The 56,060-nt window shown below is 70.6% G+C and carries 56 protein-coding genes (2 of these 56 running past the window's edge); 17 read left to right on the forward strand and 39 right to left on the reverse strand.

Translation table 11 applies throughout. The annotated features are described in order from the left end of the window. The 4 genes from nirB to KIK09_RS36750 form a co-directional block, all read right to left on the reverse strand. Positions 1–199, reverse strand: the 5' end (the start) of a protein-coding gene (nirB, locus tag KIK09_RS36735; RefSeq protein WP_214324043.1) for a nitrite reductase large subunit NirB. The gene continues 2,198 nt to the left of window position 1, outside the view; the window shows 199 of its 2,397 coding nt (coding positions 1–199); its start codon is at positions 197–199; its stop codon lies off the left edge, out of view. Continuing rightward, positions 196–1,590: an FAD-dependent oxidoreductase gene (locus KIK09_RS36740; RefSeq protein ID WP_214324044.1), complete on the reverse strand. Its 1,395-nt coding sequence runs from the start codon at positions 1,588–1,590 to the stop codon at positions 196–198. The genes nirB and KIK09_RS36740 overlap by 4 nt, the downstream gene beginning before the upstream one ends. Next, positions 1,587–3,572, reverse strand: coding sequence for a molybdopterin oxidoreductase family protein (locus KIK09_RS36745; RefSeq protein WP_214324215.1), 1,986 nt, complete (start codon positions 3,570–3,572; stop codon positions 1,587–1,589). The genes KIK09_RS36740 and KIK09_RS36745 overlap by 4 nt, the downstream gene beginning before the upstream one ends. A gap of 87 nt (positions 3,573–3,659) precedes the next feature. Further along, positions 3,660–4,943 carry an MFS transporter gene (locus KIK09_RS36750; protein WP_214324045.1) on the reverse strand — a complete coding sequence of 428 codons (1,284 nt, stop codon included), beginning with the start codon at positions 4,941–4,943 and terminating at the stop codon, positions 3,660–3,662. A gap of 187 nt (positions 4,944–5,130) precedes the next feature. Here KIK09_RS36750 and KIK09_RS36755 point away from each other — a divergent pair, with 187 nt between their 5' ends. Beyond that, positions 5,131–5,616: a peptide deformylase gene (locus KIK09_RS36755; protein WP_214324046.1), complete on the forward strand. Its 486-nt coding sequence runs from the start codon at positions 5,131–5,133 to the stop codon at positions 5,614–5,616. Between the two features lie 24 nt (positions 5,617–5,640). Here the strand turns inward: KIK09_RS36755 and mshC are convergent, their stop codons facing one another. Genes mshC through KIK09_RS36780 form a run of 5 tightly spaced genes read right to left on the reverse strand, consistent with a single transcriptional unit; the run spans position 5,641 to position 9,507 of the window. Further along, entirely contained in the window at positions 5,641–6,858 is a 1,218-nt protein-coding gene (mshC, locus tag KIK09_RS36760; RefSeq protein WP_214324047.1) for a cysteine--1-D-myo-inosityl 2-amino-2-deoxy-alpha-D-glucopyranoside ligase, read from the reverse strand. After that, on the reverse strand, positions 6,855–7,472 hold the full coding sequence (locus tag KIK09_RS36765; RefSeq protein WP_308164524.1) for an NRDE family protein: 618 nt from the start codon (positions 7,470–7,472) through the stop codon (positions 6,855–6,857). The genes mshC and KIK09_RS36765 overlap by 4 nt, the downstream gene beginning before the upstream one ends. Before the next feature lie 32 nt (positions 7,473–7,504). Continuing rightward, on the reverse strand, positions 7,505–8,266 hold the full coding sequence (locus tag KIK09_RS36770; protein ID WP_214324049.1) for an SCO1664 family protein: 762 nt from the start codon (positions 8,264–8,266) through the stop codon (positions 7,505–7,507). After that, entirely contained in the window at positions 8,263–8,811 is a 549-nt protein-coding gene (locus KIK09_RS36775) for a DUF3090 domain-containing protein (protein ID WP_214324050.1), read from the reverse strand. The genes KIK09_RS36770 and KIK09_RS36775 overlap by 4 nt, the downstream gene beginning before the upstream one ends. A gap of 9 nt (positions 8,812–8,820) precedes the next feature. Beyond that, on the reverse strand, positions 8,821–9,507 hold the full coding sequence (locus tag KIK09_RS36780; protein ID WP_214324051.1) for a histidine phosphatase family protein: 687 nt from the start codon (positions 9,505–9,507) through the stop codon (positions 8,821–8,823). A 64-nt stretch (positions 9,508–9,571) separates the two neighbouring features. Between KIK09_RS36780 and KIK09_RS36785 the strand changes: the two genes are divergently transcribed. Together KIK09_RS36785 and KIK09_RS36790 are read left to right on the forward strand one after the other, a co-directional pair. Next, the gene (locus KIK09_RS36785) at positions 9,572–10,519 is read left to right on the forward strand and encodes an aldo/keto reductase (protein WP_214324052.1); all 948 of its coding nucleotides are present in this window, start codon (positions 9,572–9,574) and stop codon (positions 10,517–10,519) included. A 127-nt stretch (positions 10,520–10,646) separates the two neighbouring features. After that, positions 10,647–11,468, forward strand: coding sequence for a hypothetical protein (locus KIK09_RS36790; RefSeq protein ID WP_214324053.1), 822 nt, complete (start codon positions 10,647–10,649; stop codon positions 11,466–11,468). Between the two features lie 594 nt (positions 11,469–12,062). On the opposite strand, the gene fabI is transcribed toward KIK09_RS36790, so the two are convergent. Then, positions 12,063–12,827 (reverse strand): enoyl-ACP reductase FabI, encoded by a 765-nt coding sequence (gene fabI / locus KIK09_RS36795; protein ID WP_214324054.1) that lies wholly within the window; start codon positions 12,825–12,827, stop codon positions 12,063–12,065. A gap of 1 nt (position 12,828) precedes the next feature. Next, the gene (locus KIK09_RS36800; protein WP_214324055.1) at positions 12,829–13,524 is read right to left on the reverse strand and encodes a beta-ketoacyl-ACP reductase; all 696 of its coding nucleotides are present in this window, start codon (positions 13,522–13,524) and stop codon (positions 12,829–12,831) included. Between the two features lie 77 nt (positions 13,525–13,601). On the opposite strand from KIK09_RS36800, the gene KIK09_RS36805 reads away from it, so the two are divergent. Next, a complete protein-coding gene (locus tag KIK09_RS36805; RefSeq protein ID WP_214324056.1) occupies positions 13,602–15,095 on the forward strand; it encodes a TldD/PmbA family protein in 1,494 nt (497 codons plus the stop codon). After that, positions 15,092–16,462 (forward strand): metallopeptidase TldD-related protein, encoded by a 1,371-nt coding sequence (locus KIK09_RS36810; protein ID WP_214324057.1) that lies wholly within the window; start codon positions 15,092–15,094, stop codon positions 16,460–16,462. The genes KIK09_RS36805 and KIK09_RS36810 overlap by 4 nt, the downstream gene beginning before the upstream one ends. A gap of 72 nt (positions 16,463–16,534) precedes the next feature. Here KIK09_RS36810 and KIK09_RS36815 read toward each other — a convergent pair whose 3' ends face one another. After that, positions 16,535–16,747, reverse strand: coding sequence for a dodecin (locus KIK09_RS36815; RefSeq protein WP_214324058.1), 213 nt, complete (start codon positions 16,745–16,747; stop codon positions 16,535–16,537). 99 nt (positions 16,748–16,846) lie between these two features. On the opposite strand from KIK09_RS36815, the gene KIK09_RS36820 reads away from it, so the two are divergent. Continuing rightward, positions 16,847–17,161, forward strand: coding sequence for a DUF3099 domain-containing protein (locus tag KIK09_RS36820; RefSeq protein WP_214324059.1), 315 nt, complete (start codon positions 16,847–16,849; stop codon positions 17,159–17,161). Between the two features lie 316 nt (positions 17,162–17,477). On the opposite strand, the gene KIK09_RS36825 is transcribed toward KIK09_RS36820, so the two are convergent. Beyond that, positions 17,478–18,269, reverse strand: coding sequence for an NTP transferase domain-containing protein (locus KIK09_RS36825; protein ID WP_308164526.1), 792 nt, complete (start codon positions 18,267–18,269; stop codon positions 17,478–17,480). Positions 18,270–18,332: 63 nt separating this feature from the next. Between KIK09_RS36825 and KIK09_RS36830 the strand changes: the two genes are divergently transcribed. The 3 genes from KIK09_RS36830 to moaA all read left to right on the forward strand — a co-directional run bounded on the left by KIK09_RS36830 (position 18,333) and on the right by moaA (position 21,492). Next, on the forward strand, positions 18,333–18,977 hold the full coding sequence (locus KIK09_RS36830) for a tyrosine-protein phosphatase (RefSeq protein WP_214324061.1): 645 nt from the start codon (positions 18,333–18,335) through the stop codon (positions 18,975–18,977). Between the two features lie 96 nt (positions 18,978–19,073). Next, positions 19,074–20,327, forward strand: coding sequence for an amidohydrolase (locus KIK09_RS36835; RefSeq protein WP_214324062.1), 1,254 nt, complete (start codon positions 19,074–19,076; stop codon positions 20,325–20,327). Between the two features lie 175 nt (positions 20,328–20,502). Continuing rightward, positions 20,503–21,492, forward strand: coding sequence for a GTP 3',8-cyclase MoaA (gene moaA / locus KIK09_RS36840; RefSeq protein ID WP_214324063.1), 990 nt, complete (start codon positions 20,503–20,505; stop codon positions 21,490–21,492). Positions 21,493–21,701: 209 nt separating this feature from the next. Here the strand turns inward: moaA and KIK09_RS36845 are convergent, their stop codons facing one another. Beyond that, on the reverse strand, positions 21,702–22,166 hold the full coding sequence (locus tag KIK09_RS36845) for an orotate phosphoribosyltransferase (RefSeq protein WP_214324064.1): 465 nt from the start codon (positions 22,164–22,166) through the stop codon (positions 21,702–21,704). A gap of 677 nt (positions 22,167–22,843) precedes the next feature. Here KIK09_RS36845 and KIK09_RS36850 point away from each other — a divergent pair. Beyond that, positions 22,844–23,998 (forward strand): RtcB family protein, encoded by a 1,155-nt coding sequence (locus tag KIK09_RS36850; RefSeq protein WP_214324065.1) that lies wholly within the window; start codon positions 22,844–22,846, stop codon positions 23,996–23,998. A gap of 206 nt (positions 23,999–24,204) precedes the next feature. Here the strand turns inward: KIK09_RS36850 and KIK09_RS36855 are convergent, their stop codons facing one another. The 3 genes from KIK09_RS36855 to KIK09_RS36865 all read right to left on the reverse strand — a co-directional run bounded on the left by KIK09_RS36855 (position 24,205) and on the right by KIK09_RS36865 (position 27,453). After that, positions 24,205–24,690 (reverse strand): hypothetical protein, encoded by a 486-nt coding sequence (locus tag KIK09_RS36855; protein WP_214324066.1) that lies wholly within the window; start codon positions 24,688–24,690, stop codon positions 24,205–24,207. A gap of 95 nt (positions 24,691–24,785) precedes the next feature. After that, entirely contained in the window at positions 24,786–25,541 is a 756-nt protein-coding gene (locus KIK09_RS36860) for a hypothetical protein (protein WP_214324067.1), read from the reverse strand. 73 nt (positions 25,542–25,614) lie between these two features. Then, the gene (locus KIK09_RS36865; RefSeq protein ID WP_214324068.1) at positions 25,615–27,453 is read right to left on the reverse strand and encodes an AMP-dependent synthetase/ligase; all 1,839 of its coding nucleotides are present in this window, start codon (positions 27,451–27,453) and stop codon (positions 25,615–25,617) included. Between the two features lie 136 nt (positions 27,454–27,589). On the opposite strand from KIK09_RS36865, the gene KIK09_RS36870 reads away from it, so the two are divergent. Further along, the gene (locus tag KIK09_RS36870; RefSeq protein ID WP_214324069.1) at positions 27,590–29,077 is read left to right on the forward strand and encodes a peptide MFS transporter; all 1,488 of its coding nucleotides are present in this window, start codon (positions 27,590–27,592) and stop codon (positions 29,075–29,077) included. Between the two features lie 10 nt (positions 29,078–29,087). After that, complete coding sequence (locus tag KIK09_RS36875; RefSeq protein WP_214324070.1) at positions 29,088–29,702, forward strand: trimeric intracellular cation channel family protein; 615 nt, start codon at positions 29,088–29,090, stop codon at positions 29,700–29,702. Here the strand turns inward: KIK09_RS36875 and yczR are convergent. Beyond that, positions 29,686–31,113 (reverse strand): MocR-like transcription factor YczR, encoded by a 1,428-nt coding sequence (yczR, locus tag KIK09_RS36880; protein ID WP_214324071.1) that lies wholly within the window; start codon positions 31,111–31,113, stop codon positions 29,686–29,688. The two genes, KIK09_RS36875 and yczR, sit on opposite strands and share 17 nt — an antisense overlap. A gap of 63 nt (positions 31,114–31,176) precedes the next feature. Between yczR and yczE the strand changes: the two genes are divergently transcribed. Together yczE and KIK09_RS36890 are read left to right on the forward strand one after the other, a co-directional pair. Continuing rightward, positions 31,177–31,803: a membrane protein YczE gene (gene yczE / locus KIK09_RS36885; RefSeq protein WP_214324072.1), complete on the forward strand. Its 627-nt coding sequence runs from the start codon at positions 31,177–31,179 to the stop codon at positions 31,801–31,803. Beyond that, positions 31,779–33,533, forward strand: coding sequence for a glycoside hydrolase family 15 protein (locus KIK09_RS36890; protein WP_214324073.1), 1,755 nt, complete (start codon positions 31,779–31,781; stop codon positions 33,531–33,533). The genes yczE and KIK09_RS36890 overlap by 25 nt, the downstream gene beginning before the upstream one ends. Positions 33,534–33,626: 93 nt before the next feature. Here the strand turns inward: KIK09_RS36890 and KIK09_RS36895 are convergent, their stop codons facing one another. After that, on the reverse strand, positions 33,627–34,553 hold the full coding sequence (locus tag KIK09_RS36895) for a hypothetical protein (protein WP_214324074.1): 927 nt from the start codon (positions 34,551–34,553) through the stop codon (positions 33,627–33,629). A 41-nt stretch (positions 34,554–34,594) separates the two neighbouring features. Next, positions 34,595–35,506: a S66 peptidase family protein gene (locus tag KIK09_RS36900; RefSeq protein WP_308164528.1), complete on the reverse strand. Its 912-nt coding sequence runs from the start codon at positions 35,504–35,506 to the stop codon at positions 34,595–34,597. Positions 35,507–35,536: 30 nt separating this feature from the next. Here KIK09_RS36900 and KIK09_RS36905 point away from each other — a divergent pair, with 30 nt between their 5' ends. Next, on the forward strand, positions 35,537–36,421 hold the full coding sequence (locus KIK09_RS36905) for a sulfotransferase family protein (protein WP_214324076.1): 885 nt from the start codon (positions 35,537–35,539) through the stop codon (positions 36,419–36,421). Here KIK09_RS36905 and KIK09_RS36910 read toward each other — a convergent pair. The 5 genes from KIK09_RS36910 to KIK09_RS60235 form a co-directional block, all read right to left on the reverse strand. Then, a complete protein-coding gene (locus KIK09_RS36910; RefSeq protein ID WP_214324077.1) occupies positions 36,393–38,279 on the reverse strand; it encodes an ABC transporter ATP-binding protein in 1,887 nt (628 codons plus the stop codon). The genes KIK09_RS36905 and KIK09_RS36910 overlap by 29 nt on opposite strands. Positions 38,280–38,352: 73 nt before the next feature. Further along, complete coding sequence (locus KIK09_RS36915; protein ID WP_214324078.1) at positions 38,353–39,153, reverse strand: enoyl-CoA hydratase/isomerase family protein; 801 nt, start codon at positions 39,151–39,153, stop codon at positions 38,353–38,355. Between the two features lie 120 nt (positions 39,154–39,273). Continuing rightward, entirely contained in the window at positions 39,274–39,489 is a 216-nt protein-coding gene (locus tag KIK09_RS36920; protein WP_020547488.1) for a helix-turn-helix domain-containing protein, read from the reverse strand. Between the two features lie 113 nt (positions 39,490–39,602). Further along, complete coding sequence (gene abc-f, locus KIK09_RS36925; protein WP_214324079.1) at positions 39,603–41,201, reverse strand: ribosomal protection-like ABC-F family protein; 1,599 nt, start codon at positions 41,199–41,201, stop codon at positions 39,603–39,605. Between the two features lie 254 nt (positions 41,202–41,455). Next, positions 41,456–42,100: an acVLRF1 family peptidyl-tRNA hydrolase gene (locus KIK09_RS60235; RefSeq protein WP_308164529.1), complete on the reverse strand. Its 645-nt coding sequence runs from the start codon at positions 42,098–42,100 to the stop codon at positions 41,456–41,458. Between the two features lie 435 nt (positions 42,101–42,535). Between KIK09_RS60235 and KIK09_RS36935 the strand changes: the two genes are divergently transcribed. After that, positions 42,536–43,561 (forward strand): EAL domain-containing protein, encoded by a 1,026-nt coding sequence (locus tag KIK09_RS36935; protein WP_308164531.1) that lies wholly within the window; start codon positions 42,536–42,538, stop codon positions 43,559–43,561. A gap of 14 nt (positions 43,562–43,575) precedes the next feature. Further along, complete coding sequence (locus tag KIK09_RS36940; protein WP_214324081.1) at positions 43,576–44,862, forward strand: aminotransferase class V-fold PLP-dependent enzyme; 1,287 nt, start codon at positions 43,576–43,578, stop codon at positions 44,860–44,862. A gap of 4 nt (positions 44,863–44,866) precedes the next feature. Here KIK09_RS36940 and KIK09_RS36945 read toward each other — a convergent pair whose 3' ends face one another. From KIK09_RS36945 to sufD, 14 genes are all read right to left on the reverse strand, one after another. Next, positions 44,867–45,472 (reverse strand): response regulator transcription factor, encoded by a 606-nt coding sequence (locus KIK09_RS36945; protein WP_214324082.1) that lies wholly within the window; start codon positions 45,470–45,472, stop codon positions 44,867–44,869. Next, a complete protein-coding gene (locus KIK09_RS36950) occupies positions 45,469–46,608 on the reverse strand; it encodes a sensor histidine kinase (protein WP_214324083.1) in 1,140 nt (379 codons plus the stop codon). Before KIK09_RS36950 ends, KIK09_RS36945 begins: the two co-directional genes overlap by 4 nt. Beyond that, positions 46,605–47,339, reverse strand: a complete 735-nt coding sequence (locus tag KIK09_RS36955) for an ABC transporter permease (protein WP_214324084.1) — start codon at positions 47,337–47,339, stop codon at positions 46,605–46,607. Before KIK09_RS36955 ends, KIK09_RS36950 begins: the two co-directional genes overlap by 4 nt. Beyond that, the gene (locus KIK09_RS36960; RefSeq protein ID WP_214324085.1) at positions 47,339–48,223 is read right to left on the reverse strand and encodes an ABC transporter ATP-binding protein; all 885 of its coding nucleotides are present in this window, start codon (positions 48,221–48,223) and stop codon (positions 47,339–47,341) included. The genes KIK09_RS36955 and KIK09_RS36960 overlap by 1 nt, the downstream gene beginning before the upstream one ends. Positions 48,224–48,292: 69 nt before the next feature. Continuing rightward, positions 48,293–48,943 carry a carbonic anhydrase gene (locus KIK09_RS60240; RefSeq protein ID WP_214324086.1) on the reverse strand — a complete coding sequence of 217 codons (651 nt, stop codon included), beginning with the start codon at positions 48,941–48,943 and terminating at the stop codon, positions 48,293–48,295. 43 nt (positions 48,944–48,986) lie between these two features. Next, positions 48,987–49,835, reverse strand: a complete 849-nt coding sequence (hisG, locus tag KIK09_RS36970) for an ATP phosphoribosyltransferase (RefSeq protein ID WP_214324087.1) — start codon at positions 49,833–49,835, stop codon at positions 48,987–48,989. 52 nt (positions 49,836–49,887) lie between these two features. After that, on the reverse strand, positions 49,888–50,151 hold the full coding sequence (locus KIK09_RS36975) for a phosphoribosyl-ATP diphosphatase (RefSeq protein ID WP_214324088.1): 264 nt from the start codon (positions 50,149–50,151) through the stop codon (positions 49,888–49,890). 227 nt (positions 50,152–50,378) lie between these two features. Next, the gene (locus tag KIK09_RS36980) at positions 50,379–52,220 is read right to left on the reverse strand and encodes a DEAD/DEAH box helicase (RefSeq protein WP_250574298.1); all 1,842 of its coding nucleotides are present in this window, start codon (positions 52,218–52,220) and stop codon (positions 50,379–50,381) included. A gap of 324 nt (positions 52,221–52,544) precedes the next feature. Beyond that, positions 52,545–52,907 carry a metal-sulfur cluster assembly factor gene (locus KIK09_RS36985; protein ID WP_214324090.1) on the reverse strand — a complete coding sequence of 121 codons (363 nt, stop codon included), beginning with the start codon at positions 52,905–52,907 and terminating at the stop codon, positions 52,545–52,547. Further along, positions 52,904–53,344 (reverse strand): Fe-S cluster assembly sulfur transfer protein SufU, encoded by a 441-nt coding sequence (gene sufU / locus KIK09_RS36990; protein ID WP_214324091.1) that lies wholly within the window; start codon positions 53,342–53,344, stop codon positions 52,904–52,906. Before sufU ends, KIK09_RS36985 begins: the two co-directional genes overlap by 4 nt. Before the next feature lie 2 nt (positions 53,345–53,346). Then, positions 53,347–54,600, reverse strand: coding sequence for a cysteine desulfurase (locus KIK09_RS36995; RefSeq protein ID WP_214324092.1), 1,254 nt, complete (start codon positions 54,598–54,600; stop codon positions 53,347–53,349). Then, a complete protein-coding gene (gene sufC / locus KIK09_RS37000; protein WP_214324093.1) occupies positions 54,600–55,346 on the reverse strand; it encodes a Fe-S cluster assembly ATPase SufC in 747 nt (248 codons plus the stop codon). Before sufC ends, KIK09_RS36995 begins: the two co-directional genes overlap by 1 nt. After that, positions 55,347–55,664, reverse strand: coding sequence for a Rieske (2Fe-2S) protein (locus KIK09_RS37005; RefSeq protein ID WP_214324094.1), 318 nt, complete (start codon positions 55,662–55,664; stop codon positions 55,347–55,349). Then, positions 55,661–56,060 carry the 3' end of a Fe-S cluster assembly protein SufD gene (gene sufD, locus KIK09_RS37010; protein WP_214324095.1) on the reverse strand. The gene runs 722 nt beyond the window's last position, so the window shows 400 of its 1,122 coding nt (coding positions 723–1,122); its start codon lies off the right edge, out of view; the stop codon is at positions 55,661–55,663. Before sufD ends, KIK09_RS37005 begins: the two co-directional genes overlap by 4 nt.

Below are 56,060 nucleotides of genomic sequence, written 5' to 3' on the forward strand. Positions count from 1 at the left end.
GGACATCTGCTGAAATTTCGTCAAACGTGAGTTCCGAGAGCGGTGTGCCCGTCAGGTACGACGTGAGCGCCACCCGGTCGTAGGCGGGGCGTGGCTCCTCCCCCAGCACCGTGATCGAACCCTCGAACCCTCTCGACTCCAGGGTCGAGACCAGCCGGTGCGCCGCGGGTCCGTTTCCGACGACGACGACGCGGGTCATGCCGTCACCCCTTCCTGATCGCACAGCCAGCCGACGATGCCCTCGACCGCGTCGCGGCAGGTGCCGCAGCCGGTCGTGGCCCTGGTCGCGGCCGCGACGGCGGCCATGTCCCTGGCGCCCGCCTCCCAGCAGGCGCGGATCTCCCCCTTGGTGACGTTGTTGCAGTGGCAGACCTTGGCCGCGTCGGGCATCCGGACGGGCGTGTCGGCCTGCGCGGCTCCGGCGAGGCCGGGGAACAGCAGGCCGGCGCGGTCGCCGGGCACGCTGAGGCCGCGGTCGAAGAGCTGGGTGAGCGTGCCGACGGCGTCGCTCTCGCCCAGCAGGATCGCGCCGACCAGGCGGTCGTCGCGGATGACGAGCTTGCGGTAGGTGCCGGCGGCGCGGTGGGTGAAGCGGACGACCTCGGCGTGCTCCTCGCCCAGGTGGGTCTCGCCCATCGCGGCCAGCTCGACGCTGCGCGCCTTGAGCCGGGTGACCAGGCGCGATCCGCGGTAGCGGGCGGGGCGTCCGGTGATGACGTCGGCGACCACGGCGGCCTGCTCCCAGGCGGGGGCGACCAGCCCGTAGACGGTGCCGTCGTGCTCGGCGCACTCGCCGATCGCGAAGACGGCCGGGTCGTCGGTGCGCAGCTCGTCGTCGACGACGACGCCGCGCCGTACCTGGAGTCCCGCGTCGGCCGCCAGCCCGGTGAGGGGGCGCACGCCGCAGGCGAGCACGACGACGTCGGCGCCGACCAGGTCCCCGTCGGCCAGCGCGACCCCCTCGGGGTGCACGGCGGTGACCTTGACGCCGGTGCGGACCTCGACGCCGACGCCCGCCAGGGTCTCGCCGAGCACGAGGCCCGCCTCGGGGTCGAGCTGGCGCTCCATCAGATGGTCGGCCAGGTGCAGCAGCGTGACGGGCAGACCGCGCCCGGCCAGCCCGCGGGCGGCCTCGATGCCGAGCAGGCCGCCCCCGATGACCGCCGCCCGGCGGCCGGGGAGCGCCTCGGCAAGGATGCGGTGGCAGTCGTCCAGGGTCCTGAACGGCAGCGCGCGCTCGACGCCCTGGATCGGCGGCACCACGGGCTCGCTGCCGGTGGCCAGGACGAGCACGTCGTACGGCTCGCGCCGCCCGTCCTCGGCGATCACGGTGCGCGTGTCCCTGTCGAGCCGGGTGACGCGGACCCCGGTGACCGCCTCGACGCCGTGCTCGGCGTACCAGGAGGGGTCGAGGAGCCGTACCTGGCCGGGCCCCGAGCTCCCGGCCAGGACGTTCGACAGCAGGATCCTGTTGTACGGCGGAGCGGTCTCGGCGCCGAACACGGTGATCCGCATGTCCCGGTCCCTGGCGCGCACCTCGGTCACCAGGCGCGCCCCTGCCATGCCGTTGCCGACCACGACGAGCCTCATGCGACCTTCTCCAGCCGCACGGCGCACACCTTGAACTCGGGCATGCGCGAGACCGGGTCGAGGGCGGGGTTGGTGAGCCGGTTGGCGCCCTCCCAGTGGAACGGCATGAACACGGTGTCGCGCCGGATGGCGTCGGTGACGCGGGCCACGCACTCGGCGGCGCCGCGGCGGCCCGACACGCGCACCAGGTCGCCGGGCGCGATGCCCAGCTGCCCGGCCAGGTCGGGGTGGAGCTCGACGAACGGCTCGGGCGCGGCCTCGAGCAGCGGCCCGATCCTGCGCGTCTGCGCGCCCGACTGGTAGTGGGCGAGCACCCGGCCCGTGGTCAGGTAGATCGGATACTCCTCGTCCGGTTCCTCGGCCGCGGGCCTGTGCTCGACGGGCACGAACCGCGCCCTCCCGTCGGGGGTGGCGAAGCGGTCGAGCATGGGACGCGGCGTGCCCGGCAGTCCCTCGTCCGGGCACGGCCAGAACACGCCGCCCTCGGCCTCGATCCGCTCGTAGGTGATGCCCGCGTAGTCGGCGACGCCGCCCGCGCTGGCCCGCCGTAGCTCGTCGAAGACCGCGCGGGGCTCGGAGGGGAAGTCGTGGCCGAGCCGCCGCGCCAGGCCCGCGATGACCTCCAGGTCGCCGCGCACCTCGGCGGGCCGCTCGAGGGCCTGACGGCGCAGGATGACCCTGCCCTCCAGGTTCGTCATGGTGCCGGTCTCCTCGGCCCACTGCGTCACGGGCAGCACCACGTCGGCCAGCGCCGCGGTCTCCGAGCCCACCACGTCGGCCACGACCAGCAGGTCCAGTGACCGCAGCCGGTCGGCGATCCGCGAGGAGTCGGGCGCCGACACCACCGGGTTCGACCCGAACACCAGCAGCGCCCGCGGCCCGCCCGCGGTTCCCAGCGACTCGAGCAGCTCGTAGGCCGAGCGGCCCGGCCCCGGCAGGTCGTCGGGTGGGACGCCCCACACCGACGCCACGTGCGCGCGGGCGGCGGGGTCGTCGATGCGCCGGTAGCCGGGCAGCTGGTCGGCCTTCTGCCCGTGTTCGCGCCCGCCCTGCCCATTGCCCTGCCCGGTCACGCACCCGTATCCCGACCCGGCACGGCCGGGCAGGCCGAGCGCCAGCGCCAGGTTGATGAAGGCCGTGACGGTGTCGCTGCCCTTGGCGTGCTGTTCGGCGCCCCGCCCGGTCAGGATGTACGCCTTGTCAGCATTTTTCAGGAGGCGTACGGCTTCGCGCATGCGGGACACGGGCACCCCGGTGATCCGCTCGACCCGTTCGGGCCACCAGGAGGACACCGACGTGGCCACCGCCTCGAATCCGGACGTGCGCGCGCCGATGTAGGCCGAGTCGGCCAGCCCCTCGGCCAGCACCAGGTGCAGCAGCCCGAGCGCCAGCGCCAGGTCCGTGCCCGGGGTCGGCTGCAGGTGCAGCGCCGCCAGCCGCGCGGTCGGGGTCCGCCGGGGGTCCACCACGATCAGCCGCGGCAGCCTGCGGACGAACGGCGGCATGGTCTCGGCCACGTTCGCGCCCGCGAGCAGCGCCACGTCGGCCTCGGCCAGGTCGGAGGTGGGGAACGGCATCCCGCGGTCCATGCCGAACGCGCGGATCGAGGCCGCGGCGGCCGACGACATGCAGAAGCGGCCGTTGTAGTCGATCTGGCTGGTGCCCAGCGCGACCCGGGCGAACCTGCCGAGCAGGTAGGCCTTCTCGTTGGTGAGCCCGCCACCGCCGAACACCGCGACGGCGTCGGGCCCGTGCGCGGCGCGCAGGTCCCTCACCCGGTCCGCGACGTGGTCCAGGGCCGCGGACCACGACGCGGGCCTGCCGTACAGCAGGGGTGTGGTCAGGCGCGAGCCGTTGGTCAGCAGTTCTCCCGCGGTCCAGCCCTTCTGGCACAGTCCTTGGTCCGAGGTGATCTCCACGCGGCCGTCCCGCAGGGCGACGCCCATGCCGCACTGCAGGGCGCAGTACGGGCAGTGCGTCATCACAGGCGCGGTGCCGGGCGGTGAGATCACGGCATCGATAGTGCTTTCGGGTGGTTTCACCCCTGGGTCCCTTCTGTTACCGCTGTGTTAGACCCTCGCCTCGGCCAGGCGGGGCGCGCCGGCCGTGCGGACGTAGCACCACCAGGTGATCGCGAAGCAGGCGACGTAGAACGCGGCGAAGGTCAGCAGGGCGGTGGCGGGGCTGCCGGTGGCCGCGAAGGACATGCCGAAGCCGCGGTTGACCAGGAAGCCGCCGAACGCGCCGACGGCCGAGATGATGCCGACGGCGGCCGAGGCCTGCCGCTTGCCCTCCTCGACCCGGTCGGGCCCGGCCAGCGCCAGGAAGATGGCGGGGATCATGCGGTAGGTGGAGCCGTTGCCGACGCCCGCGGTCAGGAACAGCAGCTGGAAGGTCAGGAAGAACATCCAGAAATTTCCGGACGTGGTGGCCGCGCCGACGAGCGCCACCCCGACGGCCATCAGCGCGAAGTTCCACAACGTCACGCGCGCCCCGCCGAGCCGGTCGGACAGCCACCCGCCCAGCGGCCTGATCAGCGACCCGAGCAGCGGCCCGGCGAAGGCCACCGCCTGCCAGGGCGCCCCGGGGAACAGCGACTTGGCCAGCAGCGGGAACGCCGTGGAGTAGCCGATGAACGAGCCGAACGTCCCCACGTACAGCAGCGACATGATCCAGGTCTGCGCGTTGCCCGCCACCGCCAGCTGCTCGCGCGGCCGGGCACGGGCCACCGACAGGTTGTCCATGAACAGCCACGCGCACGCGGCCGCCACCACGATGAGCGGCACCCAGAACCAGCCCGCCCAGGCCAGCCCGAACGCCCCGATCACCAGCGGCAGCACCAGCTGCACCGAGCTGACCCCGATGTTGCCGCCCGCCGCGTTCAGCCCCAGCGCCGAGCCCTGCCGATCCCTGGGGTAGAAGTAGGTGATGTTGGCCATGCTGGAGGCGAAGTTCCCGCCGCCCACCCCGGCCGTCGCCGCGATCACCAGGAACAGCCAGTACGGCGTGCCGGGATCGCTGACCGCCACGCCGAGCAGCACGGCGGGCACCAGCAGCAGCAACGCGCTGACCACGGTGAAGTTGCGCCCGCCGAACCTGGCGGGCCCGAAGGTGTAGGGGATGCGCAGCGCCGAGCCCACCAGGTTCGGCAGCGCCACGAGCCAGAACAGCTGGTCGGTGGAGAAGGAGTACGAGCCGAGCTTGGCGGCCACGATGCTCCACAGCGTCCACACGGTGAAGCCGAGATGCTCGGCCAGGATGGAGAACAGGAGGTTACGCCTGGCCACGGTCTTGCCCGTGGTCTGCCAGAAGGCCGGGTCGTCGGGGTGCCACTGTGCTATCCATCGGGTCATGCCGCCGACGGTAGGAAGCGGCGGTTACGCACGCTGACGTTCTGTGACCGTGCGGGCGTTACATCTGCCTCACCGGCGTAACAGGCAATGCATGTGTTTCACCGCGGCAACATGAATTTAACGATTGCGGTCGCCGGCCTCGGGAAACTTTTTCAGTGACACGTCGTGACGTTTCGGGGAGTTGCGTGTGACGGTCCGGGCGATCCGTTTGTTCAGCGATCCGGTACTCCGCTCGGTGGCGGAACCGGTCAAGGAGTTCGATCGGGAACTGCGGGGGCTGGTGAAGTCCCTGACCGCGACGATGCGCGCGGGCGGCGGCCGCGCCGGGCTGGCCGCGCCTCAGGTGGGCGAGCCCGTGCGGGTGGTCGTCTACTCCTACGACGGCAAGTCGGGGCATCTGGTGAACCCGCGCCTGGAGCTGTCGGCGCGGCGGATCACCGCCGACGAGGCGTGCCTGTCGGCGCCGGGCCTGTGGTGGCCGCTGGAACGCTCCTTCATGGTGCTGGCCCGCGGCCTGGACATGTTCGGCAAGCCCGTCAAGGTGCGGGCGCTGGGCGTGCTGGCCAGAGTGCTGCAGCACGAGGTGGACCACCTGGACGGGGTCCTGTTCAGCGACCACCTCGAAGCCACCGAACGCGAGCGCTTCCTGGCCGCCGCCCTCCCCGCCGGTTGAGCGCGGGGAGGCCGTACGGTCTGCCTAGAGCGCGACGCCCAGCAGGGCGTCGGCCAGGTCGCGCACCAGGGCCGGGGCCGTGGTGTCGGAGCCGCCGCCGGCGAGCGCGCGGTCGGCCCAGTCGTCGATCGCGGCCAGCGCGCCGGGAGCGTCCAGGTCGTCGGCGAGGCGTTCGCGGACGGTGGCCAGCACGTCCTCGGCCGCGGGCCCGGACTCGAGCGCGGCGGCCGAGCGCCAGCGGGCCAGGCGGGCCTCGGCGGCGGCCAGCTGGCCGGGGGTGTACTCCCAGTCCGAGCGGTAGTGGTGGGCCAGCAGCACCAGCCGGATCGCCATCGGGTCGTGCGCGTCCCGCAGCTTGGACACAAAGACCAGGTTGCCCTTGGACTTCGACATCTTCTCGCCGTCCAGCGCGACCATGCCCGCGTGGGTGTAGAAGCGGGCGAAGGGCCACTCGCCGGTGGCCGCGTGCCCCTCGGAGGCGCCGCACTCGTGGTGCGGGAAGATCAGGTCGGTGCCGCCGCCCGCCACGTCGAAACCGGCGCCCAAGTTGTCCAGCGCGATCTGGGTGCACTCGATGTGCCAGCCGGGGCGTCCCCGCCCGAGCGGGGAGTCCCAGGCAGGCTCGCCGGGCCGCTCGGCCCGCCACAGCAGCCAGTCGAGCGGGTCGCGCTTGCCCGGCCTGTCGGGGTCGCCGCCGCGCTCGGCGAACAGCTCCAGCATCTCCTTCTCGGAGTAGCCGGACACCTCGCCGAACTTGGGCGCGGTCGCGCGGCTGAAGTAGATGTCGTCATCGACTTGGTAGGTGTACGGGGCCAGGCGCTCGATCAGCTCGGCGACCTGGACGACGACCTCGGTCACGCCGACGTACTCGCGCGGCGGCAGGATGCGCAGGGCCTCCATGTCGGTGCGGAACAGCTCGATCTCCCGCTCGGCCAGCGCCTGCCAGTCGATGCCGGTCTGCTGTGCCCGCTCAAGCAGCGGGTCGTCCACGTCGGTGGCGTTCTGGGTGTAGTGCACCTCGTGGCCGCCGTCGCGCCAGACCCGGCCCACCAGGTCGAAGGCGAGGTAGGTGTTGGCGTGGCCCAGGTGGGTGGCGTCGTAGGGCGTGATGCCGCAGACGTACATCCTGGCGGTCGGCCCCGGATCGGTCCCCCTGACCTGCCTGGCCGAGGTGTCGTAGAGCCGCAGCGGCACGCTCTGACCGGGGAGCTTGGGGACGTTCGGGGCAGGCCACGATCTCATGCTTGGAGCCTATCCAGCTCGGCGAAGTCGTATGACATGCCACCTTCGTCCATCGTGATCATCATGGCCGCCAGGGAGGCGTAGACCCGGCCGTCGGGCATCTCGTGCCGGACGATCAGCGCCGCGGGGTCGTCGCGGGGTTCGACCCTGGTCTGGGCCAGCCAGTCGGCGGACGTCTCGAAGACCGGGTCGACGGGCACGATCCCATCGTTGACGATCTTGGTGATGCCCGGCGGGAGGTCCTGGCGGCTGAGCCGTTCCCCGTCCCAGGAGTACAGGGTCGCCTGGGAAAGGTCCGCGATGAGCAGATGGAACGGGTCGTAGCGCGAAGTCTCGACATCCGGCATGGTCCCTGTGGCGGCGGCCGTCAACGGCAGGCCGCCGCGGGAGATCCTGGTGGCCTCGGGCGCCGGGGTTCCCCGCCCGTTCAGCACGGCGGCCACACACCTGGCCGCGGAGTCGACGGCCAGCCACGTGCCGCCCGCCTTCAGATCACGCCCGGCCAGGATCCCTGGATACTCGGGCCAGTACTGGCCCGGGCCCTCCCAGGGCCGGTCGGTGAGCTCGTCACGCACCGCCAGGAGGGTCAGCGGCTGCCCGGTCCTCACGATCACCGTACACACAAGGCAAAGAGTACTTAACCCACTCAGATGGGTGGCCACGGGATGGCCGGCCAGTCCTCGGACGGGTAAGGGTGGACGCCGGTGTCGAGCAGCCGCCTGACGCGCGACCATGTGGCCTCGACCTCCGCCAGGGTGAGCAGCTCGCGCAGCCGGCGGCCGAGCGCGCCGTCCTCGATGTCGCGCTCGAGCTTGGCCAGCATGGTGACCGCCTCGCGCGCCAGCGGCTTGCCGCGCCACTGCCACAGCACGGTGCGCAGCTTGTCCTCCGCCGAGAAGCACACGCCGTGGTCGACGCCGTAGACGTGGCCGTTGGGCATCGGCAGCAGGTGGCCGCCCTTGCGGTCGGCGTTGTTGACGACCGCGTCGAAGACCGCCATCCGGCGCACGACCGGGTTGCGGCTGCGCACCAGGCGCATCAGGTCGATCTCGCGCTCGGTGTCGATCCACAGCTGGCACATGCCGGGACCGAAGGGGCCGTCGCGGTAGACGGTGGGAGGGACGATGCCCCAGCCGGTCGCCTCCGACACCTCGAACGCGGCCACCTCGCGGGCGGCCAGGGTGCCGTCGGGGAAGTCCCACAGCGGACGCTCGCCGCGCACCGGCTTGTACACGCAGGCGGCGCTGCGCTCGCCGAGCGCGATGGAGCAGTAGAGCGTCATGTTGGTGGCCTCGACCAGCCGGCCCGCCACCTCCAGGCGGCCGTCGCGCAGCAGTTCGAGCGCCCCGTCGTGCACGACGGAAGGGGGCGACGGCCGGACGGCGGGCTCGCTCTCCGGGGCGCTCACGAGGCCACTTCACCTCCGCGGTAACCGTTGAGCCGCACACACACGTGACCCCCGGGGTCCAGGGGCTGGCCGCACAGCGGGCACGGCGGCCGTCCCGCCGCGACGATCCGGAGCGCGCGCTGGGTGAAGGCCCTGGCGGCCCCCGCGCTGATGCGCACGCGCAGCACGGCGGGCTCGATGGCCTCCTCGTCCTCCTCGTCGAGGATCTCCTGCGCCTCGATGACCACCTTCGAGGATTCCTCGTCCCAGGCGAGTGCCATCGTGCCCACCTTGAACTCCTCGTCGACGGGCGCGTCGAGCGGACCGTCGTCGGTGAGGTCGGCGGGCGCGATCGCGGGCACGTGGGCGGTGCCTCCACTCAGGCGCAGCACCTCGTCGAGCAGCTCGTCGAGCCTGCCCGCGAGCGCTGCCACCTGCAGTTTCTCCAGCGCCACCGTGGTCAGTCTGCCCTCGGCCCTGGCCTGCAGAAAGAAGGCTCGCGCCCCCGGTTGCCCCAAGGCACCGGCCACGAACCTCTCCGGTGGGTCGTAGTCGAAGACCGGCATAGCCTGACCTTACGTGGTTCCTGCTCCTCCGCCGACAGCGGCATCGCTCCCGGTGATGTTTTCTCCCCCGTCTTTCTCCTCCGAATCCTCGGGGAGGCGCAATTCCCCCATATCGTTAAGTTTGAGAACAAAGGGACGCAAGGGGGCATAGCGAATCACCGTGAGGGCCGCAGGATCGGCGGTTATCCGCTGAAATTGATCGAGGTGGAGCCCCAGCGCGTCCGCCACGATGGCCTTGATCACGTCGCCGTGGCTGCAGGCCAGGTATACAGCCTTCTCCCCCAGGCGTTGATTCCAGTCCCGGACGGCGGCCACGGCCCGGTGCTGCATATCGGGCAGGGACTCCCCTTCCGGAAATGTCACGGCACTGGGGTGGGCCTGGACGACCCGCCAGAGCGGATCCTCCGCCAGTTCCTTCAGCGGGCGGCCGGTCCAGGCGCCGTAGCCGCACTCGACGAGCCGGTCGTCGGTCTCCACGGCCGCGCCTCGGGTGGCGGCGACCGCCTGCGCGGTCTCCTGACAGCGTTCCAGGGGGCTGGACACGATGGCGTCGAGCCGCACGCCCTTGATCCTCTCGGCCAGGGCCTCGGCCTGCGCACGTCCCGCCTCGCTCAGATGCACTCCGGGGGTACGGCCGGCCAGCACGGGACCCGTCAGGTGGGTGAGGCCGTGCCGGACGAGCAGCAAGGTGGTCATCCCGTAAGTGTCGCAGGCGTCTATCACGGCGTTTCAGCAACCCGGGCGGTACCCTGGCGGGATCATGGAGCAGCGCTATGTCGGCCGGAGCGGACTGTCGGTGTCCCGACTCGGACTCGGCACGATGACCTGGGGGCGTGACACCGACGCGGACGAGGCGGCGGCCCAGCTGCGCACCTTCGTCGAGGCGGGCGGCACGCTCGTCGACACGGCCGACGTCTACACCGCCGGGGACGCCGAGCGGCTGCTCGGGCGGATGCTGCGCGACTCGGTGCCGCGCTCGGAGCTGGTGATCTCGACCAAGGCGGTGGTGACGCCCGCGGGGCGCAGGCCGCGCGACGCCTCCAGGCGCCACCTGATCGCCGCGGTGGACGCCTCGCTGGCCCGGCTCGGGCTCGACTACGTCGACGTGTGGCAGCTGCACACCTACGACGCCGAGGTGCCGCTGGAGGAGACGCTCGCGGCGCTGGACGCCATCGTGACCTCGGGCCGCGCCGTCTACGCCGGGGTGTGCGACTACGCCGGCTGGCAGCTGGCCGCGGCGGCGATCACCCAGCAGTGCACCCCGGGGCGGGTGCCGATCACCACGGCCCAGGTGGAGTACTCGCTGCTGGCCAGGGAGCCCGAGCGGGAGCTGCTGCCGGCCGCGGCCCACGTCGGCGCGGGCGTCATGGCCTGGTCGCCGCTGGGGCGCGGGGTGCTGACGGGCAAGTACCGCACCGGGATCCCGGCCGACTCGCGGGCGGCCACGCCGCACTTCGCCGACTTCGTCGGGCCGTACCTGGACGAGCGCAGCCGCCGCGTCGTGGAGTCGGTGATGACGGCGGCCGACGGGCTGGGCGTCTCACCGCTGGCGGTGGCCCTCTCGTGGGTGCGCGACCAGCCGGGGGTGGCCTCGGCGATCATCGGCGCACGTACGCATGCCCAGCTCAGCGGCGCTCTCCTCGCCGAGGACGTGCTGCTTCCGATCGAGATCCGCGAGGCCCTGGATGACGTGTCCTCACTCGACTGAAATCGAACGAGAGTCCAACTCGCGTATCACTAGTCGATACCGAATCGCAACTTTGGCAGGAAAACCCCTGCGTTCCCCCCGGGATGTCCATAAAGATTCTCTCCTGAAGCGATGCGGGAGGGGACGGATGCGGAGCAGGACCGCGATCTCGGCTGGGGTTCTCGCCATGGCGCTGTCGGCGATCCCGGCACTCGCGACGGCGGCGGCAGCTGAGGCCCGCGACTGCAGCCGGGGCGGCGGGCTGCTCTCAGGTGTGACCAACGGGCTGTGCGACGTGGTCGGCGCCGTCACGGGCACTGTCGACAACCTCACGGGCGACTCGCTCAAACCGGTCACCAAGGGGGTGGACGGCGCCACGGACGGCCTGCTCGGCACCGTGGGCCAGGTCGCGCCGACCGCCTCGGCCAAGCCCGCGCCCACGACCCGCAAGGGCGACCTGCTGCCCGACGCCATCGGGCCCGTGTGCCTGCCGGTGCTGGCCTGCGGCGACCAGGGCGTGCTCAACACCCTGACGCCCAAGCCGACCGCCTCGGACCCGGCCACCGCCAAGCCCTCCCCCACGGCCTCGCCCCGGCACAGCCACCGCCAGGACACGCAGGTGCTGCCTACCGAGGCGCCCACGATGCCAGAGAGCCAGCCGTACCTGCTGGACACGACCGAGCAGCCGGTCAAGGACGACCCGACGGCGGACCCCGACCAGCCGCGCATCGACCTGCTGTGGCCCAACCCGTACGCGCAGGAGCTCATCTCGCCGCTCAACGACCAGCGCGTGGTGCGGCCGGTCTCGCCGGCCTCGGACGTCATCGGGACGACGCTCACGGTGGCGCTCCTGCTGTCGGCGGTCGCGGCCACCCGCATCGTCCAGCAGCGCCGCCAGCGCACCGAATCCATCCCCTTCGAACGCCGCACCACCACGGGCCGCCATCGCCTCGCTCAGAGGCTTTCCTAGCCGTTCCTAGGCTTTGTCTGTACGGCGAGCCACCGCCACCGGCCGCCCGCCATACTTCGGCTGGGGGCCCGCTCGCGGCGCTTCCGGCGAGTCGATGACGGTCGCCCGCCGCCACGGCGCTCCGTAAGGCGGGCACCACGGTCCCGCTTCCCCGCCGTACATGGCGCCGACCTCCGCCGTACATCATCCCGCCGACCCGGCGCCTGGAGGCCCCCTGCCGTGGTGCCTGGAAGCTCTGCCGTGGTTGCCTGGAAGCTCCGCTGTGGGTGCCTGGAAGCTCTGCTGCGGGCGCGTGAGGCGGGTCGTGGGCGGTGAGCTATGGGTGGGTGCCGGGGCGCCATGCGGGGCGCGGGTGAGGCCACGACGTATCGATCCCGGGCACTCCCTGGCGCCGGGTCGGCGGGGTGTGGGACGGCGGTGGGCGGCGCCCTGCGCGGCGGGTGGCCGAGGGCCCTGGTGCCCGGGTTATGGGGCGCCGTGGCGGCGGGGAGTGTCACCGACTCGCCGGAAGCGCCGCTCGCAGGCCCTCAGCCGAAGTGCGGCGGGCGGCCGGTGGGGGCGGCCCGCCGTACGACAGCAAAGTTGAAAAGGAAGTCAGGCGCCAATGGCGTGGACGCCGCCGTCGACGTGGAGGATCTCGCCCGTGGTGGCGGGGAACCAGTCGGACATGAGGGCGACGCACGCCTTGGCGGCCGGGATCGTGTCGGACAGGTCCCAGCCGAGCGGCGCCTTGGCGGGCCAGCTGTCCTCGAACTCCTTGAAGCCGGGGATCGACTTGGCGGCCATCGTGCGCAGCGGCCCGGCGGCGACCAGGTTGACGCGGATGCCCTGCTTGCCCAGGTCGCGGGCGAGGTAGCGGTTGGCGGACTCGAGCCCGGCCTTGGCCACGCCCATCCAGTCGTAGACCGGCCACGCCTTGCTCGCGTCGAAGTCGAGGCCGACGACCGAGCCGCCCTCCTTCATCAGCGGCAGGCAGGCGACCGCGAGGGACTTGAAGGAGTACGTCGAGACGTGCAGGGCCGTGGCGACGTCCTCCCAGGTGGTGTTGAGGAAGTTGCCGCCCAGGGCGGTCTGCGGGGCGAAGCCGATGGAGTGGACCACGCCGTCGAGGCCGTCGACGTGCTCGCCCACGCGCGCGGCGAGGGTGTCGAGGTGCTCGGTGTTCTGCACGTCGAGCTCGATGACCGGCGGCGTCTGCGGCAGCCGCTTGGCGATGCGCTCGACGAGGCTGAGGCGGCCGAAGCCGGTCAGCACGACCGTGGCACCCTGCTCCTGGGCCAGCTTGGCCACCGAGAACGCGATCGAGGCATCGGTGAGCACGCCCGTGACGAGGATGCGCTTGCCTTCGAGGATTCCCATGTCAGTGCCCCATTCCCAGTCCGCCGTCGACGGGGATCACTGCCCCGGTGATGTAGGAGGCGTCGTCACTGGCCAGGAAGCGGACGACGTGTGCGATCTCGTCGGGCGAGGCCTGCCGCCCGAGCGGGATGTTCTTGATGATGGCCTCGGAGTCGAGATCGGCCGTCATGTCGGTCTCGACGAAGCCGGGCGCCACGATGTTGACCGTGATGCCGCGCGAGCCGTACTCGCGGGCCAGGGAGCGGCCGAAGCCGACCAGCCCGGCCTTGGAGGCGGCGTAGTTGGCCTGACCGGCCTGGCCCGACAGGCCCACGACCGAGGAGATGAGGATGATGCGGCCGCGCTTGAGCTTCATCATGGGCCGGATGGCGCGCTTGGCGACCCGGTAGGCGCCGGTGAGGTTGGCGTCGATGACGTCGGTGAAGGTCTCCTCCTTCATCATCGCCAACAGCGTGTCCTTGGTGATGCCGGCGTTGGAGACGAGCACCTCGACCGGGCCGTGCTCGGCCTCGACCTTGGCGAAGGCCGCGTCGACGTCGTCGCTGCTCGTCACGTCGCAGCGGACGCCGAACAGGCCCTCGGGCGGCTCTCCCGATCGGTAGGTGACCGCGACGGAGTCGCCTGCCGCGGCGAGTTCACGGGCGATCGCGAGGCCTATGCCGCGATTGCCCCCGGTGACGAGTACAGAGCGTGCCATGGCACCAGACGCTATCTGCTACCCGCCGGTAGCCGCTTGTCCGGGGGGTACAAGATCACAGGGTTAGGATCGTGGACATGCGCCAGATCGACCCCGATTTCCTGGAGCTGCCGCTGCGGCAGCTGGCGGACGCCGCCCTGCAACGAGCCCGTGACCTGGGAGCGGAGCACGCGGACTTCCGGCTCGAACGCGTCAGAGCGGAGACGCTGTCCCTCTACGACACCCGGCTCGAGGGCGCCATGGACGCCGACGACCTGGGCTACGCGGTGCGCGTGGTCAAGGGCGGCACCTGGGGGTTCGCCGCCGGGATCCACCTGACGCCGGAGGCCGCCGCGGCGGTGGCCGAGCAGGCCGTCCGGGTGGCCGAGGTGAGCTCGCCGATCAACAGGGAGCCCGTCGAGCTGGCGCCCGAGCCGTCCTACGCCGAGGCCGTGTGGGTGTCGTCCTACGAGGTCGACCCGTTCGAGGTGCCGTCGGCGGAGAAGGTGACGCTGCTGGCGGACTGGTCGGCCGGGCTGCTCAAGGGCGCCGACCACGTCTCGGCCCGCCTCATGCAGGTCAAGGAGCAGAAGTTCTACGCCGACACGGCCGGTACGGTGACCACGCAGCAGCGGGTCCGCCTGCATCCCAAGCTGAACGCGATGAAGGCCTCGGGGTCCGGGTTCGACGACATGTCCACGATCGCGCCGCCGGTCGGCCGCGGGTATGAGTACCTGACGGGCACCGGGTGGGACTGGGCCGCCGAGCTGGCCCAGCTGCCCGAGCTGCTGGCCGAGAAGCTGGCCGCGCCGTCGGTCGAGGCGGGCGACCACGACCTGGTGATCGACCCGTCGAACCTGTGGCTGACGATCCACGAGTCGATCGGCCACGCCACCGAGCTCGACCGGGCGCTCGGCTACGAGGCCGCCTACGCCGGCACCAGCTTCGCCACGTTCGACCAGCTCAACGAGCTGGTGTACGGCTCGCCCGTGATGAACGTGACCGGCGACAGGACCGTGGAGCACGGGCTCGCGACGATCGGCTACGACGACGAGGGCGTGGCGGGGCAGGGCTTCGACATCGTGCGCGACGGCGTCCTGGTCGGCTACCAGCTCGACCGGCGGATGGCGCTGATGAAGGGCTTCGGGCGCTCCAACGGGTGCGCGTTCGCCGACTCGCCGGGGCACACGCCGATCCAGCGGATGGCCAACGTGTCGCTCAAGCCCGCCCCCGACGGTCCCTCGACCGAGGAGCTGATCTCGCGGGTGCGGCACGGGCTCTACATCGTGGGCGACAAGTCCTGGTCGATCGACATGCAGCGGTACAACTTCCAGTTCACCGGGCAGCGCGCCTACCGGATCGTGGACGGCGAGCTCGCCGGTCAGGTCAGGGACTTCGCCTACCAGGCGACGACGACGGACTTCTGGCGGTCGATGGAGGCCCTGGGCGGGCCGCAGACCTACGTGCTCGGCGGGGCCTTCAACTGCGGCAAGGGCCAGCCCGGCCAGGTCGCGCCGGTCAGCCACGGCTGCCCGTCGGCGCTCTTCCGCGGCGTCCGGATCCTCAACACCGTGCAGGAGGGTGGGAAATGACGCCTCAGGAGATGGTCGAGCGGGCGCTTGAGCTGTCGGGTAACGACGGCTGCGTGGTGCTGGTCGACGAGGACTCGACGGCCAACCTGCGCTTCGCGGGCAACACGCTCACCACCAACGGCGTGGCCCGCTCCGCCCGGCTCACCGTGATCTCGATCGCGGGTGAAGGCGTCGGGGTCGTGTCCCGCGCCGCCGTACGGCCCGAGCAGGTCGCGGATGTGGTGGCGGAGGCCGACGCGGCCGCCAGGCAGGCGCGGCCCGCCGAGGACGCTCGACCGCTCGTCGAGGGCGTGCCCGCTTCCCCGCACTGGGACGCTCCCGTCACGCCGACCGACATCGAGGTGTTCCAGGGGTTCGCGCCCGCGCTCGGCGAGGCGTTCGCCGCCGCCGAGGCGGGCGACAGGAAGCTGTACGGCTTCGCGGAGCACTCGCTGACCTCCACCTTCCTCGGCACCTCGGCCGGGCTCCGGCTCCGGCACGACCAGCCCACGGGCCGGCTCGAGCTGAACGCCAAGTCGGCCGACCTGAAGCGCTCGGCGTGGACGGGTGTGGCCACCCGCGACTTCTCCGACGTGGACGTGGCCGCGCTCGACTCCTCGCTGGCCCAGCGCCTCCAGTGGGCCAAGACGCGCATCGACCTGCCCGCGGGCCGCTACGAGACGCTGGTGCCGCCGAGCGCCGTGGCCGACCTGATGATCTACCTGGCCTGGTCGGCGGGCGCCAGGGACGCCCTGGACGGCCGCTCCGTCTTCGCCAAGCCCGGCGGCGGCACCCGGGTGGGCGAGCGGCTGGCCACGCTGCCCGTCACGCTGTCCAGCGACCCGGCGGCTCCTGGGATCGAGTGCGCGCCGTTCGTGGTCGCGCACGCCTCCAGCCGCGCCAACTCGGTCTTCGACAACGGCCTGCCGCTGCAGGCGACCGACTGGATCTCCGAAGGCACGCTGACCGCGCTCACCCAGACGCGGTACTCGGCCGAGCTCAGCGGGCTGCCGGTGACGCCGGACATCGACAACCTGCTCATGCGCGGCCCCTCCGGCGGGCGCTCGCTCGAGGAGATGATCGCCTCGACCGAGCGGGGCCTGCTGCTGACCTGCCTGTGGTACATCCGCGAGGTGGACCCGCAGACGCTGCTGGTCACGGGGCTCACCCGCGACGGCGTCTACCTCGTGGAGCACGGCGAGGTCGTGGGCGAGGTGAACAACTTCCGCTTCAACGAGAGCCCGGTGGACCTGCTCGGGCGCCTGACCGAGGTGGGCGCGAGCGAGCAGACGCTGCCACGGGAGTGGAACGACTACTTCACCAGGACCGTGATGCCGGCCGTACGGGTTCCCGACTTCAACATGTCGACGGTGAGCCAGGCCAGCTGAGCCCGCGTCACCCGACGACCACGTCCTCGCGACTTCCCACCTCGACGGTCGCGAGGCCGTGGTCGATCGCTGTCAGGCGTCCTCGAGGCGGAAGCCGACCTTCAGCCCCACCTGGAAGTGGGCCACCTCGCCCCCTTCGATGTGCCCGCGAACCTCCGTGACCTCGAACCAGTCCAGGTGGCGCAGCGTCTCCGAGGCCCGCCGAACTGCGTTGCGAATGGCCTGGTCAACGCTCTCCCCCGAGGTCCCGACTATCTCGGTGACCCGATACGTTCGATCTGTCATCTCCGGATCCTCCTTACTCGAAGGCCATGATCGCATGACCCCTGCCGTCGCGCTGGAGCGCCGTCGCACGCTGCTCGTCCGAGGTCTACGGTGGAAGACATGAAGGGGTGGCGCAGGAAGCCCGACGTCCACCGCGTAACGGACGCCAAGCCTTCCCTGAGTGCGGACATCCACAAGCGTGAGATCAGCTACCTCATCAAGATGGGCATCCGCACGATCTGCCTGATCCTGGCCGTGGTGGTGCCCCTGCCGTGGCCGTACCGGCTGCTCTTCATCGCGGGCGCGGTCTTTTTGCCATACATAGCCGTAATCGGGGCCAATGAGAGGGGGAAGGATGCCCCTGCCCCGACCTTTGATAGCCCGGAAGCTAACCAAAGCGAGATACCGCACCACCGACGCGAGATCGGGTCGTGACTAAGTCTTGACGCATCCCACGGGTTGTAGGTGTACGCTCTAGGCATAGCGCTCCGGTCCCCCGTCGGAGTGCTGGTGCCGGCGTTCCGGGCCCCCGTCGGAACGCCGATGAAGCGACGCCGGGTGGTTTGCCCCCGTAACCACCCGGCGTCGCCCTTTTCCCGGGAACATCATTGTCTTGGACTGCATGTCCGATAGCGCTGCCCTAGTTGGATAGGGCCGCTTTCCCGAAATCGTTTACATCGCGTTCCTGTAGAAATTCACAGGAAATCTTCAGGTTCGATGCCGGGGTTGACAGCAGGAGTTCATACGAGTGTCAGTCGTCGGTCAACGTCTCGGTCGTGGCGCGCTCCCAGTTGGCGGCGAGCGTGGTCAGGCGGGCGATGGCGTCCTCGGGCGCGGTGCCCGCACCCTGGGCCAGGCCGAGCAGGTAGGCGGTCAGCGGCGCGGCGGGCCGTGCCACGCCGTGCGCGACCTCCTTGGTCAGGTCAAGGATCGCGTCCCTGTCCACCCGGGCGGGGTCGATGCCCAGTTCCTTGCAGGCCAGCGCGGTCCACTCGGCCAGTACGTTCATGTGAGCCTCCTCGAGATCGTCCTCAGTGTCGCAGTCGAACCACGGCCTGCCCGTGAGCGCCACCCGCGCGGGTTCCAGCGGCCCGAGCAGACCTCGCAGCGACTGGCCGGCATAGCCGTCCAGCGCCCGCCGCAGCGTCTCGGAGCGCCACACGCCCGCCAGCCACTGCTCGCGTCCCTCGTCGTCCACGAGTACGGCTCCCGCGCCCGCGTGAGCCGCCTCCCGCAGGGCCGCCACGTGGGCGGGGCGCAGGAACGGCAGATCGCCGGCCAGCAGCGCCACCCACTCGGCCGCCACCTCGGCCATGGCCGCCCGCAGCGCGGGCACGGGCCCCGAGCCCGGCGGGTCCTCGCGGACGAAGCGGACGGCGGGCAGGTCCCGCTCGGGCCCCGCCACGATCACGCGCCGAGCTCCGGGGACGGCGGCCACCACCCGTTCCACCAGTGACCGCCCGCCGACCGTCAGGCCGGGCTTGTCCACCCCGCCCAGCCGCCGGGCTCGTCCCCCTGCCAGGATCACCGCGTCATACGCCACGCCGCCCACCCTAAACACCCTCCGGTTCACCCGGCGGCCACCTGCCCACCGGACCATGACCGCATGCCCCTGCTCAACCTGCGCGACGTGGCGACCGCCGGCGCGTCGCTGCGGCCCGGCGTCCTCTACCGCTCCGCCCAGCCGCACAGCCTGTCCGCCGAGGACGTGGAGCTCGTCTCCCGCCTGCGCCTGATCGCCGACCTGCGCGGGGCGCGGGAGCGGACCGAGGACGACTGGGATCCGGGACTGCGGGTGATCCGGCTGGGTCCCGACGAGGCGGGCTCACCCGCCTCGCTGCCGCCCGACATGCCGCTCGGCGAGTTGTACGTGCTGCTGCTCGATCACAGGACCGCCTGGTTCGCGCGGGTCGTCGGCGAGATCGCCGACGGGCTGCCCGCGCTGGTGCACTGCGCGGCGGGCAAGGACCGCACGGGGATCGTGGTCGCGCTGATCCTCGACCTGCTGGGCGTCGGCCACGACGCGATCGTGCGCGACTACGCGCTCACCGCCGACCACCTGCCCGCGGTGCTGGAGATGCTCGCCGTACGCGAGGAGGTGGGGCCCGCGCTCAGGCAGGCACCGGAGAGCGCGATGCGCACACTGCTGGCCGCGCTGGAGGAGCGCGGCGGTGCGGAGAAGCTGCTCGTGGCGCACGGCCTGGATCCCGAGCGGGTCTCCCGGCTGCGCCGGGCCATGCTCGAGCCCTGAGTACGGCGCGTCGTCCCAGCTCAACCAGGGTCCGGCATGTCATCGTCGGAGTGTGCTTCGCCGCAACACGCGGTTGTGATCACAGGGGGACCCATCATGGACGAACGCACGCAGGACGTGCTGCGCGGGCTCAACGCCCACCTGCGCGCCGACCTGGAGGACTGCTACCGCGACCTGCACCTCCATCCGGAGCTGTCCTTCGCCGAGACCCAGACCGCGGACAAGGTCGCCAAGCGGCTGGCGGTGCTCGGCGTGGAGGTGGCCACCGGGATCGGCCGCACGGGCGTCGTCGGGCTGCTGCGCAACGGCGCGGGGCCCACGGTGCTGCTGCGGGCCGACATGGACGCGCTGCCCGTCAAGGAGCGCACCGGCCTGCCGTACGCGAGCATGGCGACGGCGCTCGACGGGACGCCCGTGATGCACGCCTGCGGGCACGACATGCACGTGACCTGCCTGCTGGGGGCGCTGACGCTGCTGGCGGGGCGCAGGGACCGGTGGTCGGGCACGGTGATGGCCGTCTTCCAGCCGGGCGAGGAGGTCGGCTCGGGAGCCAAGGCGATGGTGGCCGACGGGCTCTACGACCGGTTCGGCAAGCCCGAGGTCGTGCTGGGGCAGCACGTGATGCCGATCCCCGCGGGCAAGGTGGCCTACTGCCCCGGCGACGCGCTGGCGGCCACCGACGCGCTGCGGGTACACCTGTTCGGGCGGGGCGGCCACGGCTCGCTGCCCGAGCGGACGGTGGACCCGGTCGTCATGGCGGCCGCGATCGTGATGCGGCTGCAGACCGTGGTCTCGCGGGAGATCGGCGGGACCGAGACGGCGGTGGTGACCGTCGGGGCGATCAACGCGGGCACCAAGGACAACGTCATCCCCGACGAGGCGGAACTGCTCGTCAACATCCGGACCTACACCGAGGACGTCCGTTCGCGGGTGCTGGCGGCGGTCCAGCGCATCGTCGAGTCGGAGGCGTTCGCTTCCGGCGCTCCCCGCAAGCCCGATATCTCCACCATCGACACGTTCCCTGTGCTCCGCAACGATCCCGAGGCGACCTCACGGACCGCTGACGCCTTCCGCGCGGTCCTCGGGGCGGCCAACGTCGAGCAGATGCCTCCGGCGATGGCCAGCGAGGACATCGGCGACCTGGCCACGGCCCTGGGGGTGCCGCTGGTCTACTGGTACTTCGGCGGCGCCGACCCGGCCGCCTACGCGGCCGCCGTCGAGAAGGGCACCCTCGCGGACGACATCCCGGTCAACCACTCCCCCACCTTCGCGCCCGTCATCTCGCCGACCCTGGAGGTGGGCACCACGACCATGACCGCCGCCGCGCTCCACTGGCTCCAGACGCCCTGACGTGCCGTACGAAAGCACAAGATGATCTCCTATCCAGGTACGGGGCCTGGTGGCGCCCTACGAAACCTGCGGGGACCGCGCCGAAAGTCGTTACACTTCGAACGCCCGGTCGAGTCCGCCGACCGGTCACGGTCGTCGTAGGCTGGCAGCACGGACGAAAAGGAGGTGACCCCCGGTGCTGAAGGACGCGTTCGGCAGGGTGGCGACCGATCTTCGGGTGTCCCTCACCGACAAGTGCAACCTGCGCTGCACGTACTGCATGCCGCCCGAGGGTCTCGACTGGCTGCCCAACGCGCAACTGCTGACCGCCGACGAGATCGTGCGCCTGGTGCGGATCGGCGTCGAGCGGCTGGGGATCACCGAGGTCCGCTACACCGGCGGCGAGCCGCTGCTGCGCCGCGAGCTGGTCGACATCGTGGCCCGCACCGCCGCGCTCGCCCCGCGCCCGCAGATCTCGCTCACCACGAACGGCATCGGCCTGGCCCGCCTGGCCGAGCCGCTGGCCGCCGCCGGGCTCGACCGGGTCAACGTCTCGCTCGACACGCTGGAGCCTGAGACGTTCAAGCGCCTGGCGCACCGCGACCGCTTCGCCGATGTCATCGAGGGCCTGGGCGCCGCCGAACGCGCCGGTTTGCGGCCGGTCAAGGTCAACGCGGTGCTGATGCGCGACGTCAACGACCACGAGGCGGTCTCGCTGCTGCGCTTCTGCCTCGACCACGGCTACGAGCTGCGCTTCATCGAGCAGATGCCGCTCGACGCGCAGCACGGCTGGGACCGCGCCACCATGATCACCGCGGACGAGATCCTCGACCTGCTGTCGGCGGCCTTCGACCTGTCGCCCGACGACCTGGAGGAGCGCGGCAGCGCGCCCGCCGAGCGGTTCCTGGTCGACGGCGGTCCTGCGCGCGTGGGCGTCATCGGCTCGGTGACGCGCCCGTTCTGCGGCGCCTGCGACCGGGTCAGGCTCACCGCCGACGGCCAGATCCGCAACTGCCTGTTCGCCAGGGAGGAGTCCGACCTCAAGGCGGCCCTCCGCTCCGGCGCCACCGACGACGAGCTCGCGGCCCGCTGGGTCGCCGCGGTCGCCGGCAAGCGGGCCGGCCACGGCATCGACGACCCGTCCTTCCTCCAGCCGGCCCGCCCGATGTCCGCCATCGGCGGCTGACCGCCCTTCCGGTACGGCTGAAACGGTCAGCCCTTGGTGCAGGTGCGCCCCAGATCGGCCATGACCGACTCGAGATCCTTGTAGGCACCGGGGATCCCCCGGATCCTTCCGACACTCCACCCCGCGCTTCCAGCTCCTGCACGGTGAAGGTCGGCTCGGCCTGTGTCCCTCGCTTTGTCAGGGGCGCCCGCTCGTGGGGCCTACCCGGATCAGCTTGTCGTGCGCAGGTCGGTGGCGGTCAACAACGATGAGAGGCTGACGCCTTCCGCGGCCAGCGCTGCCGCACCTCCCTGTTCGCGGTCGATGACGCACAGCGCCTCGCTGATCTGGGCCCCTAGGTTGCGCAGTTCGGCGGTGGACAGGACGACCTGGCCGCCGCTGGTGACGACATCCTCAACGACCAGAACCCGCCGTCCCGCCACATCGGCGCCTTCGGCCAGGCGGCAGGTCCCGTACGTCTTGGCCTGCTTACGAACGAACGCGCACGGCAGGCCGGTGTGCCGGCCGAGGGCGGTGACCACCGGGATCCCGCCCATCTCGAGCCCGGCCAGCACCTCGATGCCTCTCGGGACCAGGGGAGCCATCGCCCGAGCGATGTCGTCCAGCAGAACCGGGTCGCCCTCGAATCTGTACTTGTCGAAGTACTCGGTGGTCGTACGTCCTGAGCGGAGCACGAAATGGCCAGTGAGGTGGGCGGCGGAAAGAATCCTGCGAGCTAAGTCAGACCGTGTCACAGGCAACCAGTCTCGCAGACATCCGTGACATCTCCGGAGACCAGAAGCCTGGTGGTCTGGTGCGACGGGGAGCGGTAGTGGTGGCGTACAGCATGGGACGCCGCGATCTCGCGTCCGAGCCCGTCTCATGAGTTCAAAGGTCGGCACTCGTGCGAAGATCATCGATGTGTTGCACAGTCCCGCCCGAACCCGCAGTTGGGGCGCCTCGTTGATCGGCCGGCGTGGCACGGTGGTCATGGTTCTCCGCAAGGGCGCTTCGTGCCTGTCCTGAGTGTGTGCACCTGGCGACGCTTCCTTGAGCGAGGTGTCGGCTCCCTGCTCGTGGTCGTTTCATCCCACGGCCACATTCCCCCGCCCCCGACAGCCGACAGATTGTGTGTCCCGACCGAGGTGTCAACTCCGTCTTCGGATACCGCCGCCCTGCGGCTTCCACGCGGCTCACACCCCTGCCGCACAGACGGAGTTGACGCCGACGGAGGGACACGTGTCGAGGGCGGGGGTACGGACCTCGGCCCGCGTGCCGTACACGTCCAAGAAAGCCCTTTGGCGATAAAATGAGTGGGATTTCCTTCCTGGTGCCGCCAAACTGATCATCAACCAGTAAGGAGATTCACGAAATGCCGAACCAGCCCGCACCGAACCTGCTGTCGTGGGCCAGCGAGATCGACGAAGGCGCGATCCTGCAGGCCGCACGCGCTGCCCGCCTGCCGTTCGTTTCCGGCCACGTCGCTCTCATGCCAGACGCACATGTGGGCATCGGTGCGACGGTGGGCTCGGTCATCCCGACCGAAAACGCGATCATTCCCGCCGCCGTCGGCGTGGACATCGGCTGCGGAATGGTGGCCACGGAGACGACGCTCACGGCCGCGGACCTGCCTGACACCCTGGCCGCGCTGATGCCGATGGTGGAGCACCGCATCCCCGCCGGCGTCGGCAAGGGCCACGACGACCCGTCGGTGGACCGCGCCCTCAGCGACCTCGGGCTCCCCCACACCGACCTCAACCCGAAGCAGACCAGGAAGGTAGCCGACCAGTTCGGCACCCTCGGCTCCGGCAACCACTTCGTCGAGGTCTGCCTCGACGAGCGTGACCATGTCTGGACGGTCCTGCACTCGGGCTCCCGCGGCATCGGCAACCAGCTCGCCACGATGCACATCGTGGGCGCCAAGAAGCTGATGAAGAAGCAGGCCATCGGCCTGGAGGACCCGGACCTGGCATACCTCATCCAGAGCACCCCCGAGTTCACCGCGTACATCGAGGACATGCTCTGGTCCCAGCACTACGCCATGGCCTCACGTGCCCGCATGGACAAGGTCCTCATCAACGCCCTCTTCCGCGTGGTCGGCAAGGGCCAGCGCCTCCGCACGATCAACTGCCACCACAACTTCACCCAGCAGGAAACCCACTACGGCAAGACCCTCTGGATCACCCGCAAGGGCGCCATCAAGGCCGACACCAACGACGAAGGCGTAATCCCCGGTTCGATGGGCGCCTGCTCGTACATCGTCCGCGGCCGCGGAAACCCCGAGTCGTACAACTCCTGCGCCCACGGCGCGGGCCGCCGCATGTCCCGCACCAAGGCCAAGCGGGAGCTGTCCGCCGCATCCCTGACCCAGGCGATGAGGGGCCGCACCTGGAACGCCGATCGAGCTGCCGCGCTGGTGGACGAGCACCCGGAGGCGTACAAGTCGATCGACCAGGTCATGGCAGACCAGAAGGACCTGGTGGAGGTGCAGCACACCTTGCGGCAGATCTTCAACTACAAGGGATGACGATCCCGAGCGGGACAACCCGAGACGCCCTCGCCCAGTAGCTTGGCGGGGGCGTCATCCCGTTTGTGTCGCCTTCCTGAGGAATCGGCGCGAGCTTCGCGGCAGACCGCCGTCTAGCTGCACCTCGCGCGCTCGCGGCGGGCGTGATGGTAGCTGGACAGCGGAACGCCCGGCCGGGTGGGCCGGGCGTTCTTGTGGAGCGGTTCTCAGTGGTGGCGGCCGATGACCTTCACCCAGTCGGTGGCCTCTGCGGAGCGCAGGTGGTGCGAGCCCTCGAAGATCGCGCGCCAGGTGCCGGAGGTGTAGGCGGGCACTTCGTCGTGGAAGTAGCCGCTGCCGTCGGTCCTGACCGTGTCCACGTACTCCCACCGGCCGGAGCCGTCGGGCTGGAACAGCAGGACGATGCGCTTGCCGCCGAGGCGGTGCCAGCGCTCGTCCTTCTTGCACCAGTCGGAGTGCAGCACCTGGGTGAAGCCGTCGATGTAGTCCTCTTCGCACTTCACCGACAGCCTGCCGTCGATGTCCAGGGGCCTGCCGCGCCAGGCGGGCTCCGGGTTCACGTCGAGCGAGAGGCTGGTGTAGCCGCCGTCATAGTCGGGATCGGGATCGGCCATCGCGGGTGAGGCCGCCGTCGCCAGCGCCGTCACACCGAGCGCGGTCGCCGCCAGGCCGGCGGCGAGACGTCGCATCATCGGAAACTTCCTTCCCCGTGTGACATGTCAACGCGAATGACGACACGGGGTGAAGAAAAGTTGCAAAACGCGCGATCACAATTTCACAACGCCGGTTATTCACCGATTTTTCTAATTGAAGAGTATTTTGGCGCGTAATGCCCGGTTCCGGGGAAGCGGATGCGCCAGTACCCGTTGGGCCGGTCCTGGATCGTGCGCCCGAAAGCCCCGGTCGACTTGGTCACGGCCGTGCCCGCCACCTCCCAGATGTCGGTGGCCTCCTTGCGGTAGAGGATCTCCACCTTCTGCCCGCCGAAGGGCACGTAGTCGCTGTAGCCGCTGGGGTCGACCTTGTTGAGCCACCCGCTCAGCCGGACCCCGTGCGTCTCGCGCGCCTTCCCCACGCGCACGGACGTCAGCCGGGTCTCGCGCCTGAGCTGGAACGAGGCGTACTGCGTGACGACCTCCCCGTCGGCGCCCTTGGCGGTCGCGGTGATCGTCCACGGGCCCGCCGGGTAGAACCGGTTGAGCCCCTTCTGGGGCAGGAAGCGCCAGGTCTCCCAGCCGTCACCGGCGTGCGCCAGCCGCAGACCGGCACCGGGGGACGGGGAGGGCGAGGGGGAGGGCGTCGCGGAAGGAGCCTGGGCGGGCGGGGCGCCGGGCTCGACCTTGATGGTGACCCCGTCCTTCCCCGCCACCCCCTTGGCGATGACGTCGATGACGAGCCGTACGGACCCGCTGGGCCGTACGACCGGCTCGGCCGGCCGTACGGTGATCCCGTTGATGGCGAGCTCGGTCGCGGCGGAGGACGCCGGCAGTGGCGTCGTGAGCGCTCCCGCCGCGAGCGAGACGAGAAGCAGTCTTCTGGTCATGATCGAGACGGTAGGAACCGTCCGGTAATGACCATGGTTACGACACAGGCCCCGTTTGGCAAAGCCCGGAAGATCATCCGGAGTAGAGGCCTTCGATGATGTCGGCGTATTTCGCGTGGATGATCCGCCTCTTCAGCTTCAGGCTGGGGGTGAGTTCCTCGGTCTCGGCCGTCCATTCCACGCCGAGCAGCGCCCACTTCTTGACCTGCTGTACGCGGGCCAGCTTGGCGTTGGCCGCCTCGATCGCGGCCTCCACCTCCTTGAGCACCTCGGGATGCTCGGCCAGCTCGGCCAGCGAGCCGAAGGTGATGCCGCGCGCCTGGGCCCAGCCGGGCGCCACCTCGCCGTCGAGCGTGAGCACGGCCACCGGGTAGGGCCGGTTGTCGCCGAAGGCCAGCGCCTGGCCGACGAGCTGGTGCTCCTTGAGGTGGTTCTCGATCCCGGCCGGGGAGATGTTCTCGCCGCCCGAGGTGATGATCAGCTCCTTCTTGCGGTCGACGACCCGGTAGAAGCCGTCCTCGTCGACGGAGCCGATGTCGCCGGTGTGCAGCCAGCCGTCGTCGTCGAGCAGGTCGGCGGTGGCCTCGGGCCGGTTGAGGTAGCCGCTGGTGTTGAGCGGGCTGCGGGTGAGGATCTCGCCGTCCTCGGCGATGCGGACCTCGACGCCCGGCTCTGCTCTGCCGACGGTGCCCAGGCGGTAGCAGGAGGGGCTGTTGCCGGTGAAGGCGCCGGTCGTCTCTGTCATGCCGTACACGTCGATGACCTTCAGCCCGAGCCCGGCGTAGAAGTTCTGCACCTCGGGGGGCAGCGGCGCGGCGCCGGTGGCGGTCCACTCGGCGCGGTCGAAGCCGATCAGGCCGCGTACGGGCGCCAGGACGGCCTTGTCCGCCTCCTGGTAGGCGGCCTCGATCTCGGGCGTGCTCGTCCTGCCGTACTGTCCTGCCTCGACGTAGGCCCTGCCCGCCGCCATGGCCTGCCGTACGGCCTGCTGCCGCTCTTCCGGCTGGGTGGCCAGGACGGCCAGCAGGCGGGCCATCATCTTCTCCCACACGCGCGGGACGCCGAAGAACATCATCGGCCTGACCTGGCCCAGCGTGCTGCCGAGGTTGGCCAGGTCGGTGCAGAAGTACACGTGGGAGACCTTGACCAGCGGCAGGTAGAGGGAGAGCACGCGCTCGGCGATGTGGGCGTAGGTGAGGTATGAGATCTGCGTGCCCTGGAAGGGCAGCCTGGTGAGCTTGTCGGTGGCCTCGACCTCGTAGAAGACGTTGGCGTGGCTGAGCGGGACGCCCTTGGGCATGCCTGTGGTGCCGGAGGTGTACAGGACGGTGAGCGTGTCGTCGGCGGTGACGGCCTGCCAGCGGGCGTCGACCGCGGCCGGGTCGGCCTCGAGCCGCTCGCGTCCCAGTGCCAGGAAGTCGTCCCAGGCCATGAACCGCTCGTCGCCGGAGGGCGCGCCGTCGAGCATGATGATCCTGCGCAGGCCGGTCAGCTCGCCGAGCACCGGCTCCCAGCGCGCCAGCTCCGCGGGGCCGCCGATGACGGCGTAGCGGGCGGCCACGTCGTTGACGACGAAGGCGATCTGGTCGGGGGCGAAAGTCGAGTAGATCGTGCAGCCGACGCCGCCGGCGTGCACGGCGCCGAGGTCGGCCAGCACGTGCTCGCTGCGGTTGATCATCATCAGCGCCACGGCCTCCCCCGGCTCCAGCCCGAGCGCGGCGAGCCCGGCGGCGATCTCCAGGATCCGGCGGCGCGCCTGGCCGTAACTGAGCGTGGCCCAGCCGTCCTCGGCGGGGTCGGAGTAGGCGGGCGCTTCGGGGTGGCGCTCGGCGAGCTGCCTGAGTTGCTCGCACACGGTACGGCCGGCTATGAGATCGGCGATCTCCGCCTGGACGTCGAGGACATCGGCCATGGCACCCGCCTCCAGAAAGCATTCACCTGCACGAGAGGCATGTATCGCACCACGCGGACGGGGTAGCGGCAAGAATCTAGGACAAGTGTCACGTAGAGTGATCTGATACGTACGCGATGTGGTGTCGGGGGGACGCATGAACAAGCGCGAGCGGACGTTCTTCGGCCATCCCTGGGGCCTGGCGACGCTGTTCGGCACCGAGATGTGGGAGCGCTTCTCCTGGTACGGCCTGCGCGCCATCCTGGCCCTGTTCCTGGCGGCCTCGCCGGCGATGGGCGGCCTGGGGATGAGCGAGCAGACCGCGACGGCCGTGGTGGGCGTGTACGGCGCGCTGATCTACCTGGTGGCGCTGCCGGGCGGCTGGGTGGCCGACCGGGTCCTGGGGCCGCGCCGTTCGGTGTTCTGGGGCGGCTTCATCATCATGGTGGGCCACATCTTCATGGCGATCCCGATCAGCGGGTCGTTCTTCATCTGGCTGGGCCTGTCGACCATCATCGTCGGCACCGGGCTGCTCAAGCCGAACATCTCGGTCATGGTCGGCAAGCTGTACCCCGCGGACGCGGACGCCCGCCGCGACGCCGGGTTCTCGCTGTTCTACCTGGGCATCAACCTGGGCGCGTTCTTCGCCCCGATCGTGGTGGGCAACCTGGCCGCCGACAACCGCTGGCACCTGGGCTTCAGCGCGGCGGCCTTCGGCATGGCACTCGGCCTGCTCCAGTATGTGCTGGGACGCAAGTCCCTGCGCGGCGTCGGCGACAAGCCGGGCGAGCCGCTGACGCCCGAGGAGCGCAAGCGCGTCTCCCGATTGGTCTCGATCATCGTGCTGGCCGTGGTGATCGCGATGGCGGCATGGGTGGCCACGGGCACGTTCACGGTCGACGCGCTCACGGTGGTGGTGACGATCATCATCCTGATCGTGCCCGTCGCCTACTTCAGCTACATCCTGCTCGGCGCGCACGGGCTGACCCAGGATGAGCGGACGCACATGAAGGCCTACATCTGGCTGTTCATCGCCGCCGCGATCTTCTGGATGATCTACGACCTGGCGCCCAGCAAGCTGCTGTTCTTCGCCGAGCACAACACCACGCTGACGCTGTTCGGCATCCCCATCCAGGCCTCGACCACGCAGTCGTTCAACCCGCTGTTCATCATCATCTTCGTGCCGATCTTCGCGAAGCTGTGGGTGAAGCTGGGCAACCGGGTGGCCACGTCGCAGAAGTTCGGGTTCGCGCTGCTCATGGTGGGTCTGAGCTTCGTCGTGATGGCCGCGGCGGCCTTGCTGGCCGAAAGCGGCAAGGTGAGCGTGTGGTGGCTGGTGCTGGTCTACCTGATCCAGGTGTTCGGCGAGCTGTCGCTGAGCCCGGTGGGGCTGTCGGTGACGACGAAGCTGGCGCCGCACGCGTTCAAGGGCCAGATGCTGGGCGTCTGGTTCATCGCGGTGTCGGTGGGCGACGCGGTCGGCGGCCAGACCGGACGGCTCAACAGCATCATGTCCGACCCCGTGTACTTCCTGGTGCTGGCGTCCATGGCGATCGTGGCCGGGATCGCGCTGTTCGTCTTCACCCGCAAGCTGCGCGGCATGATGAAGGAGCACCCTGCACCGGAGGGTCCGCCCATCCGATAGACATTGCCACGTGTCGGAACTCCTCGATCTCGCGGGCATCTTCGTCTTCGCCCTGACCGGTGCGCTCATGGGCGTGCGCAAACGCCTGGACGTGGTGGGCATGACCGTGCTCGCCGAGATGACCGCGCTCGGCGGCGGCGTCGTGCGCGACCTCATCCTCAACGTCCGTCCCACCGCCTTCCAGAGCCTGGGCTACGTGCTGGCTCCCCTCGTGGCCACGGTCATCGTGGTGTTCTGGCATCCGCACGTGGCCAGGCTGATGCCGGCCATCATGGTGCTCGACGCGGCGGGTCTCGGCCTGTTCGCCGCGGTCGGCACCGAGAAGGCGCTGATCTACGAGCTGACCCCGCTGCACGCCGCGCTGCTCGGCGTCACCACGGCCGTCGGCGGCGGCATCCTGCGCGACGTGCTGGCCGGCGAGATCCCGACACTGCTGTACGACCGCCAGCTCTACGCGGTGCCCGCCCTGGCGGGATCGGCGGCCATGGCAGGGCTGTACACCGCCGGGCTGCACGGCTGGCCCGCCGTCCTGGCCTCGGCGGTGCTGGCGTTCCTGCTGCGCATCGCCGCCATGCGGTACGGCTGGCGCGCCCCGCTGGCCCGCGGCGTCAAACCATCGGAATGAGCGTGTCCGCCGGCCTGTTGCCCACCGGCCCCCGCGCCCGCGCCGTCGCGATCCTGGCCACCGCCTCCTCCAGGACCCCCGGCGGCTGCGTGTACGGCAGGCGCAGGTAGCCCTCCAGCGTCCCCTCCACGCCGAACCACGGCCCAGGGGCCAGTCGTACCCCGTGGCAGGCGGCGGCGTCGGCCAGGGACGTGGCGCCGCCCTTGTCGAGCCGGACCCAGAGCGTGCCGCCGCCGCGCGGGACCGTGAAGCTCCATTCGGGCAGGTGCTCTCGCAGCGCGAGCACGAGCGCGTCGCGCGAGGCGCGCAGCCTGCGGCGGCGCTCGGCCCGCGTCTCCTCCAGCCGGTCGAACAGCCTGACCACCACCAGCTGGTCCAGCACGGGGCTGGAGATGTCCACGGCCGCGCGCTGCTGGGCCAGGCGGCGGGCCAGCGCGGCGGTGGTGCGGATCCAGCCGATGCGCAGGCCGCCCCACCACAGCTTGGAGACCGAGCCGATGGTGATGATGCGGCTGTCGGTGTCGAAGGCGGCCATCGGCGCGGTGGCGGGCACCTCCTCCAGGGCCAGCTCGGCCCAGGTCTCGTCCACGAGCAGGGTGGTGTCGTTGCGGCGGGCGGCCCCGGCGACGGCGGCGCGGGTGGCGTCGTCCATGAGGGCGCCGGTGGGGTTCTGGAAGTCGGGCATGAGGTAGGCCAGGCGGGCCGCGGACTGCCGCATGGCCGCGGCCACCAGGTCGACCTGCCAGCCGTCGTGCGAGACGCCGACGGGCACGATGCGGGCGCCGCGGCCGCGGACCGAGTCGATGGCGTGCGGGTAGGTGGGGGATTCCAGCATCACCGGGTCGCCTGGGCCGATCAGCAGGCCCATGACGGTGTGGATGGCGTGCTGGGCGCCGCTGGTGATGAGGATCTGCTCGGGGCGGGTGGCCAGGCCGCGGGAGGTGTAGTGGGCGGCGATCCGCTCGCGCAGGACGGGCAGGCCCATCGGGTGGTAGCCGTTGCCCATGCCGTACCTGGCGGCGTCCTCGACGGCCTCGAGCATCGCCTCCCTGAGCGCGGTCGGGCCGGGCGGGGCGGCCGGGTGGAGCTGGAGCAGGCCCTCGTCGTCGGTGGCCAGCCACGGGTTGTCGCCGGTGGTGGTGGGGTCGGGAAGCGCGGTCCAGCTGCCCGAGCCCTGCCTGCTCTCCAGGTAGCCGCGCTCGCGCAGCAGGTCGTAGGCGGCGGTGACGGTGGTGCGGCTGACGCCCAGGGTCTCGGCCAGGTGCCGCTCGGCGGGCATGCGGACGCGGACGGGGATCTGCCCGTCCAGGATGCGGGTGCGGACGGCGTCGGCCAGGGCCCGGTAGTACGGCCGCGCGGCGGGTGGGACGTCGACGAGCCGTGCGACCTGTCCCGCACTCAGATGCCTCATAAGGCCACTTTTCAGTATTGGCTCTGTTTTGACAAGGAAGTGGCCTGCCATGGTGGGGCCACTATGTTTGCGCGACTCGTCCGCCTATATGGCGGTTTGGCACTGTATGGGCTCGGCATCGGCTTCCAGGTGGAGTCCGGGCTGGGCAACGATCCGTGGAACGCCTTCCACCAGGGGCTGGCCCTGCGCACCGGGCTGTCGATCGGCACGATCATCATCCTGGTCGGGGCGCTGGTGATGCTGCTGTGGATCCCCCTGCGGCAGAAGCCGGGCATCGGGACCCTCAGCAACGTGGTCTTCCTCGGCCTGTTCGCCGACGCGGCCCTGTGGGCGCTGCCCTCGCCGGGGCACTGGGCGGTGAGCGGGCTGTATCTGGTTCTCGGGGTGGTGTCGATCGGGCTGGCGACCGTCCTGTACATCGGCGCCGGCATGGGCGCCGGGCCGCGCGACGGGGTCATGACCGGTCTGGTGCGGCTGGGGCTGTCGGTGCGGATGGCCAACTGGGTCATCCAGGTCACCGTGCTGGCCGCGGGATGGCTGCTCGGCGGCACCATCGGCGTCGGGACGCTGGTCTTCGCGTTCGCCATCGGACCCGTCACGCAGATTTTCACCAGATGGTTCCCACTTGATCGGAATTCTCCGGATCGGCGAGTACCGTCTGATGCATGCAGATCGAGGACTACGCCCTGATCGGGGACATGCAGTCGGCGGGTCTGGTGGCCAGGGACGGTTCGATCGACTGGCTCTGCCTGCCCAGATTCGACTCCCCCTCGTGCTTCTCCGCCCTCCTCGGCAGCGAGCGCAACGGCCACTGGTGGATCGGCCCCACTGGCCGCCCTCCCGCCACCCGGCGCCGCTACCGTCCCGACACGCTGATCCTCGAAAGCGAGTGGGACACCCCGACCGGAACGGTCCGCGTGATCGACTTCATGCCGCCGCGCGACGTCAACCCCGACGTGGTCCGCATCGTCGAGGGCGTCTCCGGCACCGTGGAGGTCTCCACCCAGCTGCGGGTCCGCTTCGACTACGGCCGCATCGTGCCCTGGGTGCGGCGTAGCGACGGCCACCTGCAGGCCATCGGCGGGCCCGACTCGGTCTGGCTGCACTCCCCCGTGCCGCTGAAGGGCGGCGACTACGCGCACCGGGCCACCTTCCAGGTCAAGGCGGGCGATCGGCTGCCGTTCGTGTTCACCTGGCACCCCTCGCACCAGCCGATGCCGACCCAGATCCACTGCGAGGACCAGCTCGCCGAGACCGAGGCCCTGTGGGCCGAGTGGGTCGCCAAGTGCACCTACAAGGGCCCCTACCGCGAGGCCGTGATCCGCTCCTTGATCACCCTCAAGGCCCTGACGTACGGTCCCACCGGCGGCATCGTGGCCGCGCCCACCACCTCGCTGCCCGAGGACCTGGGCGGCGTGCGCAACTGGGACTACCGCTTCTGCTGGCTGCGCGACGCCACGATGACGCTGGACGCGCTCATCGGCTCCGGCTACCTCGACGAGGCCGCGGCCTGGCGCGCCTGGCTGCTGCGCGCCATCGCGGGCCGCCCGCAGGACCTGCAGATCATGTACAGCGTGGCCGGCGAGCGCCGCCTGCCCGAGCTGGAACTGGAGTGGCTGGACGGCTACGAGGACTCCCGCCCCGTCCGCATCGGCAACAACGCCGTCAAACAGCTCCAGCTCGACGTCTACGGCGAGGTGATGGCCTGCCTGTACTCCTCGCGCACCTCGGGCCTCGGCGCCGACGACCGGGCCTGGTCGATCCAGCGGGAGCTGCTCGACTACGTGGAGGAGCACTGGGACGAGCCCGACGAGGGGCTGTGGGAGGTGCGCGGCCCCCGCAGGCACTTCACCCACTCCAAGGTCATGTGCTGGGCGGCGATGGACCGCGCGATCCGCTACGTGGAGAACTTCGGCCGGCAGGGCCCGGTCGAGCGCTGGCGGGAGCTGCGCGAGACCATTCACGCCGAGATCTGCGCCAAGGCCTACGACCCGGTCCGCAACACCTTCACCCAGTCCTACGGCTCGACGGAGCTGGACGCCTCGCTGCTGCTGATGCCGATCGTCGGCTTCCTGCCGGTGGACGACCCGCGCATCACGGGCACGGTGGCGGCCATCGAGAAGGAGCTGCTGTCGGACGGGTTCGTGCTGCGCTACCCGGTGGCGGAGGACAACGACGTGGACGGCCTGCCCGGCGGGGAGGGCGCCTTCCTGGCGTGCAGCTTCTGGCTGGTCGAGGTGATGGCCAGGCAGGGGCGCAAGGAGGAGGCGGCCCAGCTGTTCGAGCGGCTGCTCGACCTGCGCAACGACGTGGGCCTGCTGGCCGAGGAGTACGACCCCCGCTACGGCCGCCTGGTCGGCAACTTCCCCCAGGCCTTCAGCCACGTCCCCCTGGTGCTGGCCGCCCGCGCCCTGTCCTGACGGCTCAGAGCCCTCTGGTCATGAAGACGCTGTGCGGGTCGGGGCGGTATTCGGCGCCACGACGATCTTCATCGCGTTCGCTCGCGGCCTCGGCTAGACGGCCAGCCTGGCCAGGACGCGGGCGAACTCCGGGGGCGGGGCGACCACGAGGCGGGTCTGGCCGTCCTGGAAGACGATGTCAGCCCTGATGCGCGTCAGGCGCGACTCGTGCCACCAGTACACCTGGTCGCTGAGCCCGTTGACCTTGGCCGCGTGGACCCGCAGGCGCTCGAGCGCGCGGACCACGCCGATGCCGTCCACCGGGTGGACCAGCAGCGTGTAGGGATCGGGCAGCACCACCAGCACGCCGTCCCTGGGCACAGGCAGGTAGTCGGCCAGCCAGCGCAGGTGGGTGGCCGTGGCCGGGGTGCGGCCGGTCAGGCGGGTGACGGGCGTGCCCGACAGCTCGATCGTCTCGGTGGTGAGCTTCTCGTCGGCGTGCACGTTGGACACCGCCAGCTCCAGCGCCTGCCCTGACGGCACGGGCCAGCAGCCGGCCTGCTCGGGGCGGACCGGGCGGGTGCCGACCGTGAGCAGCTCCACCAGGTCGGCGTTGAGGTGGCGGCCCACCACCCGGGTCAGGTCCGCGATGTCGTCGACCGGGTCGATCCTGGTGCGCAGCAGCGGACGGACCTGGTCCAGGTCGCAGACGTCCACGCGCTCGCCCGCATCGGCGACGACGTGCGACAGGTGCTCGGAGACGAGCATGGGCCAGTCCTCGCGGGCCCTGCGGCCCGCCTCGCGGCGCAGTCCAGTGAGCCGGACGAGGATCTCCGCCGGGCGTTTGGAAGGGCCGATGGGAAGACCCGCGACCACCGTGTCCCACGCGGGGGTGCCGCCGCGCAGCGTCATCGACGTGCCGTCCTGGGCGAAGTCGCAGGTGTAGCCGAGCGATTCGGCCACGAGCGCGAGCAGCGAGTCCAGGTCGACGTCCTCGATGGGGCGCCGCGAGGGGTCTCGGTCACGCTCGAAGAATTTCACGCGCCGTGTCCCCCTTGTCGGATTCGTCCCTATGCGTGTCTCTACCTTGCCTGGTCCTCGTCGCGGAACTGACCAGCCAGCGAGCACGATTCGGTATCGATAACCCCAAGAGTCCCAAGCCACACACTCAACTGCGGCGATCCATGGCCTACTGGCAGTCCGGCCAGGATGGGAACCCCCAGCGGGCCGAGCCTGTCGAGTAGCACAGGGTAAGGGTCGCCGCAGTCGACCCACGAGCCGAGCGCGATCCCGCGGACCCCGCGGAAGGCCCCGGCGTGCAGCAACTGGGTCAGCATCCGGTCGATGCGGTAGGGGTCCTCCCCCACGTCCTCCAGGAAGGCGATCTTGCCGTCGAAGGAGGGGTGGTAGGGGGTCCCGCACATCGAGGCGAGCAACGACAGGTTACCGCCTGCCAGGACGCCCTGGGCCCGCCCTGGCACGAGCACCCTGTCGCCCACGACGGGGTGCGGCCTGCCGTACAGGGCGGCCTGGAGGTTCTGCCAGGTGCGCGGCTCGGGGTGGCGCTCGTCGGCGAGGGTCTCGCAGGCGGGCATCGGGCCGTGCAGGGTGGGCCAGCCGAGCTCGAAGGAGAAGGCGTGGTGCAGCGCGGTGACGTCGCTCGAGCCGATCAGCGTCTTGGGGCCCGCGGCCCGCATCGCGGCCCAGTCAAGCAGGTGGAGCAGCCTGGCCGCGCCGTAACCGCCGCGGGAGCAGAACACCGCGGTGACGGCCGGGTCGCACCAGGCGGACTGCAGGTCGGCCGCGCGGACCGCGTCGGGGCCCGCCAGGTAGGCCAGGCCCTGGCGGTCGAGCACGTGCGCGCCGACCACCACTTTCAGCCCCAGGCTCTCCAGCCGCTCGACGCCGCGCTTGAGCCGGATGGCGTCGGGCGTGCCCGACGGTGACACCACGGCTACGGTGTCACCAGGGCGGATGGCCAGTGGCTCGTTCACGGGGCAAACGGTGTCACACTTAACAGCCGTATGCGACTTCCGCCCCACATCCTCGTGGTCAACGGCATCAAGGTCCGCCGGCCGGTCTTCCTGCTCGGAGCCCCGCATTCCGGCGCGGACCTGCTGGGCCGCGCCCTGAAACGGTCACCCGGCTTCCACCTGACGACGGGACGCGCGTCGGTGGCGCACGTGGTGTACGCCTTCGCCCGCAAGCCGTCCATCGGACAGAGCTCGGGCGCCGCCCGCGTGCTGCGCGACGCGCTGGCCGAGGCGTGGCAGGTGCTGCCCGGCTCGTGCGGGCTGTGCTCGGCGCCGTGCAGGGAGGCCGGCGGCGTGACCGGCCTGGGGCCGTGCGTGTCCACCAACACCGTCGTCCGCTTCGGCGACGCCAGCCCCGACCTGCTCTACAGCGCCGAGGTGCTGCACCGCGCCTTCCCCGACGCGCGCTTCGTACAGCTCATCCGCGACGGCAGGGACGTGGCCGTGGACATGATGGGCGACCCGGCCTGCCAGGCCTGGTTCAAGCCGGCCATGCTCGGCGAGCACACCGAGTTCCCCAACCCGTTCCTGGGCGTCAACCGCGACGAGCATCGCGAGCGCTGGAAGAGCATGCCGGACGCCGGCAAGAGCGCCCTGCGCTGGCGCAGCGCGATCCGCCTGAGCGCCACGCTGCGCCGCGAGCTGCCCGCCGAGCAGCTGCTGACCCTGCGCTACGAGGACCTGGTGCTGCAGCCCGCCCAGACCATCGCCTCCGTCTCGGAGTTCCTGGAGGCGCGCGTCTCCAAGGTCGCCCTGTACGGCAGGCGGATCCCCAAGGTGGGATCGTGGCGCACCCGCCTGCGCGGCGACGAAGTGGAGCTGGTGCAGAAGGTGGCCAGGGACGAGCTCACACGCCTGGGCTACCTGACGAGCTGAACTGGGTGCGGTACAGCTCGGCGTACAGCCCGTCGCGCGCCAGCAGCTCGTCGTGCCCGCCCCGCTCGGCGATCCGCCCGTCCTGCACGACCAGGATCTCGTCGGCCTCCCTGATCGTCGACAGCCGGTGCGCGATCACCAGCGACGTACGGCCCGCCAGGGCGGTCTTGAGCGCCTGCTGCACGGCGGCCTCGGACTCGGAGTCCAGGTGCGCGGTGGCCTCGTCGAGCACCACCACGCGCGGCGCCTTCAGCAGCAGCCTGGCCAGCGCCAGCCGCTGCTTCTCGCCGCCGGACAGCCGGTAGCCGCGCTCGCCCACCACGGTGTCGAGCTGCTCGGGCAGCGACTCGACCAGCTCACCGATCTGCGCGGCCCTGAGTGCCTCCCAGATCTCCTCGTCGGTGGCCTGTGGCCTGGCATAGCGCAGGTTGGCCCCGATCGTGTCGTGGTAGAGATGAGCGTCCTGCATGACCACTCCGACGGTGTCGCGCAGCGAGTCGAGCGTGGCGTCGCGCACGTCGAGCCCGTTGATCCGCACGACGCCCTCGTCGACGTCGTACAGGCGCGACACCAGCGAGGTGATCGTGGTCTTGCCCGCCCCCGAATGGCCGACCAGCGCGATGAGCTGCCCCGGCTTGGCGGTGAACGACACGCCCTTCAGCACCGGGTTCGAGGGGCCCGTGTCCTGCCGGGCGACGGACTCGAGCGAGGCCAGCGAGACGTCCTCGGCGGCCGGGTAGCGGAAGCGCACGTCGTCGAACTCGATCGAGACGGGCCCGTCGGGGATCGGCCGGGCGTCCGGCTTCTGCGACACCATCGGCTTCAGGTCCAGGATCTCGAAGACCCGGTCGAAGCTGACCAGCGCGGTCATCACGTCCACGTGCACGTTCGACAACGATGTCAGCGGCCCGTACAGGCGGGTCAGCAGCGCGGTCAGCGCCACCAGCGTGCCCAGCTCGAAGGCGCCGTCCACGGCCAGCACGCCGCCGATGCCGTAGACCAGCGCCGTGGCCAGCGAGGCGACCAGGCCGAGCGCCACGCCGAAGATCGTGCCGTACATGCCCACGGTCACGCCGACGTCGCGGACCCGGGCGGCTCGGGCGCCGAACATCTCGCCGTCCTCGCGCGGCCTGCCGTACAGCTTGGCGACCATCGCGCCGGCGACGTTGAAGCGCTCGGTCATGACCGAGCTCATCTCGGCGTCGAGCTGCATCTGCTCGCGGGTGAGGGCGGACATGCGGCGGCCGACGTACTTGGCGGGCACGATGAAGATCGGCAGCAGCACCAGCGCGACGAGAGTGACCTGCCACGACAGCGCGATCATGGCGCCGAGCACCAGGACGAGGCTGATGACGTTGGAGACCACCGACGACAGCGTGGAGGTCAGCGCGCGCTGCGCGCCGATGACGTCGGAGTTGAGCCGGGAGACCAGCGCGCCGGTCTGCGCGCGCATGAAGAAGGCCACCGGCATGCGCTGGACGTGCTCGAACACCTCGGTGCGCAGGTTGTAGATCAGGCCTTCGCCGATGCGCACGGAGAACCAGCGCTGCACCAGCGTCAGCCCGGCGCTCACCAGCGCGAGCACGCCGATCGCGACCGCCAGCCCGACCACGACCCGGGCGTTCCTGGGCAGGATGCCGTCGTCGATGATCGCCTTCATCAGCAGCGGGTTGACGATCACGATGACCGCGCCCACGACGACCACGATCAGGAAGGCCGTGATCTGCCACAGATATGGCCTGGCGTAACCGGCGATCCGCCGGACCGTGCCGGGCTTGAGCCGCTCCTTGACCACCGAGCTGTCGCGGCGCAGCGACATCATCGCGTGGGGGCCGAAGCCCCCGCCCATCATCGCCATCGAGGGGATCCCTTCTCCACCCCGCACAGCGTGCCAGAGGGACTCGCGATTCCCCGATCAGCTCACCGCGTAATCAGCCGAAGAGCGCTCTGAGGCGCGCGGCCTGTTCCAGGCCTTCGGCCTTGCTCTGCTCCTCCAGGGAGCGCGATCGCGCTCCCTGGAGGAGTCGCTTGGTCGCCACCGCCGCGTCCCTGTTGACCGACAGCAGCTCCGCGATCTTGTCTTCCACGGCTTTCGCCAGGTCGCCCCCGGCGACCACTTTCTCCGCGAGGCCTATGCGAAGCGCCTCGTCGGCCTCCACGATCCTGGCCGTCAGGCAGATGTCGATGGCCTTGGCCAGGCCGACCAGCTCCACCAGCGGCTTGGTCCCGGTCAGATCGGGCACCAGCCCCAGAGCCGGCTCTTTCATACAGAACTTGACGTCGTCCGCCACGATCCGCAGATCGCAGGCGAGCGCCAGTTGGAATCCCGCGCCGATCGCGTGCCCCTGCACGGCCGCGATGGAGACGATCTCCGGTCGGCGCAGCCATAGGAAACCTTGCTGTGCCTGTCCGAGTCGCTGCTCGAACCTCTCGTTCGGGAGTTTGGCCGTCGAACCGAACGACCCTTGTCCCGGCACCCCCTCAGGTGTGAACATCCGCAGGTCGATGCCTGCCGAGAAGGACGGTCCCTCACCTTTCACGACGACGACGCGCACCTGCTCCGGCAGGTTCTCGCCGATGCGGGCCAAGGCCGACCAGGTCGCGAACGTCTGTGCGTTCCGCTTCTCTGCCCGGTCCAGCGTGATCGTCGCTATCTCACCGTCCACCTCGAAGCGCAGGCCACCATCGGCCTCCGCGAACCCCCCGCGCTGTTGCGCCTGTGCTTCCGTCATCGCCCGCTCCTGTCGTGCACTGAGCCGTCGCGCCCGAGCTTACAGAATATGATTCTGGCCCGGGCGCGACGGTGGCTGACTAGGGACGAGCGGCTGCGGTCGCACGTTCCGAGGCGGCCGTCAGCGCTTGGACTTGCCTCGAGTCGCCCCGCCGCGCCCGCGCAGAGTCACGCCGGACTCGCTCAGGATGCGGTGGATGAACCCGTAGGACCGGCCGGTGGAAGCGGCCAGCGCGCGGATGCTCTCACCCGCGGCGTAGCGCTTCTTGAGATCGCCGGCCAGTTTTTCCCGGTCGGCCCCGGTGACCCGGGTGCCCTTCTTCAGTGTCTCGGCCACGAGTACCTCCTGTAGTGCCGGACTTCCGCAGCGTTACTCCGCCATGATCAGTCATTTCAGCGGGATCGGCTACCTACTCCACGGGAAAAGATCCGTACCCACTCAAATTAAGATCAGGCAAGTGCCACAAGATCGGAAAATTCGTCGCTCCATGCGTCTTCAGTTCCGTCAGGTAGCAAGATCACCCTATCCGGTGAAAGGGCATCAACGGCACCCTCGTCATGCGTGACCAGGACGATTGCTCCTGAATAGCTCCTCAGAGCGTTCAGAACCTGCTCGCGGCTGATCGGATCGAGGTTGTTCGTGGGCTCATCGAGCAGAAGTACGTTCGCACTCGACAGCACCAGGATCGCCAGGGCGAGCCGGGTCTTCTCGCCGCCCGACAGGACCCCGGCGGGCTTGTCCACGTCGTCGCCGGTGAACAGGAACGAGCCGAGCACCTTGCGCAGCTCGGTGTCGGTGAACTCGCCCCCGGCCGAGCGCATGTTCTCCAGCAGCGTGCGGCCGGCGTCCAGCGTCTCGTGCTCCTGCGCGTAGTAGCCGATCTTGAGGCCGTGACCTGGCCTGATCTCCCCCGTGTCGGGTGTCTCGACGCCGCCGAGCAGGCGCAGCAGCGTGGTCTTGCCCGCGCCATTGAGGCCGAGGATGACGACCCGGTGGCCGCGGTCGATGGCCACGTCGACGTCGGTGAAGACCTCCAGGGACCCGTAGGCCTTGGACAGGCCCTGCGCCATGAGCGGCGTGCGACCGCAGGGCAGCGGGTCGGGGAAGCGCAGCCTGGCCACCTTGTCGGACTTGCGCTCCTCCTCGGTGCCGGACAGCAGCCGGTTGGCGCGGCGCATCATGTCCTGCGCGGCCTTGGCCTTGGTGGCCTTGGCACGCATCTTGTCGGCCTGCGCGAGCAGCGCGCCCGCCTGCTTCTCGGCATTGGCGCGCTCGCGCTTTCTGCGCTTCTCGTCGGTCTCGCGCTGGGCGAGATAGGCCTTCCAGCCGACGTTGTAGTGATCGATCACGCAGCGGTTGGCGTCCAGGTGGAGGACCTTGTTGACCGTCGCTTCAAGAAGGCCAACATCGTGGCTGATGATCACCAAGCCGCCCTGATGAGATCGCAAAAAATCACGAAGCCACCCGATTGAGTCCGCATCAAGGTGGTTTGTCGGCTCGTCGAGAAGGAGAGTTTCCGCTCCGCTGAAAAGAATGCGGGCCAATTCCACCCGCCTGCGCTGCCCTCCGGACAGGGTTTCCAGCGGCTGCTTGAGCACCCGGTCGGGCAGCCCGAGGCTGGAGGCGATGGAGGCCGCCTCGGCCTCGGCCGAGTAGCCGCCCAGGACGTGCATCTGGTCGTCGAGCTTGCCGTACCGTCTGACGGCCTTCTCCCGGGTGCGTTCGTCGGCGGAGGTCATGCCGAGCTCGGCCTCGCGCAGCTTGCGCAGCACCTCGTCGAGCCCGCGGGCCGACAGGATGCGGTCGCGGGCCAGCACCTGCAGGTCGCCGGTGCGCGGGTCCTGCGGCAGGTATCCGACGGCGCCGCTGGTGGTGACGGCACCGCTCGCCGGCAGGCCCTCGCCGGCCAGAACCTTGGTGAGGGTGGTCTTGCCCGCGCCGTTGCGGCCGACCAGGCCGATCTTGTCGCCGGGGTTGACGCGGAACGTGGCCTTCTCGATCAGAAGCCGCGAGCCCGCGCGCAGCTCGATGTCACTGGCAATGATCATGGTGGATGGAGCACTCCTGGCTACAGCGATTTGGGGGCCTGCACGGCTTGGCGGCGCCGATCAGTCTATGGACTAACGGCCTGCCCGGCCGCTCTTAATCCCGCGCGCCCACCTCGGCGGGCTGTTCGGGGGGTGACAGGTGAAGCACGAAGTCGTCGGTGGCGCCCGTATCACCGACGGGCCAGGCCCTCCGCGCCGGTGCGTCGAGCTTGGCGAAATGCTGGAGGATTTCCTGGCAGGCTACGCGGCGGGCTTCAGTCCAGGATCAGGATCCTGACGGCTCTGAACAGGCGGGGCGTGTCCTTGAGGACGACCAGCCGGGGGTCGGGCACCACCAGGAAGGGCTCGGACTCCAGGGCGAACAGCGCAGCCATCGACTTGTCGGGGCGCAGCGCGTCGACGGCCCTGCGGTCGCCGCCGAACACCACCGCCGCCAGGGTGTCCAGGTGCGGGGACAGGACCCGGACCGCGGTCTCGGCGGCACTCTCGAAGGCCTGGACGGCCTGGTTGCGGCGCCGCCTGGCGAAGCGCTGCTGCGACCAGCCGCCGGCCGCGGTCCTGCCCTGGACCAGGCGGGAGCCCACCTTGGAGGCGACCAGGTCGGCGCCGTGGAAGACGCCCGCGGCGTAGCCTCCCTGACGGACCAGCACAACACCTATGTCGCGGTCCGCCCTGGCATGGGCGACAAATCGGGAAATGTACGGCGGGCCGCTCTCCAGCGGCGGGAACGGCACCCGCAGCTCGGCCACCGCCCCGTCGGCCGCCACGAGCCGCACCCGCAGCGGGTCACCGGTGGCCTCGAACGGCCCGTGCCGGTCGGCGAACCCGTCGATCCACCGGTGCAGCCGCTCGGGCGCGACCTCGACCCACCGCCCGCCGCCCTTGGCCTCCCGTGCCACCGTTCCTCCCCGTTGACGTCCCCGACTCCTCCCGTCAGGTCCTTGACGAATGTACGGCAAGCCGCCCCACCCGCTCCCCGCCGCCGCCAACGCCCGCCTGTCACGTCCACGCCATTCGGGCGCACCCGTCCCCGCCGTTACGGCGCGTCCAAACCCACCCGGACGGGGTCCCGCGCCCACTTGGGCGGGTTCCGTGCGCCGTGGCGGCGGGACGTGGCCCCGACTCGCCGGAAGCGCCGGGAGCAGGCCATCAGCCGGAGTGCGGCGGGCGGCCGGTGGGGGGCCTGCCGTACGAGAACACCCCGGGGACGGCCGAAGTACGTGGCGTACAAGATCTGCGAACCGAACTATATTCCCCCCAACGCTGCAGGAAATATCGGTGAATTTCATCGCGCAGGGGTTTCGCCGAAAAACCCGGAACATCATCATCTCCTCGTGTCTTCCCTGCTCACCGGCCCCGTGGTAGATCTCGACACCGGGGCGGTCATCGCGCTGCACGTCGCTGTGGATGCCGCGGGAAACCTTCCGTCGGTACGCCTTCCGCTGATGCTGGAGCTGCCCGTAGAGGTCGTGCTGTCGGGGGCCGGAGCCCTGGCGCCGCTGCACGAGACGGTTCGCCGCGCCGGGCGCCATCCCCGCGACGTCACCCTGCTGATCACCGGCTCGTCGGGGCCGGAGGAACGTCAGCTGCTCAAGGTGGGCCTGGACGGCCTGCGGACGATCGGCTACCTGCTGGCCTTCGGCGGCGTGGGAGCGGGCAGCGTGCCGCTCGACCAGGTCGCCGACGCCGCGCCGTACCTGCTGGCGCTGTCACCCGAGCTGATCGACCGGCTCCCCGGCGACCACCGCGCCGGCGCGGTGGCCAGAGCCGTCGCGGCGCTGGCGCGCGGGCTGGGCGCGCACGCGCTGGCCAACGGCGTCGAGCGTGAGACCCAGCTGGCCCAGCTGCGCGGCTGGGGCGTGCGGATGGCCAGCGGGCCGCTGATGGCCCCCGGCCCCGACGGCCGGGTCCGGGTGCCGCTGCCCGCGCCCGACGAGTCGCCCTCCGCGATCATGCTTGGCCCACGGGTCCAGGAACTGCTGCTGCCCGCGGTGACGCTGCCCGAGCAGGCCAACGCCGAGGAGGCGATGGCCGCCTTCGGGCACGAGCCCACGATCACCAGCGTGATCCTGGTGGATGAGTACCAGCGGCCCAAGGGCAGCCTGGATCGCTCCCGCTTCCTGCTGTCGTTCGCCGCCCGCTACGGGCACGCGCTGCACGGCACCAAACCCGCCAGGCGCCTGGCCGATCCACCGCGGACCGTTCCACGCACCACGCCGGCCGTGGCGGCCATGCAGGCGGCCGGCCGCGACTCCGGCCGCGTCTACGACGACCTGGTGGTCACCGACGAGCTCAACCGCTGCCTGGGCATCGTGCGCGTATCCGATCTGATCCGACAGGTGTCGGCGATGCGCGGCTGAGTTATGAAGGGATCATGACTCGGCAGCTGAACAGGCGGGCGCTGCTCGGCGCGGGGGTGCTGGCCGGGGTGGCCGCGTGCACCTCCGCCACTCCCGCGCCCTCGCCGTCCTTCGATCCGCGCGGATGGGATTCGGTGCGGGCGCAGTTCGCGCTCGACCCGAAGCTCGCCCAGTTCGCGGCATTCGTGCTGGCCCCCGCGCCCGCACCGGTCAGGGCGGCCATCGCACGGCACAGGGCGGCGCTCGACGCCGACCCCGAATACCTCCCGCCCGGCCAGGACAACCCCGACGCGACGGTACGGCGGGCCGCCGCGCGACATCTGGGCGCCCGCGAGCAGGACGTGGCGCTCACCGACAGCACCACGATGGGCCTGGGCCTGCTCTACTCCGGGATCAGGCTGCTGCCGGGGCAGGACGTGCTGACCACCGAGCACGACTTCCTGGCCACGCACGAAGGGCTGCGGCTGCTGGCCGAGCGCACCGGGGCGCGCGTGCGCCGGGTCAGGCTCTACGACGACCCGGCGCGGGCCTCGGCCGACCGGATCGTGTCCAGCCTGAAGGCCGGGCTGCGGCCGCGCACCAGGGTGGTGGCGGTGACCTGGGTGCACTCGAGCACCGGCGTCCGGCTGCCCATCAGGGCCATCGCCGACATGCTCGCCGAGGTCAACAAGGGGCGCGACGAGCGCGACAGGGCGCTGCTGTGCGTGGACGGCGTGCACGGCTTCGGCGCGATGGCCGACCAGGTGGACGACCTGGGTTGCGACTTCCTGGCCAGCGGCGCGCACAAGTGGCTGTTCGGGCCGCGTGGCACCGGGATCCTGTGGGGCAGGGCCTGGGACGCGCTGTCGCCCGTGATCACCAGCTTCAGTGAGGCGTCGTTCGAGTCCTGGCAGCAGGGCACGCCGCCCAAGGCCACCACCGCGGAGCTGGTCACGCCCGGCGGGTTCAAGGCGTTCGAGCACCGCTGGGCGATGCCGGACGCCTTCGCCTTCCACGAGGCCATCGGCGCCGACCGCATCCAGCGGCGCACCCAGGAGCTTGCCACCCGGCTCAAGCAGGGGCTGGCGGGGCTGGCGAACGTCAAGCTCGCCACCCCGGTCTCCCCTGAGCTGTCGGCGGGCGTGGTGTGCTGCGCGGTCGACGGGCTGAACCCCTTCGAAGCCGTCGACCGCCTGCGCCAGGCCGGGATCGTGGCCAGTTCCACGCCCTACAGCCAGTCGCTGCTGCGCTTCGGCACCAGCATCGTCACCACGCCCGAGCAGGCCGACCAGGCCGTCAAGGCCGTGGCCGCGCTCAAGTGAACCGCTAGAGCCAGCCCTGGGTCTGGGCGCGCTGGACGGCCGCGATCCTGTTGCGGGCGTGCGTCTTCTGGATGGCCGACGACAGGTAGTTGCGGACCGTGCCCTCCGACAGGTGCAGCTTCCTGGCGATGTCGCCGATCGTCGAGCCGTCGGCGGCGGCCGCCAGCACGTCCCGCTCACGGGCCGACAGCGGGTTGGGCCCCGCGCTGAGCGCCGCCGCGGCCAGGCCCGGGTCGATGACCCGCTCCCCCGCGTGCACCCGCCGGATGGCCGAGGCCAGCTCCCGCGCCGGGCTGTCCTTGACCAGGAAGGCCACCGCGCCCGCCTCCATCGCGTTGCGCAGGTAGCCGGGCCTGCCGAACGTGGTAAGGATCATCACCCGGCAGGCGGGCACCTCCACCGCGATCCTGCTCGCCGCGCCGATGCCGTCGAGCAGCGGCATCTCGATGTCGAGCAGCGCGATGTCGGGCCGCTGCTTGAGCACGACGGCGACCGCCTCCTCACCGTCGGCGGCCTCCCCGACGACCTCGATGTCGGGCTCCAGGCCGAGCAGCGAGGCGAGAGCGCCGCGGACCATGCCCTGGTCCTCGGCCAGCACGACTCTGATCACGCGGGCGCCTTCACGCCGGCCGGCACCCGTACCTTCAGCGCGAAGCCGCCCTTGGGGGCGCTCCCCGCCGTCACCGAGCCGCCCGCGCCCAGCACCCGTTCCCTGAGGCCTGACAGGCCGCTGCCCGGCTGCTGCGGCTCTCCGCCGCGTCCGTCGTCCATGATCTCCAGGGTGACGGCTTTTCCGTCGTACGTCACCTCGATCTCGCACCGGTCCGCACCGGCGTGCCGTACGACGTTGGTGACGCCCTCGCGGACGGCCCAGCCGAGCAGGCCGTCGAGCAGGTCGGGCAGGGGCGTGCCTGAGACCCTGACCTGCGGTTCGACGCCCGCGGCGCGCAGCACGGCGCGGGCGTTGTCCAGCTCCTCCGACAGGCTGCGCTGGCGGTAGCCGGTGACGGCCTCGCGGACCTCGACCAGCGCCTGCCTGGCCACCGACTCGATGTCGCGCACCTCGCGCAGCACCTTGGGCGAGTCCTCGGCCAGGCGGCCGGCCAGCTCGCTCTTCAGCACGATCAGCGACAGGCTGTGCCCGAGCAGGTCGTGCAGGTCACGGGAGATGCGCAGCCGCTCGTCGGCGGCGGCCAGCCTGGCCACCTCGCCCTGCGCCTCGCGCAGCTGGTGCGCCAGGACGCGGGTGTTGCGCACGCCGATGAACAGCAGCCCGAGCGTGACGACCTGGAACCCGAAGATGACGATCACGCCGGGTTCCACCCTGGCCAGCAGGCCGGAGACGATGACGACCGCGAGCATCCCGAACATCCCCATCACCGCCCCGCGCGGCGACAGGGTGAAGCTGTAGAGCACGACCGTGAAGATGGGCAGTGTCAGCCACGCGTCGCCGAAGGCCAGCGCGGAGACCACCGAGATCGCCGTGGTGACGGCCAGCAGGTGGTAGGTCCACCTGCCAGGCTCGTAGAAGCTCCGCGGACTGAGCGTGGTGGCGATGTAGCAGGTCAGGAACGCCACGATCGACGCCCAACCCCACACCGCCTTGACGCCCGTGATGTCGCCCGACACCAGCGAGCTGATCGGGTACAGCACGTAGACCAGCCCGATCGAGATGCCGAACAGCCGCCTTCGGCGGTTCGGAACCCCGTCCGCACCGCCGAAGGTCAGCTTGTCTGCGAAGCTCATGCCCGAACAGTAGCCCGCCGGTAGGCGTAGGTCGCCACGCCGCCGAGCACGACGGCCCACGCGAGCACGATGAGCAGGTCGGTCACGGGGAGGCCGTCGCCGGAGATGATGCTCCAGCCCAGGTTGGCGTAGTGGTAGGACGGCATGAAGTGGGCGATGGTCTTCATCGTGCCGCCGATCACGTCCACCGGGAACCACAGCCCGCCGAGCAGCGCCAGGGCGAACATGCAGATCATCGAGGCGGGCTGGGCGGCGTCGGGGCCGAACACCGAGCCGATGGTCAGCCCCACCGCGATGAACGGGATGGCCCCGATCCACAGCGTGAGCAGCAACGGCACCCACCGGCTGACCGGCATGGACACCCCCTGCTGCAGTACCGCTGCCAGGCTGACCAGCAGCAGCGACGGCAGCACCAGCAGCAGCGCGGCGCCCAGCTTGGTCACGATGATGGCCCAGTTGGGCAGCGGGGTGATCTGCAGCTGGCGCAGCCAGCCTGACTGGCGCTCCTGCGCCCACGGCACGGCCGAGCTCATCATCGAGGAGGCCAGCGCGCCGTAGGCGGCCATCGACACCAGCAGGTAGGCGGCCACGGTGACGCCGCCGTCGGTCTTCTGCTGGCCGTAGATGTTGGCGTTGATCAGGTAGAACACGACGGGGAATGCGACGACGAAGATGATGTAGCGGCGGTTGCGCAGCATGCGCAGCGCCTCGGTCTTGGCGTAGTACAGCATCAGGACTCCCGGGTGAGGGCGAGGAAGGCGTCCTCGAGGTCGGCCCCGCCGAGCTGCAGGTCGCGCACGTCGAGGGTGGTGCCGCGGTAGAGGGCGGCGACGGTGGCGTCGGTGTCGGCGGTGCGCAGCGTGGCGACCCCGCCGGTGATCTCCACGGCGGTGACGCCCGGCAGCAGGTCGAGCCCGGCCGCCGCCTGCTCGCCGAGCCTGAAGCGGACCGTCTGCCCGCCGACGCCGGCCTTGATCTCGGCGGCGGTGCCGTCGGCGACCACGACGCCCCTGGCGACGACGATGACCCTGTCGGAGCTCTCGTCGGCCTCCTCCAGGTAGTGGGTGGCGAACAGCACGGTCCTGCCCTCGGCGGCGTAGGCGCGCATGCTCTCCCAGAAACGCAGGCGCGACTCCACGTCCATGGCGGCGGTGGGCTCGTCGAGCACCAGGATCCGCGGCGCGCCCGCGATGGCCAGGGCGAACCTGACGCGCTGGGTCTGCCCGCCCGACAGCTTGTTGGCGCGGCGCTTGACCAGGTCGGCGAGGTCGGCCAGCTTGAGGATGTCCGCGAGCGGCAGGGGGTCGGGGTAGAGCCGGCGGACCAGCTCGATCAGCTCCTGGACCGACAGCTCGGGGATGAGCTGGCCGCTCTGCAGCATGGCGCCCATGTCACCGGCGGCCACGGCCTGCTCGGGGGTACGGCCGAACACGCTGATCGCGCCCTTGGTCGGGCGCAGCAGCCCGAGAAGCATGTTGATGGAGGTGGACTTGCCCGCACCGTTGGGGCCGAGCAGGGCCACGGTCTTGCCGGGCTCGATGGCAAGGGAGAGATCGTCGACAGCAAGCACGTCCCCGTAGTTCTTGCTGACGCGATCGAACACGATGGCGTTCATGGATAAGACGCTAAGGGCGGTGATCGGGATCGCTTAGTGCCGTCCATCCGGGGATCTGTGTGACATTTGTCAGGCCACCCGGGTCACCAGGCCGCTGTCGAGGCTGTAGTAGGCGCCGATCACCGCGGTCCTGCCGCGCAGCAGCGGATCCGAGCGCAGCAGGGAGACCGTGTGCACGGTGCTCGCCTTGATCATCTCCTCCACGTCGCCGGTGTAGACGGGGCGCAGCGCCTCCACGATCCGCTGCAGCTCCCCCGGCAGCGTGGTGCCCTCCCGCAGCGCGGTGGCCGCCGCGGTGACCGCGCCGCAGCGCTGGTGGCCGAGCACGACGACCAGCGGTGCCCGCAGGTCCTGCGGGCCGAACTGCACGGCGGCGGTCACCAGCGGGTCGGTGGTGTGGCCTGCCGTACGGACCACGAGCAGATCGCCGAGGCCGGCGTCGAAGACGGCCTCGGGCGGCACCCTGGAGTCGATGCACGACAGCACGACGGCGTACGGCGACTGGCCGGTGGCCACCTGGCGGCGCCTGTCGGGGTCCAGGCGGGGACGGCGGGCGCCGCCCGCGGCCCAGCGGCGGTTGCCGTCGCGCAGCGCGGCCCAGGCCTGAGCGGCCGAGGCGGGACGGGAGTTGGCCAGGACCGCGGCTCCGGTGAGCGCGGAGCCGGTGATGAGCGCGGCACTGAAGAGGAGACCACGGCGGGCAAGCAGCTCGTCACGCACGGCTACGTTATGCCCGCCGGGTCCGTGACCTAGCGGGCAGTACTCACACGCGGCAGGCGTAGATATCGGTGACCAGAATGGCCCTTGCGCCGATCTCCCAGAGCTGGTCCATGACCTGCTGGTGGCCCTTGCGCGGCACCATGACGCGCACCGCGACCCAGCCCTCGCGGTGCAGCGGGGAGACCGTCGGCCCCTCCATGCCGGGGGCCAGCGCGGTGGCCTCCTCGATGCGCTCGGCGCGGATGTCGTAGTCCATCATCACGTAGTCGCGGGCGTGGATGACGCCCTGCAGGCGGCGCACCAGCTGGTCCAGCCCCGACGGCTCGTTGCGCCTGATCAGCACGGCCTCGGACTGCATGATCGGCTCGCCGAACACCTCGAGGCCGACGTTGCGCAGCGTGGTGCCGGTCTCGACGACGTCGGCCACCGCGTCGGCCACGCCGAGCCTGATCGCGGTCTCCACGGCGCCGTCGAGCTTGATGACGCGCGCGTCCACGCCGCTGTCGGCCAGGAACTTGCCGAGCAGCCCCGCGTAGGAGGTGGCGATGCGCAGGCCTTCCAGGTCCTTGACCGAGGTCATGGCGGCCGCTCGGGGGGCGGCCAGGCGGAAGGTGGAGCCGCCGAAGCCGAGCGGCATGATCTCCTCGACCGGCGCGCCGGAGTCGACCAGCATGTCGCGGCCGGTGATGCCGGCGTCGAGCGTGCCCTCGCCGACGTAGACGGCGATGTCGCGGGGGCGCAGGAAGAACAGCTCGCAGCCGTTCTCCTCGTCGACGACGACGAGTTCCTTGCTGTCTCGGCGGGACCGGTAGCCGGCCTCTTTGAGCATGGTCTGGGCGGCCTCGCTCAGGGCGCCCTTGTTGGGTACTGCCAGTCGGAGCATCTCTCTCATCCCTCGTTAATGTCTGAAATTTCGTGACTTCGTGGGGTGGGCGCTGGGCGCCCTAGAGATGCTTGTAGACCTCGTCCAGCCCGATGCCCTTGGCGATCATGAGGACCTGCACGTGGTAGAGCAGCTGCGAGATCTCCTCCGCGGCCCTGTCGTTCGTCTCGTGCTCGGCGGCCATCCAGCTCTCGGCGGCCTCCTCGACGACCTTCTTGCCGATGGCATGGACGCCGGCATCCAGCGCGGCCACGGTGCCCGAACCCGCGGGCCTCGTGCGCGCCTTCTCGGACAGCTCGGCGTACAGCTCTTCGAAGGTCTTCATGGTCTCTCTCGTCGTTCGGCCGGCATGCGTGACAAGCCTAGTCGCCCCCCGGCTCCCGCGCCGCCAGCCGGGTCCCCTCGGGTGCGCCACTGCCCGCCGTACCTCTCCTCGAGGTGCGGCGGGCAGCAGTGGTACGGCGGGCATCGGCGAACCCGTGGGTCAGCGCGACCCGGAGGTCGGCGAACCCGCGGGGTCAACGCGACCTTGGGGTCGGCGAACCCGTGGGGTCAGCGGCCGAAGCGGCGGCCGTTGGGACGGTTGCCGCGGTCGTCGGGGCGGAAGCCGCGGCCACGGTCGTCGGAGCGGTAACCGCGGGGGCGGTCACCGGAGACGGGGCGCGCGCCACGGTCGTCGGAGCGGAACCCACGGTCGTCGCCGCGGAACCCGCGGTCTCCACCCCGGTCGTCACGCCTGAACCCGCTGTCGTCACGGCGGAACCCGCGGTCGTCGCCGCGGGAGGGGCGCTCGTCGCGCACCCCGCGGTCGTTCGCGCGGAACGGCGTGCCCTCGTGCCGCTGGGGCCGCTCGCCGCCGAAGTCGCGACGGGGACGGTTGTCACCGTTGAAGTCGCGACGCGGACGGTGCTCGCCGTCGAACTCACGGCGCGGACGGTTGTCGCCGTCGGACTCGCGACGCGGACGGTTGTCACCGTTGAAGTCGCGACGCGGACGGTTGTCGCCGCCGAAGTCGCGACGGGGACGCTGGTCACCGTCGTGGTCGCGGCGCGGACGGTGCTCACCGTCGAACTCGCGGCGCGGACGGCGCTCGCCGTCGAACTCACGGCGCGGGCGGCGGCCGCGGCGCTCGGACGGGCCGTGGCCCCCCTCGCGGCGCGGGCGCAGCGGCTTGCGCACGTCAGGCTCCCAGACCGGGATCGGCTCGCCGGAAGGCATGCGGGCGCCGGTCACCTCGGCCAGGCGCGGGTGGTCCGCCGTGGCCTTGAGGCGGAACGGGTGGATGCCCGCCCGCCGGGTGAGCTGGTCGGTGGAGCGCCGCTCGTTGGGCAGCACGAGCGTGACCACGGTGCCCTTCTCGCCGGCGCGTGCCGTACGGCCGCCGCGGTGCAGGTAGCTCTTGTGGTCCTGCGGCGGGTCGACGTGCAGGACCAGCGAGATGTTGTCGACGTGGATGCCGCGCGCGGCCACGTCGGTGCACACGAGCACGTTGATGGAGCCCTCACGGAACTCCGACAGGATGCGGGTGCGCTGGTTCTGCCGCTTGCCGCCGTGCAGGCCGCCGGACTTGATGCCGACCCTGGCCAGCTGCTTGCACAGGCGGTCGACGCCGTGCTGGGTGCGGACGAAGATGATCGTGCGGCCCTCGCGGTTGGCGATGGCGGCGGCGACGTCGAACTTGTCGTCGCGCGTCACCTGCATCACGTGGTGCTCCATCGTGTCGACCGGGGAGGTCGCGGGCGCGACGGAGTGCGTGATCGGGTCCTTGAGGAAGCGCTGGACCAGCTTGTCGACGTCGCCGTCGAGCGTGGCCGAGAACAGCAGGCGCTGCCCGTCGGACGGGGTCTGCGCGAGCAGGTCGGTCACGACGGGGAAGAAGCCGAGGTCGCACATGTGGTCGGCCTCGTCGAGGACGCTCACCTCGACGTCCTCGAGCGAGCACTCACGCTGCCGGATGAGGTCGCCGAGCCGGCCGGGGGTGGCGATGACGACGTCGACGCCGCGGCGCAGCGCCTCGATCTGCTTGCCCATGGACATGCCGCCGACGACGACCTTCATGCGCAGGCCGAGGCCGCGCCCGAGGGGCTCGAGGGCGTCGTGCACCTGCAGGGCCAGCTCGCGGGTGGGGACCAGGATCATGGCGCGGGGACGGCCGGGGGCCGGCCGGGTGCCGGCGAGGCGGGCCATGGTGGGCAGCCCGAAGGCGAGCGTCTTGCCGGAGCCGGTCTGGCCGCGGCCGAGCACGTCGTTGCCGGCCAGCACGTCGGGGATGGTGGCGCTCTGGATGGGGAAGGGGCTGTCGATGCCCTGCCTGGCCAGCCCGTCCACGAGCGGCTTGGGCAGGCCGAGCAGCTCGAACTCGGACGGACCCGGCTCCAGGAGGGTTTCGGGCATGGCAGCGTCAAGCATGGTCACGAACTTCGTGCCTTTCAGTCGAAGTGGCACGTCACTTCTGCGAAAGGACGAGCCGGGACGTACGGCGGGAACCGTACACAAGTGATTACACCTCGGGGTGGGGACAGCCCGCCTTGATGGAGGCGGCCGTCGACGCGCACCCGGTGCCGGCGCAGGCGGCTGGAGACGCGCGATGATGCGTCAGGTGCACGTGGAACTAACACGGGGTAGAACGCGATGTATTCCCCCGGCGGGATCGGACCTTCCGAGCCCTGGCATGCAGGTACGGCCGACGGGGGTCGCCAGCCGTATCAGCAGAAAAGATCAGACGTTGAAGCCTAGCATACGGAGCTGCTCGCGTCCTTCGTCGGTGATCTTGTCGGGGCCCCACGGCGGGAGCCACACCCAGTTGATCTTCACGTCGGAGACCATGCCGTCGAGCGCGGAGTGCGCCTGGTCCTCGATCACGTCGGTGAGCGGGCAGGCGGCGCTGGTCAGCGTCATGTCGATGGTGGCGACGGGCTGGGTGCCGTCGGCCGGGTCGAGGTTGAGCCCGTAGACCAGGCCCAGGTCGACGACGTTGATGCCGAGCTCGGGGTCGACGACGTCCTTCAACGCCTCCATGACCTCTTCGACGGTGACATCACCGTCGAAAGTGCCGATCGGCGTCTCCACGGGCTTGCTCATAGCGCAGCACTCCTCACCACAGCGTCTTTGTAGGCCATCCAGGACAGCAGCGCACATTTCACCCTAGCCGGGAACTTCGCCACCCCGGCAAAGGCCACCGCGTCCCCCAGGACGTCCTCGTCGGCCTCCACCTGTCCCCTGCCCTGCATCAGGCGGGTGAACTCGTCGACCACCGACAGCGTCTCCTCCACGGTCGAGCCCTCGGCCAGCTCGTAGAGCACCGACGCGGCCGCCTGGCTGATGGAACAGCCCTGGCCGTCGTAGGAGACGTCCTCGATCTTGCCGCCCTCGCCGACCTTCACGCGCATCGTGATCTCGTCGCCGCACGTGGGGTTCACGTGGTGAACCTCGGCGTCGTACGGCTCGCGCAGCCCCCGCCCCTGCGGGTGCTTGTAGTGCTCCAGGATCAGCTCCTGGTACATCGACTCGCCGATCATGTCTATCCGAAGACCTTCTGGACGTGGTGGAGTCCGCGCACCAAGGCGTCGATCTCGCCCGTGGTGTTGTACAGGTAGAACGACGCCCGCGTGGTCGCGGGTATTCCGAAGCGCAGGTGCAGCGGCCTGGCGCAGTGGTGACCGACGCGTACGGCGACGCCGAACTCGTCGTCCAGGATCTGGCCCACGTCGTGCGGGTGGATCCCCTCCAGCGTGAACGACACGGTGCCGCCGCGCTCGTCGAGCGTCTCGGGCCCGATGACGCGCAGCGTGGGCACGTCCTTGAGCGCCTGCAGCGCGTAGGCCGTCAGCTCGCGCTCGTGCGCCTCGATCGCGTCCATGCCGATGCCGGTGAGGTAGTCGACGGCGGCGCCGAGCCCGATGGCCTCGACGATCGGCGGGGTGCCCGCCTCGAACTTGTGCGGGACGGGCGCGTAGGTCGAGTGGTCCATCCAGACCGCCTCGATCATCTCGCCGCCGCCCAGGAACGGAGGCATGGCGTCGAGCAGCTCGCGGCGCCCCCACAGCACGCCGATGCCGGACGGGCCGACCATCTTGTGGCCGGTGAAGGCCACGAAGTCGACGCCGAGCGCGGCCACGTTCACCGGGTGGTGCGGGACCGCCTGGGAGGCGTCCAGCATGACCAGCGCGCCGACCTCGCGGGCCCTGCGCACGACCTCGGCGACCGGGTTGACGGTGCCCAGGACGTTGGACTGGTGCGCGACCGACACGATCTTGGTGCGCTCGGTGATGACGCCGTCCGTGAGGTCCAGGCGGCCCTCGTCGGTGACGCCGAACCACTTCAGCGTCGCGCCGGTGCGCTGCACGAGCAGTTGCCACGGCACGATGTTGGAGTGGTGCTCCATCTCGGAGATGACGATCTCGTCACCAGGGCCGAGCCGGAAGCGGGGGTCCTCGTTGATGGGGTTGCCGAAGGCGTAGGCGACCAGGTTGAGCGCCTCGGAGGCGTTCTTGGTGAAGATCACCTCGTCCCGCGAGGGCGCCCCGACGAACGCCGCGATCTTGTCGCGGGCGTTCTCGTAGGCTTCGGTGGACTCGCTGCCCAGCACGTGCATGGCACGGCCGACGTTGCTGTAGTGCATCGCCAGGTGCTCGCGTATGGTCTCGATGACCTGCGTGGGCTTCTGCGAGGAGTTGCCCGAGTCCAGGTAGACCAGCGGGCGCCCGCCGGGCAGCTCGCGAGAGAGAACCGGGAAGTCCTTCCTGATCCTCTCCACGTCGAGTGCGGTGTTCATTACGCCAGCGCCTTCGTGTAGGCCTCGTAGCCCTCGGCCTCGAGCTTCTCGGCCAGCTCGGGGCCGCCCTCCTCGACGATGCGGCCGCCGGCGAAGACGTGCACGAAGTCGGGCTTCACGTAGCGCAGGATGCGGGTGTAGTGCGTGATCAGCAGCACACCGGTGTCGCCCTCGGCGCGGAAGCGGTTGACGCCCTCGGAGACCACGCGCAGCGCGTCCACGTCGAGGCCGGAGTCGGTCTCGTCGAGCACCGCGATCTTCGGCTTGAGCAGCTCGAGCTGGAGGATCTCGTGGCGCTTCTTCTCACCGCCGGAGAAGCCCTCGTTGAGGTTGCGCTGGGCGAAGGAGGCGTCGATGGACAGGGCGTCCATGCCGCTCTTGAGGTCCTTGCTGAACTGGCGCAGCTTGGGGGCCTCGCCGCGGACCGCGGTGACGGCCGAGCGCAGGAAGTTGGAGACGCTGACGCCGGGAACCTCGACCGGGTACTGCATGGCCAGGAACAGGCCGGCGCGGGCGCGCTCGTCGACGGACATCTCCAGGATGTTCTCGCCGTCCAGGAGCACCTCGCCACCGGTGATCGTGTACTTGGGGTGACCGGCGATGGCGTAGGCGAGCGTGGACTTGCCCGAGCCGTTCGGGCCCATGATGGCGTGGGTCTGCCCCGCCTTCACGGTCAGGTTGACACCGCGCAGGATCTCCTTGTCCTCCACGGCGACCTTCAGGTCACGGATTTCCAGGGTGCTCACTTATGACTCCTTCGAAAGCGAGACGAGGACGTCATCGCCGTCGATCTTCACTGAGTAGATGGGAACGGGCTTGGTGGCGGGCGGGCCGGTCGGCTTGCCTGATCGGATGTCGAAGCAGGAGCCGTGCAGCCAGCACTCGAGGGTGTCGTCGTAGACCTCGCCCTCGCTGAGGCGGACCTCGGCGTGCGAGCAGACGTCGTGCAGCGCGAACACCTCATCGCCCTTGCGTACGAGCGCGACGGGCGTGTCGTCCACCTCGACCGCGATGACGCCGAGGTCGGGGATGTCCTCGACCCTGCACACCTTTTCGTAGGTCATCGGGACAGCTCCGCTTCCAGCGCGGTCAGCACGCGCTCGCGGATCTCCTCGATCTGGATCTTCTCGATGAGCTGGCCGAGGAAGCCCCTGATGACCAGGCGGCGGGCCTCGTCGTAGGGGATGCCGCGGGCCTGCAGGTAGAAGATGTGCTCGTCGTCGAGGCGTCCGGAGGCCGAGGCGTGGCCGGCCCCGGCGACCTCGCCGGTGAGGATCTCCAGGTTCGGCACCGAGTCGGCGCGGGCGCCGTCGGTCAGGATCAGGTTGCGGTTGAGCTCGTAGGTGTCGGTGCCCTCCGCCTCGACGCGGATGATCACGTCGCCGATCCAGACCGCGTGCGCGTCCTGGCCCTGCAGGGCACCGCGGTAGTCCACGTTGCTCTTGCAGTTGGGCTTGCTG

Source organism: Nonomuraea sediminis (genome assembly GCF_018531495.1).
GTDB classification, from domain to species: Bacteria; Actinomycetota; Actinomycetes; order Streptosporangiales; family Streptosporangiaceae; genus Nonomuraea; species Nonomuraea sediminis.

Bases quoted from the DNA above. Each gene is read 5' to 3' on its own strand.
- KIK09_RS36740 (WP_214324044.1), bottom strand. From the start codon at position 1,590: ATGAGGCTCGTCGTGGTCGGCAACGGCATGGCAGGGGCGCGCCTGGTG.
- KIK09_RS36745 (WP_214324215.1), bottom strand. From the start codon at position 3,572: ATGACGCACTGCCCGTACTGCGCCCTGCAGTGCGGCATGGGCGTCGCC.
- KIK09_RS36750 (WP_214324045.1), bottom strand. From the start codon at position 4,943: ATGACCCGATGGATAGCACAGTGGCACCCCGACGACCCGGCCTTCTGG.
- mshC (WP_214324047.1), bottom strand. From the start codon at position 6,858: ATGAGATCGTGGCCTGCCCCGAACGTCCCCAAGCTCCCCGGTCAGAGC.
- KIK09_RS36775 (WP_214324050.1), bottom strand. From the start codon at position 8,811: ATGCCGGTCTTCGACTACGACCCACCGGAGAGGTTCGTGGCCGGTGCC.
- KIK09_RS36780 (WP_214324051.1), bottom strand. From the start codon at position 9,507: ATGACCACCTTGCTGCTCGTCCGGCACGGCCTCACCCACCTGACGGGT.
- KIK09_RS36785 (WP_214324052.1), top strand. From the start codon at position 9,572: ATGGAGCAGCGCTATGTCGGCCGGAGCGGACTGTCGGTGTCCCGACTC.
- KIK09_RS36790 (WP_214324053.1), top strand. From the start codon at position 10,647: ATGCGGAGCAGGACCGCGATCTCGGCTGGGGTTCTCGCCATGGCGCTG.
- fabI (WP_214324054.1), bottom strand. From the start codon at position 12,827: ATGGGAATCCTCGAAGGCAAGCGCATCCTCGTCACGGGCGTGCTCACC.
- KIK09_RS36800 (WP_214324055.1), bottom strand. From the start codon at position 13,524: ATGGCACGCTCTGTACTCGTCACCGGGGGCAATCGCGGCATAGGCCTC.
- KIK09_RS36805 (WP_214324056.1), top strand. From the start codon at position 13,602: ATGCGCCAGATCGACCCCGATTTCCTGGAGCTGCCGCTGCGGCAGCTG.
- KIK09_RS36810 (WP_214324057.1), top strand. From the start codon at position 15,092: ATGACGCCTCAGGAGATGGTCGAGCGGGCGCTTGAGCTGTCGGGTAAC.
- KIK09_RS36815 (WP_214324058.1), bottom strand. From the start codon at position 16,747: ATGACAGATCGAACGTATCGGGTCACCGAGATAGTCGGGACCTCGGGG.
- KIK09_RS36820 (WP_214324059.1), top strand. From the start codon at position 16,847: ATGAAGGGGTGGCGCAGGAAGCCCGACGTCCACCGCGTAACGGACGCC.
- KIK09_RS36830 (WP_214324061.1), top strand. From the start codon at position 18,333: ATGCCCCTGCTCAACCTGCGCGACGTGGCGACCGCCGGCGCGTCGCTG.
- KIK09_RS36835 (WP_214324062.1), top strand. From the start codon at position 19,074: ATGGACGAACGCACGCAGGACGTGCTGCGCGGGCTCAACGCCCACCTG.
- KIK09_RS36850 (WP_214324065.1), top strand. From the start codon at position 22,844: ATGCCGAACCAGCCCGCACCGAACCTGCTGTCGTGGGCCAGCGAGATC.
- KIK09_RS36855 (WP_214324066.1), bottom strand. From the start codon at position 24,690: ATGATGCGACGTCTCGCCGCCGGCCTGGCGGCGACCGCGCTCGGTGTG.
- KIK09_RS36860 (WP_214324067.1), bottom strand. From the start codon at position 25,541: ATGACCAGAAGACTGCTTCTCGTCTCGCTCGCGGCGGGAGCGCTCACG.
- KIK09_RS36865 (WP_214324068.1), bottom strand. From the start codon at position 27,453: ATGGCCGATGTCCTCGACGTCCAGGCGGAGATCGCCGATCTCATAGCC.
- KIK09_RS36870 (WP_214324069.1), top strand. From the start codon at position 27,590: ATGAACAAGCGCGAGCGGACGTTCTTCGGCCATCCCTGGGGCCTGGCG.
- yczR (WP_214324071.1), bottom strand. From the start codon at position 31,113: ATGAGGCATCTGAGTGCGGGACAGGTCGCACGGCTCGTCGACGTCCCA.
- yczE (WP_214324072.1), top strand. From the start codon at position 31,177: ATGTTTGCGCGACTCGTCCGCCTATATGGCGGTTTGGCACTGTATGGG.
- KIK09_RS36890 (WP_214324073.1), top strand. From the start codon at position 31,779: ATGCAGATCGAGGACTACGCCCTGATCGGGGACATGCAGTCGGCGGGT.
- KIK09_RS36905 (WP_214324076.1), top strand. From the start codon at position 35,537: ATGCGACTTCCGCCCCACATCCTCGTGGTCAACGGCATCAAGGTCCGC.
- KIK09_RS36910 (WP_214324077.1), bottom strand. From the start codon at position 38,279: ATGGCGATGATGGGCGGGGGCTTCGGCCCCCACGCGATGATGTCGCTG.
- KIK09_RS36915 (WP_214324078.1), bottom strand. From the start codon at position 39,153: ATGACGGAAGCACAGGCGCAACAGCGCGGGGGGTTCGCGGAGGCCGAT.
- abc-f (WP_214324079.1), bottom strand. From the start codon at position 41,201: ATGATCATTGCCAGTGACATCGAGCTGCGCGCGGGCTCGCGGCTTCTG.
- KIK09_RS36940 (WP_214324081.1), top strand. From the start codon at position 43,576: ATGACTCGGCAGCTGAACAGGCGGGCGCTGCTCGGCGCGGGGGTGCTG.
- KIK09_RS36950 (WP_214324083.1), bottom strand. From the start codon at position 46,608: ATGAGCTTCGCAGACAAGCTGACCTTCGGCGGTGCGGACGGGGTTCCG.
- KIK09_RS36955 (WP_214324084.1), bottom strand. From the start codon at position 47,339: ATGCTGTACTACGCCAAGACCGAGGCGCTGCGCATGCTGCGCAACCGC.
- KIK09_RS36960 (WP_214324085.1), bottom strand. From the start codon at position 48,223: ATGAACGCCATCGTGTTCGATCGCGTCAGCAAGAACTACGGGGACGTG.
- hisG (WP_214324087.1), bottom strand. From the start codon at position 49,835: ATGAGAGAGATGCTCCGACTGGCAGTACCCAACAAGGGCGCCCTGAGC.
- KIK09_RS36975 (WP_214324088.1), bottom strand. From the start codon at position 50,151: ATGAAGACCTTCGAAGAGCTGTACGCCGAGCTGTCCGAGAAGGCGCGC.
- KIK09_RS36980 (WP_250574298.1), bottom strand. From the start codon at position 52,220: ATGCCCGAAACCCTCCTGGAGCCGGGTCCGTCCGAGTTCGAGCTGCTC.
- KIK09_RS36985 (WP_214324090.1), bottom strand. From the start codon at position 52,907: ATGAGCAAGCCCGTGGAGACGCCGATCGGCACTTTCGACGGTGATGTC.
- sufU (WP_214324091.1), bottom strand. From the start codon at position 53,344: ATGATCGGCGAGTCGATGTACCAGGAGCTGATCCTGGAGCACTACAAG.
- KIK09_RS36995 (WP_214324092.1), bottom strand. From the start codon at position 54,600: ATGAACACCGCACTCGACGTGGAGAGGATCAGGAAGGACTTCCCGGTT.
- KIK09_RS37005 (WP_214324094.1), bottom strand. From the start codon at position 55,664: ATGACCTACGAAAAGGTGTGCAGGGTCGAGGACATCCCCGACCTCGGC.